This is a genomic window from Deferrisoma camini S3R1 (assembly GCF_000526155.1).
Lineage (GTDB): Bacteria > Desulfobacterota > Deferrisomatia > Deferrisomatales > Deferrisomataceae > Deferrisoma > Deferrisoma camini.
On the sequence record NZ_JAFN01000001.1, the window covers coordinates 2,052,945 to 2,109,542 of the forward strand.

The window sequence follows — 56,598 nt, forward strand, 5'->3', positions numbered from 1 at the left end:
CCGGCAGGTGGACTCGAGAATGGTCTCCACCTCCACCAATCCGTTGCGCCGGAGCGTCTCGCCGGTGCTCACCAGGTCCACGATGGCGTCGGACAGCCCCACCAAAGGGGCCAGCTCGATGGAGCCGTACAGCTTGATCACCTCCACCTGCACCCCCTTGCGCCGGAAGTGGGCCTCGGCGAGCCGCGGGTACTTGGTGGCGATCCGCAGGTGCGAGCGGCCCGGCGCCGGCACCCGGTCGGCCGGGGCGGCCACGGCCAGCCGGCAGTACCCGAACCCCAGGTCCAGGGGCTCGTACACCTGGGGCTCCTGCTCCAGCAGCACGTCCCGGCCCACGATGCCCAGGTCGGCCGCGCCGTGCTCCACGTAGGTGGGCACGTCCTGGCCCCGGACCACCAGGAACCGGTACGGCGGCGCGTCGAACCGAAGCAGCCGCGAGTCCCCGCGGGCCACCGAGGCCGGCACCCCGCAGGCCTCGAGGAACGCGGTGGCGTCGTCCAGCACCCTCCCCTTGGGAAGGGCGAAGGTCAACGGCGCCGAGGTCTGGCTCTCCATGGAACCTCCTTATCAACCAGGCGGCCAAATGGTCGCTTCCGCTGCCTCGACCGGGGGCAAGGGACCTGCCGGAGAGCCGGGCGCGGCTCCTTAGCTCGCCGCGCAGCGCCTCCGGCGTTCGGACCTCGAAATGGTGCGCACTCCACCGAGTTGGAAAGAAACCAACTCCCCTGTCCCGTGCCGGCACGGCGAATCTCAACGCCCGGCTTCGCGCCCGGCCGGAGGCAGGTCCCTTGCCCCGCCCTCCGGAAGAAGCGAGGCTGCTTTGTCGCCGGGTTAACGCTCCCGTATCCGCCGGATCCGGGCGCCCAGGCCGGCCAGCTTCTCCTCCAGCCGCTCGTATCCGCGGTCCAGGTGGTACACCCGCGAGACCACCGTGGTGCCGTCGGCCACCAGGCCCGCCAGGACCAGGGCCGCGCTGGCCCGCAGGTCGGTGGCCATGACCCGGGCGCCCGACAGCCGCCGCACCCCCCGGACCACGGCGCTGCCCCCCTCCACCCGGATGTCCGCGCCCATGCGGTTGAGCTCGGGCACGTGCATGAACCGGTTCTCGAACACGGTCTCGGTGATCACGCTCAGGCCCCGGCCCACCGCCATCAGGGCCATGAACTGGGCCTGCATGTCGGTGGGGAACCCGGGGTAGGGCCCGGTGCGCACGTCCACGCTGCGGGCCCGGCCGTCACCGCGGACCCGCAGGCCGTCCTTCACGGGATCCACCCGGGCTCCGGCCTGCTTGAGCTTCGCCACCAGCGCGTCCAGGTGGTCGGCCCGGGCCCCCCGCACCGTGACCTCGCCCCCGCACAGGGCGCCCGCCACCAGGAACGTGCCGGCCTCGATCCGGTCGGGGACCGGCAGGTGATCCATGGGGCCCAACTCGCCCACCCCGTCGATCTCGATCACCGAGGAGCCGGCGCCCCGCACCCGACCGCCCATGGCGTTGAGGCAACGGGCCAGGTCCTCCACCTCGGGCTCCCGGGCCGCGTTCTCGATCACGGTGCGGCCCTCGGCCAGGGCGGCGGCCATCATCAGGTTCTCGGTGCCGGTCACGGTGGGCAGGTCCAGCACGATCCGGGCCCCCCGAAGCCGCCGGGCCGTGACCTCCACGTATCCGTGCTCGAGCACGACCCGGGCCCCCATGGCCTCCAGCCCCTTCAGGTGCATGTCGATCGGCCTAGCGCCGATGGCGCAGCCGCCGGGCAGGCTCACCCGGGCCCGGCCGAACCGGGCCACCAGGGGTCCGAGCACCAGCACCGAGGCCCGCATGGTCTTCACCAGCTCGTAGGGGGCCTCCCGGCCGGGCACCCGGGCGGCGTCGACCCACAGCCCCCCGTCGCCGAACTCCACCCCCGCCCCCAGGTGCTCCAGGAGCCGGGCCAGGGTGCGCACATCGCTCAGGCGGGGCACCCGCCGGAGCCGGCTCCGGCCCGGGGCCAGGAGCGCCGCGGCCATGAGCGGCAGCACCGCGTTCTTGGCCGGGCTCACCTCCACCGTGCCCGTCAGCCTGGCCCCGCCCTCGATCTCGATCGCGTCCATGGGTTGAGTCGCTCGGAAGCTCGGAAGCTCGAAAGCTTGAAAGCTTGAAAGCTAGAAGGCTAGAAAGCATATGGCGACGGTGGGGCTGGGGGCTCCGACGAAGCGCGACGGCCGAGCAGCCCGGGAAAACCACGAAATTTCCGAAACACGACACTAGGGCCCGCCGGAACCAGGCCCCATGCACAACCCCAAAGGAACGAGCCTATCTTGTCGCCTTTACAGCAGAGCCACGGCCACCCGGGGGATGCCGGCCAGGTCGTCTCGGATCTCCACCTGGGAGAACCCCGCCTCCTCCAGGATCGCGGCGACAGCGCGTTCCTGCCCCCTGCCGAACTCCAGGACCAACCGGCCGCCGGGCGCGAGGAACCCGGCCGCCGCGGCCGCGATGCGCCGGATCACGGCGAGGCCGTCGGGGCCGCCGTCCAGGGCGCCGCGGGGCTCGAACCGGTTCACCTCGGGCTCCAGGGTCTCCAGCTCTGCCGTGGGCACGTACGGCGGGTTCGACACGATCCGGTCGAACCGCTCGCCGCCCACCGGCCCGAACAGGTCCCCCTGCCGGAGCTCCAGCCGGTCGGCTACCCCCAGGGATCCGGCGTTCTCCCGGGCCACCTCGAGGGCCTCGGCCGAGGCGTCCACCCCGACCCCGGTCCACCCCGGCCGCTCCCGCAGAAACGCGACCACCACGCACCCCGACCCGGTGCCGAGGTCCAGGACCCGGCCGGTGTCGGCCGTCCCCTCCAGGGCCGCCTCCACCAGGAGCTCGGTCTCGGGCCGGGGCACCAGCACGCCGGGCGCCACCCGGAACCGCAGGGACCAGAACTCCCTCTCCCCGGTGATGTAGGCCACCGGCTCCCGCCGGGCCCGGCGGCGCACCGCCTCCCGGTACGCGGCCACCTCGGCCTCCTCCAGGGGCTTGTCGAACTCGGTGTACAGACGGATCCGGGGCACCCCCAGCACGTGGGCCAGCAGCACCTCGGCGTCCAGTCGGGGGTTGGCCACTCCCCGGCCGGCCAGGTACTCGGCGGTCAGCCGCACCAGCTCGAGGGGGGTTCGGGTCACTGGGTCTCGTGGGCGAGGCTCTTGGCCTGGGCGTGGGCCTGGAGGGCGTCGATCACCGGGTCCAGGCCGCCCTCCAGCACCTCCTGGAGCCGGTACAGGGTCAGGTTGATCCGGTGGTCGGTCACCCGGCCCTGGGGAAAGTTGTAGGTGCGGATCCGCTCGCTCCGGTCTCCGCTTCCCACCTGGGCCTTCCGGGCCTGGCTCCGGGCCTGGTCGGCCTCCTGCTTGGCCCGCTCGAACAGCCGGGCCTGCAGGATCTTCATGGCCCGGGCCCGGTTCTTGTGCTGGGACTTCTCGTCCTGGCAGGCCACGGTGATGCCCGTGGGCAGGTGGGTGATCCTCACGGCCGACTCGGTGCGGTTCACGTGCTGCCCGCCGGCCCCGCTCGCGCGGAACACCTCGATCCTGAGGTCCTCGGGCAGCACGTCCACGTCCACGTCGTCGGCTTCGGGCAGCACCGCCACGGTCACGGCCGAGGTGTGGATGCGCCCCCCCGACTCGGTCACCGGCACCCGCTGCACCCGGTGCACCCCGCTCTCGAACTTGAGCCGGCTGTAGGCGTTGCGGCCCTCGATCAGGGCGATCACCTCCTTGAACCCGCCGATCCCGGTGGGGTTGGAGCTCAGCACCTCCACCTTCCAGCCCCGCTCCTCGGCGTACCGGGCGTACATCCGGAACAGCTCGGCCGCGAACAGGGCCGCCTCCTCCCCGCCCGTGCCGGCCCGGATCTCCAGAATCACGTTCTTGCGGTCCAGGGGATCCTTGGGCGTCAGGAGCTCCCGGAGCCGAGCCTCCACCCGGGACAACCCGGCCCGGGCCTCCTCCAGGTCCTCGGCGGCCAGGTCGCCCAGCTCCGGGTCGTCCAGGAGCGAGCGGGCCTCCTCCTCGCGGGCCTTCAGATCCCGGTACTCCCGGTAGGTCTCCACCACCTCCCGGAGCTCGGCGTGCTCCTGGGCCAGCTTCCGGTACCGGTCCGGGTCCGACAGCACCGCAGGGTCTGAGAGCTCCCGGTTGAGCCCCTCGTACCGGGCCTCCACCCCCTGGAGCCGCTCCAGCCAGGCCTCAGCCCCCATGCGCCCCCTCCAGCAACGGCGCCAGCTCGGCGCGCACCTCGGCCGCCTGGCCGCAGGAGTACTCCCCCTCGGGGCACGGACCCCGCAGGCACCCCGGCCCCGCACCCCGGAACAGCCGGGGCGCCACCGGCACCACGGCCCGCAGCATCTCCCGGACCAGGTCCCGGATCTCCCACTGTGCCCGGCGGCACAGCCGCAGGGCGAACACGTGCCGGAGTTCCCGGGCGTTCATGGTGACCACCAGCTTGGTCTCGCAGGCGTTGGGCAGCAGGTACCGCGCGTCCTCGGCCGGCACCCCGGCCTCCACCAGCTCCCGGTACAGCGCCCACACCCCTTCCACCGCCTGGCGGAACCGGGCCTCGCGCTCCGGGTCGTCCGCCACCGTGGGTGGCACCACCACCCGGGGCTCGTCCAGCCGCACGTACCTCTGGCTCTGCTGGGAGTAGCTGGCCAGCCGGTGCCGCACCAGCTGGTGGGAGCAGGCCCGGCTGACGCCCTCGACCCCGAAGGTGAACGAGGCGTGCTCCAGGGCCGAGAAGTGGCCCATGGACACCAGCTTGTCGAGCAGGCTCCCCACCTCGTCGGGGCCCAGGTCGCGAGCCAGCCCCTCGACCCCTCGGGCCGAGTAGCACAGCCGGGCGGCCAGGGCCACCGTCCGCTCCGGGTCGGGGGTGTGGCTCAGAAGCCGGACCGCAGCGGCCACGATCGCCTACTCTTCTTCCTTCTTCTTGTCGAGCCCGTACTTTCGCAGGAACCGCTCCACCCGACCCGCCGTGTCCACCACCTTCTCCTTGCCCGTGAAGAACGGGTGGCACTGGGAGCAGATCTCGGTGTGGATCTCGGGCTTGGTGGACCGGGTCTCGAAGGTGGCCCCGCACGAGCAGGTGACCACGGCCTTGTCGTAGTTGGGATGGATGCCTTCCTTCATGACGCGCACCTCGCTGGGTTGGGATTGACCTCGGAAACCCGCGACGATACCACCCGCGCGTGGCAAAGGGCAACCCCGCTTGACACTTTGGAGGACCGCCCCCTATACTCCGGGCCCACACCGGCCGGAGTGGTGAAACTGGTAGACGCGCCGGACTCAAAATCCGGTGGGCTTCGCGCCCGTGGGGGTTCGAGTCCCCCCTCCGGCACCAAACGGAAGCGGAAGCGGGTTGCGCCGAAAGCAACCCGCTTTGCCGTTCGGGCTCCCGCCGAAAGGCCTGCCTTGACCCCATCGCGCTCCCCCATGTTCCGGTACCTGGCGGTGCTCACCGTGGCGTCCATGGTGGGCCTCCAGGGCTGGCGCACCCTGTTCAACAACTTCGCCGTGGAGGTGGCCGGGCTCGACGGCGGGCACGTGGGGGTGATCCAGTCCGTCCGGGAGATCCCCGGCTTCCTCACGTTCCTGGTGGTGTACGCTCTCCTGGTGGTCCGCGAGCACCGGCTGGCGGCCCTGTCCATCGTACTTCTGGGTCTGGGGGTGGGAATCACCGGGTTCCTGCCGTCCTACGGCGGGCTGGTGGCCACCACCCTGCTGATGAGCCTGGGGTTCCACTACTACGAGACCGCGAACCAGTCCCTGACCCTCCAGTACTTCGACCGGGAGACCTCGCCCCTGGTGTTCGGCCGGCTCCGGGCCGTGGCCGCGGCCTCGAACATCGCGGTGGGCGCAGCCATCTTCGTGCTGGCCCCGTTCCTGGGATACCGGGAGCTCTACCTGGCGGTGGGCGGGCTGGTGCTCCTGGCGGGGGCGTGGGCCCTGACCCGGGATCCCTCCCGGAGGGACCTGCCCCTCCAGCGCAAGGGCATGGTCCTGCGACGGCGGTACCTGCTGTACTACGTGCTCACGTTCCTGGCGGGGGCCCGTCGCCAGATCTTCGTGGCCTTCTCGGTGTTCCTGCTCGTGAAGGTGTTCCGGTACACGGTGCGCGAGATCACCGTGCTGTTCCTGCTGAACAACGCGGTCAACTACTTCGTGAGCCCCTGGATCGGGCGGGCCATCGTGCGGTTCGGGGAGCGGCGGGTGCTGTCCGTGGAGTACGGCCTGCTGGTCTTCATCTTCCTGGGGTACGCGTTCACCGGCTCCCGGTGGGTGGCTGCCGGGCTGTACGTGATCGACCACATCCTGTTCAACTTCTCCATCGCCATCCGCACGTACTTCCAGAAGATCGGGGACCCGGAGGACGCGGCCCCCACCATGGCCGTGGGGTTCGCCATCAACCACGTGGCGGCCGTGGTGCTCCCGGCCGTGGGGGGCGCCCTGTGGATGATCGACTACCGGGTGCCGTTCCTGGCGGGGGCGGCGCTCAGCCTGGTGTCCGTGGCCGCGGTGCAGCGGATCCGGGTGCCCGCGAGGGCGTGACCGGGCGCAGATCGGGGCGGAACCCTCCCCTGCGGAGCGCCGCGATCAGGTCGGCCCGGGACCGGACGGGGGCGTCGAACCGGGTGGCCACCCGCCCCAGCTCGGCGAGACGGTGGGCGTCGCTCCCGGCGGTCACGCCCACACCGTGGGCGCGCTCCCAGGCGCGGACCCGGGCGTCGTCCCCCGGCCGGTTCCGGCCGTTCCTCCCTTCCACCACCCGGCACAGGCCCCGGCGCACCAGGGCTTCGGGCACCTCGCGGCCCGGCCGGAACGGGTGGGCCGCCACCGCCACGCCCCCGGCCCGATCCACGAGCCGCAGCAAGGCCTCGGCCGTCAGGCCGGGTCGGAGCTCCTCGAACGGCCCGAAGATCAGGAAGTCCCCCTGGTCCGTGGAGTACTCCATTCCCACCACCACGCACAGGCCGTCGGGCTGCACCCCCTCCGTTACCGACCGGGCCGCGGCCATGGTATGGTGATCGGTGATGCACACCCCGTCGAGGCCCAGGCCGCGGGCGTGGGCCAGGAGCTCGGCCACGGTGAGCCGGCTGCAGGGCGAGAGGTCCGTATGCACGTGGAGATCGAACCGGAGCATGGCCCCATGATGCACGCCCGCCGAGCCGCCCACAAAGCGGTTCTACCGATGGGATTCCCCCCGGGCATCGGCCGCCCCGATGGGATCCGGCCGGAGGGGTGACGCCGTGCCCCGCCGCTGCATCCTGGTGATCCTGGACGGCCTGGGGGATCGGTCCGTGGCCGGCCTGGGCCACCGCACCCCCCTCCAGGCCGCCCGAACCCCCCACCTGGACCACCTGGCCGCCGAGGGCGCCGCAGGGCTCCTCCACGCGGCCCGGCCCGGAATCGCCCTGCCCAGCGAGGAGGCCCACTTCGCCCTGTTCGGATACCGGCGGGAGGAGTTCCCGGGCCGGGGCGCACTGGAGGCGCTGGGGGCCGGTCTTCGCCTCGCCCCCGGCGAGGTGGCGGTCCTGGGGCGTCTGGACCACGTGGTCGAGCAGGATGGGCTCCTGCGGCTGGGCCCGGTCCGGCCCCGGGCCGACCAGGAGGAGGCGCGGGCCCTGGCGGAGGCCCTCGGTCCCGTGGAGGCCGAAGGGCTGCGGGTGTCGTTCCACCCCACCGGCGGGGTGCATGGGATCGTGCGGATCCAGGGGGGCGGGGCACCGTTCTTCACCGACTCGGACCCCCTGGCCCGGGGGGAGCCGATCCTCCGGGTCCGACCCTGGGCGCGGCCGCCCGAGCCGGAGCCGGCACGGCGGGCCGCCGGGGCGCTCCAGGCCTTTCTCGAGGCGGCCCGCGAGGCCCTGCGGGGCCATCCCGTGAACCGCGAACGGGCCGGGCGCGGCGCCCCGCCCCTAAACGCCCTGGTGACCCACCGGCCCGGCCGACTGGGCCGGGCGGAGCCGTTCCGGTGGCGCTGGGGGCTGCGGGGCCTGTCGGTGGGCTCGGGGCTCGTGTACCGGGGCTTGGCGTCGTACCTGGGGCTCGACTTCCTGGAGGATCCCGACACCCACGACCCCGGCGAGGACCTGGCCCGCCGGCTCCGCCTGGCCCTCCGGGCCGGCCACGAGTTCGTGCACGTGCACACCAAGGCCCCGGACCAGGCCGCCCACACGAAGGACCCCGGGGCCAAGGTCCGGGTGATCGAGGCCCTGGACCGGGCCCTGGGCCCCCTGCTCGGGGAGCTCACGTCCTCGGAGACTCTCCTGGTGGTCACCTCGGACCACTCCACGCCCAGCACCGGGCCGCTGATCCACTCGGGCGAGCCCGTGCCGATCGTGATGCACGGCGAGGGAGTGCGGCGCGACGCGGTGACCCGGTTCGACGAGGTCTCCTGCGCGGCCGGGGTGCTCGGCGCGGTGGCGGCCCGGGACCTGCTGCCCATGGTCCTGGACCTCCTGGACCGGGCGAAGCTCCGGGGGCTGATGGACGCCCCCGAGGACCAGCCCTACTGGCCGGGGGAGCGGGAGCCCTGGAGGCCGGAGCGATGACGGTCGGCGTGGTGCACGGACGGTTCCAGGGATTCCACAACGACCACCTGGCGTACCTGCGGGCGGCCCGGGCCCGGTGCGACCACCTGGTCGTGGGCATCACGAACCCCGACCCCTGGTCCACCCGGCACGACCCGGCCGACCCCGCCCGGAGCCGCCCCGAGGCGAACCCGCTCACCTACTTCGAGCGGTACCGGGTGGTGCAGGCCGTGCTCCTGGACGAGGGCGCACCGCCGGGGTCGTTCTCGGTCGTGCCGTTTCCCGTGAACTTTCCGGAGCGGTGGGCCTGGTACGCACCCCTGGACGCGGTGTTCTTCCTGACCATCTACGACGAGTGGGGCGAACGGAAGCTGAGGATGTTCCGGGAGCGGGGGCTCCGCACCGAGGTGCTCTGGCGCCGAAGCCCCGACCAGAAGACGGTGTCGGCCACCCAGGTGCGCGAGGCCCTGCGCCGGGGGCTCCCTTGGGAGCACTGGGTGCCCCCTGCCGCGGCCCGAACGATGAGGGAGCTGGGCATCCCCGAGCGGCTGCGGCGGGGCGCGGCAGGCTCCGGGCAAGGGGGCCCCGGAACGGGCGGACCTGCCGCTTGAGGACGAGGGGCGGGGCGCTCATTCCAAGTTGCGCTCAAACAGAGGTCCCTCCGGGGGTCGGGGCAAGGGGCCTGGTGGAGCGCCGGGCGTGGCTCCTACAGTCGCTGCATCCGGGACTCAGCCGACGCTTGCCTCGCGACGAGCCCCAAAATGCCTTGTCAACGTTAGCTTTTCCAACGTCCAAGGAGCACCAGGGCTGAGTGCCGGATGCAGCGTACGTCGGATGCTGCACTCACGCACGGCCGGAACCAGGCCCCTTGCCCCGCCGGATCAGGGGTCCGATCACCTTGAACGCAATATTGGTATCACACGGCCAGGTAGCGCTCCTGGATGTCGCGGTTGGCCAGCAGCTCGGCCCGCGTGCCGGAGAACACCACCCGGCCCTTCTCGATCACGTAGCCCCGGTCCGACACCCCCAGGGCGAACCGGGCGTTCTGCTCGGCCAGGAGGATCGGCACCTCCCCCTTGAGCGCCGCGATCACCCCACCCAGCTCCTCCACGATCACCGGAGCCAGCCCCTCGCAGGGCTCGTCGAGCAGCAGGACCCGGGGGTTCCCCACCAGGGCCCGGGCGATGGCCAGGATCTGCTGCTCGCCTCCGCTCAGGTCGCCGCCCCGACGCCTGCGAAGCCTGCGCAGCAGGGGGAACGTGTCGAACACCCGGCCGAAGGTCCACGGCTCCTGGCCCTGCCGGGGGGGCAGCACGGCCACCTCCAGGTTCTCCTCCACGGTCAGATCGGCGAAGATCCGGCGGTCCTCCGGCACGTACCCGAGTCCCCTGCGCACGTTCTCGTGCACCGGCCGGCCCGCGATGTCCTCGCCGTCGAACACCACCCGGCCTCGGGCGGGGGGCACGTACCCCACGATGCTCTTCATGGTGGTGGTCTTGCCGGCCCCGTTCCGGCCCAGCAGGCACACGATCTCGCCCGGGGCCAACCCCAGGTCCACCCCCTGGAGCACGTGGCTGTCGCCGTAGTAGGCGTGGACGCCGCTCACCTCAAGGATCAAGGGACCCTCCCAGGTAGGCCTCGCGCACCCGGGGATCGCCCCGGATCTCGTCGGGGGAGCCCTGGGCCAGAACGCGGCCCTGGTGGAGCACATAGATGTGGTCGGCCACCGAGAACACCACCTTCATGTCGTGCTCCGTCAGGAAGAACGTGATCCCCGACCGGGCCGCGAGCTCCCGGATCAACCCGATCATCCGGTCGGTCTCCTCCGGGGTCATGCCGGCCGTGGGCTCGTCGAGGAGCACCAGCTTGGGGTCCAGGGCCATCACCAGGGCGATCTCGATCCGACGCTTGTCCCCGTAGGGGAGCTCCGAGGCCCGCCGGCCCACCTGGTCGGCCAGCCCCAGGCGCTCCAGGATCTCCTCGGCCCGCTCCACCAGGGCCGGGTCCCGGTGGTGGGCACGCCAGAACCGCATGCCCCTCCCGGCCCGCAGGGTCAGGGGGACCAGCACGTTCTCCAGCACGGTGAGCCCCGGAAAGATGTTGGTGATCTGGAACGAGCGCAGCAGCCCCAACCGCGCCACCCGATGGGCCGGCAGCCCGGTGATGTCGCGGCCGTCGAACACCACCTTGCCGCCCGTGGGCACGTACCGTCCCGACACGCAGTTGTAGAAGGTGGTCTTGCCCGCGCCGTTGGGCCCGATGAGGGCGGTGAGCCGGCCCGGCATCACCCGAACGGACACGTCCGTGAGCACCCGGAACCGCCCGAACCGGTGGGACAGCCCGCGCACGTCCAGGAGGGGCCGGCTATTCACGGTCCCCCCTTCCCGGCCTGCTCACCCACCGCACCAGGGTGCCCAGGATGCCCTCGGGAAAGTACAGGACCACCGGGATCAGCACCGCGCCCAGCACGATCATCCAGCTGTCGGTCACGCTGGTCACGGCCTGCTCCAGCGCGAAGAACGCGGCCGCTCCGAACGCGGGCCCCAGGAACACCGTGCTGCCGCCGAGCACCGCCATCAGCACCGGCCGGGCCGAGTAGGCCCAGTGCATCACGTCGGGAGTGGCCATCTGGTTGAACAGGCAGAACAACACCCCTGCCGCCCCCGACAGGGTCCCGGACACCACGAACGCGGCCAAGCGGTACCGGGCCACCGACGCTCCCACGAAGGCGAGCCGCTCCCGGTTCTCCCGGCTGGCCCGCAGGACGAGGCCGAACGACGAGCGGTGCACCCTCCACAGCACGCCCACCCCGCCCGCCACCACCGCCAACGTGAACCAGTACATGACCCGGGGATCGAACAGGCTGAGCCCCAGCACCGGCAGGGTCGGCAGGGCGAACCCGGAGAGCCCGTCGCTCCCGCCCGTGACCTCCCGCCAGTTGTGGGCCACCGTGAACAGCATCATCCCGAACCCCAGGGTGAGCATGGCGAAGAAGATCTCGTCCCGCCGCACGCACAGGTACCCGATGACCAGGGACACCAGGGCCGCGCCGCCCACGCCCGCCGCGAACGCGAGCCCCAGGGAGGGGGGGCCGTGCAGGAGCACCAAGGCCGCGCCGTAGGCCCCCACCCCGAACAGGGAGGCCTGACCGAACGACAGGAGCCCCGCCCCCCCGAACAGGAGGTTGAAGCTCATGGCCAGCAGCCCCATGATCAGAACCTCGGTCAGGATGAACACCCAGTACATGGGCACCACCAGCGGACACAGGGCCAGGCCGACCAACAGCCCGATCCCCAGCCAGGCTCTCGAGCCACCGCCCATGTCAGGCCTCCTGCCCGAACAGGCCCCGGGGCCGCACCAGGAGCACGGCGGCCAGTACCAGGTACGGCAGGGCCATCTGGGCCCGGCCGGCGAACAGGGTTCCGAACGACTCGAACAGGCCCAGGACCAGGGCGCCCACGAACGCCCCGGGGAAGCTCCCGAGCCCACCCACCACCACCACGATGAAGCTCTCGATGATGATCCTCTCCCCCATGGCGGGCCCCACGCTCTGGTGGGGGGCGGCCAGTGCCCCGCCCAGGGCGGCGAGCCAGGTGCCGAAGGTGAACACGGCCGTGAACAGGGCCGGCACCCGGATGCCCACGCCCTCGGCCATCTCTCGGTCCATGGCCGCGGCCCGGATCACCTTGCCCCACCGGGTGAGACGAAAGAACGCCCAAAGCCCGAGCCCCACGGCCGGGCCCACGGCCACGAGGAACAGCCGGTACACCGGGTACGAGCCACCGAACATCGGCACCACCCCCGCCAACACGGCCGGGGGATCCACCACGTGGTAGCGGGAGCCCCAGATCAGGCGGACCCCATCGTCCAGGACCAGCAGGATGGCGAAGGTGAGCAGCAGCTGGAAGCTCAGGTCCCGCGCGTACACCCGCCGGAGCAGGCACCGCTCCACCACCGCCCCCACCCCGGCGGCGACCACCGGCCCCACCAGCAGGCCCAGCCAGAACGACGGGAACCAGGCCATGGCCTGCATGCACAGGTAGGCCCCGAGCATGAAGAACGATCCGTGGGCAAAGTTGAGCACACCCAGAACCCCGAACACCGTGGTGAGCCCCACGGAGATCAGGAACAGCAGCATGCCCCAGCTCAGGCCGTTCAGGAGGTTGACCCAGATCGCGTCCATGGTTTGAGTCGCTCGGAAGCTAGCCCGCATTATTCATGAAGCCTTCTGCTGCAACCGCCGATTGCACGCCATCTCGGGGCGTGCTCGCGCCTCGGGGCTCGACGTACCGTCCAGTACGCCTGCGCCCCTCGGCGCTCGTGCTTGCCCCGATCTGACGCACACTCGACGGTTTCGCGACGAACGCTCATGAATAATGCGGGCTAGGGGGCCGTTCGTCGTTGGTCGTTCGTCGTCATCAACCCGGCGGATAAACAGGCGCTATCGCTCCCTGCTCGCAGGGGCGTGGGGCCTGCTGGAGCGCCGGGCGTGGCTCCTACAGTCGCTGCACCCGGCACTCAGCCTACGCTTGGTGCTCTTCCGGCCTCGGGGACTCCGAAAATGCCCGCACTTCAACCGCGTTTCAGCCTATGGGGCTGAGTGCCGGGTGCAGCGTAAGCCGGATGCCGCACTCACGCACGGCCGGAAGCAGGCCCCAGGCCCCTGCGGCCACCTGCGCGCCCCTAGAGTCGCCGGGTCAACAAGAACTTACGCAGCACAACAGTCAGCGTGCCAGGTTGCATCCGGTCTCGGCCACCGAGGGGGTCACCTGGTCGGCCGGGAACACCCGCACCGGGTTCAGGATGGGGATGGGGTAGGCCGGATCCCGGGCGGTGCGGCCCCACGTGGCCGGAGTCAGGGCCTGGTGGTCCTCCGGCCGCAGGGTGATCCGGCCCACCGGCAGCTCCACGCTCAGCCCCTCCAAAGCGCCCACCACGGCCTCCTTGTCGATGGACCCGGCCTTCTCGGCCGCGGCCTTGTAAGCGTACACCGCGCCGTAAGCGCCGTGGGCGTTGTACGACGGGTACTGGCCGTACCGCTTGCGGTAGGCCTCGACGAAGGCCCGGTTCCGCGCCGAGTCGTTGGCCAGGAACCAGTACCGGGTGCCCACCCACACCCCCTCGGGCATCCGGTCCTTCAGGGCATAGAGCACCTCGGTGGCGCCCCCCAGGGACATGAGGACGTCGAACCGGCCGTCGAAGAACCCCAGGTCCCGGGCCTGTCGGACGAAGTCGATCAGGTTCCCGCCCCACAGGGAGATGAACACCCCCTCGGGCTTGGCCTTCATGATCTTGGTGATGTACGAGCTGAAGTCCGTGGTCTTGATGGGGGCGAACGCCACCTGGTCGTCGGGCAGGAAGGTCACGTCGGGCCGCAGCTCCTTGAGGTATTTCCGGAAGTACTCCCAGGACTGATACCCGAAGGCGTAGTCCGGTCCCACGGTGGCCCACACCTTGGCCTTGCTCTTCGCCGCCACCAGGGCCCCTGCCTTGCAGTTCTGGTTGATGTTCACCGACACCCGGAACGTGTACCGGTTGCACACGCTCCCGGTGACGTCGGGTGTGGCGGCGTGGGTGATGATCAGTGGGGTGCGCAGCTCCTTCATGGCGGGCACCACCGACTTGGCCACCCCGCTCGAGTCGAGCCCGATCACGCAGTCCACCCCCTTCTGGTACACCAGCTTGCGGATCGCCCGGATCGCCACGTCGGGCTTACCGGTGGAGTCCTCGAAGTACCCCTCGACCTTGCGGCCGAGGATGCCACCGGCCCCGTTGATCTCGTCGATCGCCAGCTGGGCTCCCTGTTTGGCGAACTCGCCGTAGGTGGCGAACGGCCCCGACATGATGTAGACGAACCCCAGCTTGACCGGCTTCTCGGCCCGGGCCGCGGGCGCGAGCCACGGCAGGGCCAGTCCCACGGCGATCCAGACGACGACACGGCGCAACGATCGGTGCGTGCTCATGGCCACCTCCTTTCCCAAGGGGCGATGGGGCCGGGCCACCCGGCCCCGGAACCAGCCGACCGATGGAGTATAGCTTCCAAACGCCGGTTGCCAAGGGCGCCCCTTGATTCTTCCGACTCTTCGGCCCCACCCCGGCCGAGAGAAAACATTTTCCCACACCCCCTCCCCGCCGGGCGCCGGTGTCTTTTCACCGGAAATAGTGGAAAAACATTACCCACCCCCTCTCGTGCAGGCACCCGCATCTCCACAAAAAAACAGCTATAAAATCGCAAAGATACATCACAAACCTCCGTCGGCACGGCTCATGCATTTCTCCAGACCAAATCTTCCCCTCTCGGCCCGGCCGGGTCACGACGACCCGAGGTCCGCGGAAGGAGCCGCCATGAGACGCCCCTCGCCCCTCTTCGCCCTGTCCGTTCTCCTCTGCATCGCCTCCGCCACGGCCCCGATCGAAAGCGCCTGGGGCCTGATGACCGTGGACGGGGACCTGTCCGACTGGGGGCTGAGTAACCCGGAGGAAGGGTTCTCAACCGCCGACGCGGTGGGGCATCCCGTCACCGGCCACCGGGACGGGGTGTGGTACTGGGAGGAGCGGGGTGCCGTGGACGACTGGGGGTACGTGGGGCCCGGCTACGGGGGCTACGACTACGACATCCTGGGCCTGTACTTCACCTTCGACGCGGACAACCTGTACTTCGCTGCGGTCACGGGGATGCCGCCGGGAGGGACCGACGGCGGGAACTGGGACGGCACCTCGTGGGATACGGACCACCGCTACTACCTCGGGGACATCGCCTTCGGCTTGGGTGGCCTGAGGTGGGCGGTCGAGACGCGAGGCGGCGACAAAGGGGAGGTGTTCGAGGTCTCGGACTGGGAGGCGCCTTCCGCGTTCCCGCAAAGCGGCCCCGTGGGCGTGGCCGGGGGGACCCTGGCCCAGGGCGCCGGGCAGGGGTTCGCGTATCTGGCGTTAGGTGACTCCTACGAGGGGTACGGCACCCTGTACGCCCTGGAGGCTGCGGTGTCTCGGAGCGCGTTGGGCCTGGACGGAGCGTCGCTGGAGGGCATGCGGGTGCACCTCACCGAAACCTGCGGGAACGACGTGGCCGACATCCTGGTGACCCCGGAACCGGCCAGCCTGATCCTGTTGGGCACCGGGCTCCTCGGCTTGGCCGGGGCGGCCCGCCGCTCGGGAAGGAGGCGGGACGGCCAGGATCGTTCATGAGCGTTCGTCGCGAAACCGCCGAGTGTGCGTCAGATAGGGGCAAGCACGAGCGCACGAGGGGCGCAGGCGTACCGGACGGTACGTCGAGCCTGAGGCGCGAGAACGCCCCGAGATGGCGTGCAATCGGCGGTTGCAGCAGAAGGCTTCTCATGATTAACCCGGCGGATGAACAGGAGCTATCGCTCCCCGCTCGGAGGGGCAAGGGACCTGTCGGAGAGCCGGGCGCGGCCCCTTAGCTCGCCGCGCAGCGCCTCTGACGCTCGGACCGCGAAAGGGTCGGATTCCACCGAGTTGTCATGAAACCAGCTCTTCTGTCCCGTGCCTGCGCGGCGAATCTCATGCCCGGCTTCGCGCCCGGCCGGAGGCAGGTTCCTTGCCCCGCCCTCCGAGGTGACGCGCCTATTTTGCCGCCGGGTTAAGAATGGGGGCTAGGGGCGTGATCGAGGCGCCTCGCCCCAGCACAGGTAGGCCCATCCTCCGTAGAGCTCCTCCATACGGACGTTTTCGAGGCATGCTGCCATGGCCTCCCAGGGCCGACGCTCGGCCGCCTCTACCGTGACCCCGAACCCGCGGGTCAGCCACACCCCGAGGCGAAACGTCCATTCCGGCCAGCCGGCGGCGCGCTTGAGGTCCAACACCACGAGCCGCCGGCCCGGCTCCAAGGCTCGGGCCGCGTTGCGGATCACCCGCTCGTACCCCGGGATCAAGGTGATCGCCAGGGTGGAGAGCACCCCCTGGAGGGGGGACGGGAACCGGTACCTTTCGGCGTCGCACCGAACCAGATCCACGTTCCGCCACCCGTGCCGGCGCACCCGATGCCGAGCCCGCCCCAGCATCCGGTCCGTCAGGTCCACCCCCACGACCCTGCCCGCCGGCCCCACGGCCCGCCGGAGTAGGGGAAGGTTCAGGCCCGTTCCGCACCCGATGTCCACCACGGTGTCCCCCCGGCGCAGGCCCAGCGCCTCGACGGCCCGGCGCCGGTACGTGGGGAGCCGGAACCCGGCCAACACGTACAGGTTGGAGGTCAGGTCGTAGAGCGCGGCCCGGCGCCGGTAGATCTGCTGCACGTCTTCCTGGGAGAGCCCCAAGGGAACCCCCTTCGGTCTACTCGTACACCTTCTCCTCGGCCGCGTCCGCCTCGGCCGCGTCCGCCTCGGGATCCCGGGTCTGGCCCGCGGCCCGGTACCGCTGGTACTCCTTGTACCACTCGTTGGCGATGATCATGGCCATGACCTCGTTGGTCCCGGTCCAGATCGAGGCCAGCCGGATGTCCCGGGAGATCCGCTCCACCGGGAAGATGTTGGTGTAGCCGATGCCGCCCATCACCTGCATGGCGTGGTGCACCGCCTTCTGGCACGACTCGGTCACGAACTTCTTGGCCTCGGAGACCATGCGACGGACCCGCTTCGCCTCCACCCCGGCGTCCACCGCCTGGGCCGTCACCTGGATCATGGCCCGGGAGGCGTCGAGCAGGGTCACGGCCTCGGCCACCTGGAAGCTGACGCCCTGGAACTCGCAGATCCGCCGGCCGAAGGCCTTCCGGCGGGAGGTGTAGCCGGTGGCCACCTCCACGGCCGGCCGGGCCGCCCCGATGGTCATGGCCGCCGTGCCGAGGCGCTCGGGGATCATCATGGTGTTGAAGACCGCCACCCCCCGGTTCAGCTCGCCCAACAGGTTCTCTTTGGGCACCTTCACGTCCTTGAACACCACCCGGCTCGCCCCCCCGCCCCGGCAGCCCATGAGGCCGTAGAGGTAGGGGGTCTCCACCCCCGGGCCCCGGTCCACGATGAAGCACGAGATCCCCCGGTGGGGGTCTGCGTCGGGGTCGGTGCGGGCGTACACCAGGAAGAAGTCGGCCCGCTCGCCCCCCACGATGAACCGCTTCGCGCCGTTCAGCACGAAGTGATCCCCCTTGTCCTCGGCCACGGTGGTGGTGCCGAAGAAGTCCGACCCGCCCCGGGGCTCGGTGAGGCACTCGGCCGCGAACAGATCGCCCTTGAGCAGCGGCACCACGTACCTCTCCTTTTGCTCGTCGGTGCCGTGCTGGACGATGGCGTCGCACACCAGCTCGGCCCCCACCCCGAAGGTGCAGGCGAAGATGTAGCCCAGGGTGCCGATCTCCTCCATCACCATGCAGGTGGTCACCCAGTCCATGCCGCGCCCCCCCCACCGTTTGGGGTAGCGGCATCCCATCAGGTTCCGCCGACCCGCCTCCCGGAGGAACTCCTCGGGGAACCGGATCACGTCCCGGTCCATGTCCAGGATCATCTGGCGGGGCACGCTCTTGACGAACTCGCGGACCTCGTCCCGGAGCTTGAGCTGCTCCTCGTTCAGCAGGTAGTCGAACACGGCCCTCTCCTTACGCGCTGTGCTCCTGCCGGAGCTTGTACTTCATGACCTTGCCGCTCGGGGTGTGGGGAAGCTCCTCCACGAACCGGAACACCCTGGGGATCTTGTACCGGGCCAGCCTGGGGGCGAGGAACGCGGCCAGATCCTCCGCCTCCAAGGTCTCCCCGGCCACGGGCACCACGTAGGCCACCACCGTCTCCCCCCAGGCCGGATGGGGCACCCCGATCACGGCCGCCTCGCGTACTTTGTCGTGCTCGGCGATGGCGTCCTCCACCTCCTTGGAGTACACGTTCTCGCCGCCGGTGACGATCATGTCCTTGAGGCGGTCCACGACATACAGGTACCCGTCGGCATCCATCCGGGCCACGTCGCCCGTGCGGTACCACCCGTCCCGGAACGCGGCTCGGGTGGCCTCCGGGTCCTTGAGGTATCCGGCCATGACGCTGTCCGCCTTGAGCCAGATCTCGCCCGTCTCCCCTGGGCCGGCCTCCTCGGTCTCGGTCTTCATGAGCCGCAGGTCCGCTCCCGGAAGCCCCCGGCACCCGATGGACCCGGCCTTGTCCCGGTGGTCCTTGGGCCGGAGCACGGTGCCGGTGGGACCGGTCTCGGTCATGCCGTAGACCTGGTAGAACCGGTCGCTCCGGTACCGGGTCGTGAGCTCCCGCACGGTCTCCGGTGCGATGGGGCCGCCGCCGTAGATCCAGGCCCGCATGGACGAGAGGTCGTAGCGGTCGAAGTCCGGGACCGTCTGGAGGGGCATCAGATAGGAGATCGGCGCCCCGAAGTACACGGTGCACCGCTCCTGCTGGATGGTCTCGAGGAAGTGAAGGGGGTGGTACTCCCGCAGAAGCACGGTCGTGCCGCCCACGTAGGCCGTGCCGAAGAACCAGTTGTTCAGGGGCGAGGAGTGCCAGATCGGCATGGCCATGAGCATCCGGTCGTCCTCGTCCAGGTGGACGGCCAGTGCCCCGGTGACGGCGGCCATGACCACGCTTCGGTGGGTCAGCATGCATCCTTTGGGCCGGCCCGTGGTGCCGCTGGTGTACAGGATCTCGGCGAGGTCCTCGTCCGAGACCCGGACCGGGTGGTACGCCTCGGCTCCGTCGGCCCCGGTGTCGAACCGGTCGAACCCCTCGGCCGCCGAGTCCAGGGCCGCCTTTCCCACCGTGGCGGGGACCTGCCGGGCCACCGGCGCGAGGGTCCCGTCGAACAGAAACACCTTGGCCTCGCTGTGCTCCAGAATGTAAGCCACCTCCCCCGCCATGAGTTTGTGGTTCACCGGCACGACCACGGCCCCGGCCTTGAGGGCCCCGAGCAGGGCGAACACGAAGTCCGGGGTGTTCTGGCTCATGATGGCCACGCGGTCTCCGGGGGAGATCCCCCATGCCTGGAACCGTGCGGCCACGGCCTCGGCCCTGCGCCTCAGCTCCTGGTACGTGTGGCTCTCCCCGCGGGCGCGGAGCGCCTCTTTGCGGGCCGATTGCCGGCTGTTCCGGTCTACGAGCTCAGCGAGGGTCATGGGACGCTCCTTCCTCCGAGAGGCGATCGAGGGTCTGCTCCAACGTCTCCATCGTGGCCCGGATGTCCTGCTCGAGCTCTGCCAGCTCCTTCTTCCGGCGTGCGATCTCCTCCAGTTTCGACCTTCCGTACGCCAGGCTTCGGCGGATCTGCTCGACCTCGGTCAGGTCCGTCTCGGGCATTCCGATCATCTCGGCGATCTCGTCCAGGGAGAACCCCAGCCGTTTGCCCCGAAGGATCAGCTTGAGGCGGCGCCGGTCCCCGCGGGTGTACACCCTCTGGTTACCCGCGCTGCGGCGGGGCGTCAGCAGGCCCCTCTCCTCGTAGTAGCGGATGGCTCGGGGGCTGATGTCGAACTCCGCGGCCAGCTCGGAGATGGAATAGGTCCGCTCCCCAGATCGTCCTCCGGACACGGCTCGCCTCCTCGCCCCCAGAATTAACGTTTACGTCAACGTAAAGGATGGCTGGCAGCCTGTCAAGCGGAAAACATCCCCGCCAGCACGAGAACCGCCGACGGGAACGGTTCGAGCGGAAGACCGGAGGGAGAGAGGGGAACGGGCACCCCCAAACCCAAAAATCTTGAGTCTGCTCATGGGGAGGGCTTTAGTCGCATGGCGCACCGGACGATAGAGAATGCCGGAACGACTTGCATGGGACCCGAGGCCAAGCTCCGTCCGTGCTACCAGGCTCCCTTGCACAACTCCTCTCTGCCGGTAGGATACCGGGCGGGAAACGGCTCCGGAATCGCCGCCTTGACAAGTAGCTCACAGGGTTTATAAGCGAGCCTCGTCCCAAACAGTCGACCACCACAAGGGGACAAGACCGGCGTGGCCCGTCGGCTCCAAGGGCCGGAATCGGGCCTGCTCCCGGCGTGGTGCTCGGATTCCTTTCGGCGGTGGTATCGGCCCCACACGGGGCATCCTCGTTGGTCCGCTGGAGCCCCCAACCCGAACAGGAGGAATGTCATGAAAAAGATTCTCGCGCTCGCGACCCTCGGTTTCGCCTTCGTCGCCTTCGGGTGCGCGGGCACCCAGACCCGCCAGCAGGCTCCGATCACCAAGCAGACCCAGGTCAAATGTCCCAAGTGCGGCGTGACCTTCACCGTGGGCGAGGGGCTGAAGGCGTACGAACAGACCAAGTGAGGACCACGGCGCCTTTCGGGGCGACGACCGGCCCGAGCGCAACACCACGGCATTTCCCCAGGAGGCAGAGCGTTTTCACCCCGGAGCGTTTCCTCGCTCCTCAACCCAATCGATCTATAGGAGGAACGGCATGAAAAAGATCCTCGCACTCACTGTTCTCGGCTTCGCCCTCGTGGCCTTCGGGTGCGCCGGCACCCAGACCCGCCAGGAGACCCCGGTCACCAAGCAGACCAAGATCAAGTGCCCCAAGTGCGGCATGACCTTCACCGTGGGCGAGGGGCTGAAGGCGATCGAGAAGACGCGGTAGGCTCTGCGTAACGGCGAAACCGCCAACGAGGGAAGCGGCGGCCGGAACGCGGATTCCGGCCGCCGCTTCGGTTTTGAACCGGAAGCTCTCCGCGGCCGAGCGCCCGGAATCAGGATCGGATCTGCGGCCGACCGGCGCAGTACGGGTCGCGGGTCTCGAAGGCGTCGAGCCCGAACCCGCTCGCGCTCGCCAGGCACCCCCCGCACACCGGCCGCACGGCGCAGCCGCGGCAGGCGCTCGGGCCCGCCCGGTACCCGGCGGCCCGGGGGGAGTCGTAGATCTCGGCCAGGCTCTGGACCCGCAGGTTCCCGATGGGAGAGGGGAACTTCCGGCAGGCGTGGACCTCTCCGTCCGGGAGCAGGCTCAGAAAGTTGAACGCCGCGCCGCACCCGAACCCCGTGCAACCGCCGAACACCGGCTCGCCCCTCTGGTACCGCAGCGGGTTGAACAGGTTGTCCTTGAGGCCCAGCATGGGGTTGGTTTGCGTGGCGGCCAGGTACTCCTCAAGGAACGCCCGGTACCGCTCCCTCGGCACGACCGGCAGGCCGGCTCCCTCCCCCACGGGCGAGAGCCGGTTGAAGTGGAACCGGTCCACCCGGCCCCGAAGCAGCTCGGCCAACGGCAACACCTGGTCCACGTTGTCCTGGGTCAGGGTGAGCATGACCATCGAGAACACCCCGAGCTCCCGCAGGAGGTCGAGGAACTCCAGGGTGCGCTCGAAGTGCCCGGGGCCTCGGATCGCGTCGTTGTGCTCCTCGAGACCCTCCAGGCTCACCTGGAAGACCTCGGGAGGGTGGATCGCACACAGGGCCTCGATCGGTTCACGGGGCGAGGGGTTGCCCAGCACCGTGAGCCCGAAGCCCCGGTCCGCCGCCTCGCGGTAGAGGTCGAGGAAGCGCGGGTGAAGCAGGGGGTTCCCGCCCGTGAAGGTCACGTGGCCCCGCACCCGCCGCTGCCGGCAGAATCGGTGGAGGTCGTCGAGCACCCGGACGGCCTCGGCATAGGGCAGCAGATCCCTGGCGCTGCGGTCGTAGCAGTGCCGGCACCGCAGGTCGCAGGCCTGGGTGAGGTGCCACTGCAAGGTGAACACCGGGGCGACCAGGAACTCCTCCCACCCGCGCAGGTCCACGCCGAGCTGACGGGGGTCGCGGCGGAGGAGCGGGGGTGGGGCCAGCACCAGCCCCTCGTCCTGGGCCCGGCCCAGGATCGTTTCGATCCGGCCCACCGGCACGCCCCCCTCCCGGGCCGCGTCCTCCGGGGGAATCCCCTCCACCACGATCTTGAGGGCCAGAAGGTCCTCCGGGGCTGCGGCCTTGGCCCGGGCCTCCCCCCCTGGGGGTTTCCACACCAGCACGAGCCGTTCTCCAGGGCCCGGTGGCGTAGCCGGCGGCGCGTCCGAGGCCACCAACTCCGGGAGGCCCCGCCACCCCACCCGCACGACCGAGAGAGTGGGGTTGACCGCGGCCGCTTCGGCAGGAAGCTCGGGGTCGGGGGCGGACGCCGCCTCGGAAAGGGCCCGCTCCAGGCGGGCCAGGTCCGCGGCGAAAGGGGGCGCTTTGGCATCCGTGGGTTTCGGCATCCGTCCCTATCCTTCTTGTGGCTCACCCCGCCCGAGGAACCCGAGGCCGTTTCCCCGTCGGGCGGAACGGGGGAAACGGCCTCGCGACCTTTCGGACAGCTATCTACCGTGATCTCACCACATCCGGACGGGCAGCGCGGACCGCGCTACTGGTTCTTGGAGCCCGTTCAGGACCCCTGGCCTCCCGTCTTCTGCATGTCTTTGGTGCCGCCGGCACCATCTTTGGCGCCCGTTCAGCCGGTGCTACCTGCACCGGTCTTCTGGCCGGCTCAGCTCCCGTGGGCCCGCCCCGCGCAGCCCGTCAGGCCGAGGGTCGTCCCCGCCAGCAGCCCCGCCACGCTGAACCCGGCGAGCACCTTCTTCAACAGGGTGCGGTCCATGTCCTCACCTCCTTTGCGTGCCCGGCCGACGCCCGGACCGCCCCACCGGGCCGACCGGATCGGGATTCCCCATGGACCGCGGGCGCCGTTCGGGAGCGTCCCGAACCATCGACGTTCCCGATGCACACCGACATTCCCATGGGGGATGCCGATCAAGGTACCCGGGCCCGTCGGCTCGTCAAGCGATCACCGCGCACAGGCCCGGAGGGGCGATCCAGCCCCTGCGACTTCGGGAGCAGGAATTCGGCGCTCTACCGCCGCCCCCCGAAGGCGTGCAGCGGTCGGGCGAGGCGGGCGAGGAAGTGGCGATGGCGGCGCACCTCGTGTCCCATGTGGCGGTAGACCTCCACCTTGACGAAGTCGGTGACCACCGCCGAGACGACCGAGTAGCCCCACACCAGGGCGATCTCCGGCCAGGTGATGGGGGTGATCAGGCCGAAGCCGTACGCGGCCAGCAGGGTCGCCGCCAGCTTGGTGACCACCGCCGACCAGACCACGACCGGGGCCGGCCACGGGCGTTCCCAGAAGTGCCCTTTCGTGCGACCCACGAACAACACGAGGTGGCCGGCCACGGCCATCTTCAGGAACACGTAGGTCTGGATCTGGGCCACGTCCAGCTTGAGCCAGTCCATGGCGATCAGAAGCATGCCGAAGCTGCCCACCACGCCGACGACGCCCATGGCCGTGGCCACGGTGATCACCTGGTGCATCTGCCAGCTCACCGGCCGCTGCTCCGCGCGGGTGCGGTCGTAGGCGATGGTCATGATCGGCACGTCGTTGAGGAAGGCGAGGAGGATGATCATGATCGCGGTGATCGGGTAGAAGTCGAACGCCATCATCGCCCCCACCACGAAGAACATGATCCGGATGGTCTCGCTGATCCGGTACACCGCGTACGCGTGCATCCGCCCGAAGATCCGCCTCGCCTCCTCGATGGCGCTGATGATCACCGACAGACCCGGCTCCGTGAGCACCAGGTCGGCGGCGGCGCGGGCCGCGTCCGTGGCTCCGCTCACGGCCACCCCCACGTCCGCCTGCTTCAGCGCGGGGGCGTCGTTCACCCCGTCCCCGGTCATGCCCGTGATGTGGCCCCGGGCTTGGAGCAGCTTGACGATGGCAAACTTGTGCTCGGGAAAGACCTCGGCAAAGCCATCGGCCCGCTCGACCGCTTCGCCGTCTCCCGCGCCGAGCCCCCCCTTCGGGTCGAGGGGAAGTCGGCTGGCCGGCAGGAGGTTGTCCCCCAACCCCAGCTTCCGCGCGATCTGCGCCGCAATAGCCAGGTTGTCCCCCGTGACCATCTTCACGTGTACGCCGTAGGCCTCGGCCCGGGCGATGGTCTCGGCCGAATCCTCCTGGGGGGGGTCGAACAGGGAGAGAACACCGAGAAAGGTCCACTTCCCCTCGCCCACCTCCCGCCGAGCCACCCCCAAGGCCCGGTACCCTTCCGCGGCAAAGGCGTCCACCGCCTCCTGGACCTGTCGGCGCTCCTCCGCCGTGAGGGCCGACATCCCCATGATCACCTGGGGGGCCCCCTTGGCGACCTGAAACGCCCTGCCGGCCTCGTCCTCCACCGTGGCCTCGGTGCGTTTGCGCACCGGGTCGAACGGCACAAAAGCCGACACCCGGTACCTCCGAAGCGCCCCCTGATCCTCCAGTCCGTCCAGCACCGCCTGGTCGATGGCGTCCCGGTCCTCGGCCCGCGACGCCAGGGCCGCGGCCACCAGGACCTCCTGGGGGCTCGCTGCGCGCAAGACCTTGATCTCACCCAGCGTCAGGCGGTTCTGGGTGAGGGTGCCCGTCTTGTCCGAGCACAGCACGTCCATGCTCGCCATCTCTTCGATGGATTCCAGCCGGGTCACGATGGCCTTCTTCCGGGACAGCGCGGCCGCGCCCACGGCCATGGTCATGGAGAGCACCGCGGGCATGGCGACCGGGATGGACGCCACGGTCAAAATCAAGGCGAACTGGATCAGGTCCAGCCAGGGGGAGCCCCGGTGGAGCTGCTGGAGGAGGAGCACGGCCACCAGGGCGAGGCTCACGTAGATTAGATAGTCGCCGATGGTCAGAACCGCCTTCTGGAAGTGGGAGACGGTCCGAGCCTGCTCCACCAGCCGGGCGGTCTTCCCGAACCGGGTGTCCTTGCCCGTGGCCACCACCTCGGCCACCACCTCGCCCTGCTTGGCCACCGTGCCCGAGTACGCCGTGTCCCCCTCCCGGACGGTCACCGGCAGGGACTCGCCGGTGAGGGCCGACTGGTCCACGCTGAGGTAGTCCCCCTGGAGGATCTTCACATCGGCCGGGATCACGTCCCCCAGCCGCACCCGGATGACGTCGCCCGGCACCAGGGCGGACGCGTCGATCTCCTGCCACTTTCCATCACGCAGTACCTTCGCCCTGTGGGCCAGCTGCTTCTTGAGGGCCTCCACGGCGTTGCCGGCGGTGTACTCCTGCCAGAACCCCACCGCCGCGTTGAAGATCAGGAGGCCCACGATGATCCAGAAGTCCGCCCAATGTTGAACGACGGCCGAAAGCACCGCCGCCACCTCGATCATCCACGGGATCGGGCCCCAGAAGTACCCGAGCAGCCGAAGCAAGGTGGAGACGCGCTCCTCCTCCAAGGCGTTCGAACCGTACTTTCGGAGCCGCAGGGCCGCCTCGCGGGACGTGAGCCCCCGGAGCTCGGCGGAGCCCTTCCGTGCCTCGCTACCCTCTCCCATGGCAATGCCCTCCTGGGCCCGCAGGCCCCTGTCTCCCCCCCGACTCCCCAAGACCGGCCCGCCACGATCTTCGCCAAGACACCCCCTGGGAGCGAGCTGGGACCTCCGGCAGCTGGGACCTCCGGCAGGGGAGCCGCGAACCCGGGCACGCGGGCCTGCTCGCCCCGGGGACGCCCCCAACCTACTGCGGCCGCGCCCCTCCCGCAACGCGCCCCCGGGGATGGGGACCACCCCTAACGGGTAACAAAAATACCCACCCGGCCATCTAGTATTCGAACCCCGCCCCACTAGGATACGAAGGCAGCTTTGGCATAGCAGTTCCTGAACATTTTTTCCAAGCCATCACGACTCGGGAGGAGGCCGCCTCCCCCCTTCCTCCCCGCGCACGGGGAACTCAAGTCCATCCGTCCCTCACGAGGCCCCGGATCTGGCCACCGGTCTAAGCGCGTTCGGCCCTTGGGGCGCGAACGGCGAGAGAAACCCCAATGGTGTCCCGCCTCCCCCGTGGGTCCCGGAACGGGCCCCCGGCCCCCCCGGCGTGTCTTCGCATACGGGCCCCTCCGGCATGGTTCCGGTGCCGGGCGGGCCGGTCTCCGTATCCGCCCGGCAAGGCGCTTTCTCTTGGTTCCGACGAGGAAGGAGGCATGTCATGGGAAGGTGGAGAAGAGGCGTACAGGCAGCGCTCACCGCGGGCTCGATGTTGGTCCTGCTCGGGGGCTGCGGGGGGACGACGGACAACGGATTGGGCACCGCGACGGGCGGCGGCACCGGCGGCTCCCGGATTGGGTTGAAAGTGGCTGTGCCGGTTCCCATCCCAACCGATTTCTGCGCGCGCATCCGGGTGAGCGGTGGGGACTTCACCCCGATCACCATGGACAAGGGGTACCCGGGCGGAACGAGCTCGGTGGAAACGGTGGTCCCAAACATCCCTGCCGGGCCCGACCGGAGGGTGGAGCTCGGGCTGTTCGAGGACGGTGTGTGCGGAGAGTTCGGCCTGGCCGACTGGTACGGCACGGCCGTTGGCGTGAGCATCGCCCCCGGCGAGGTGACCATCGTGGAACTCACCCTCCAGTCCCTCAAGGGTCAGCCGACCACCGGGTCCATCGTGATCCGCGGCAACAAGGCCCTCACCCAACGGCGCCTGCACGGCGAGGTGGTGGGCCGGGACACCTTGGATCCGATCGCGGGGGCGGTGTGCAAGATTTTCAGCGGCCCCAATGAGATCGGAAGCGCGGTGAGCGGATCGACCGCGGCGAACCTCGGGGTTCTCAATACCCTCGCGGAGGTGGACCTCGACACCGACACCCTCACCCTGGAGTGCACCCACCCGCTGTATCAGGCGGTCACGGAGACCGCTCTACTGATCCAAGACCCGGCCGACCCCCTGTTCGGCACCTTCATTGCGACCGTGGAGATGGTTCCGGGTGCGGCCAAGCTGCCCGTCTTCCAGGTCACCGGCAACGCGCTGTCCGAGGGGGCGGCGGGCGCTCTGGTCGAGTCCCTGGGCCTCGCCACCGAAGGAGTCCCCCTGGACGAGGGGGGGGCGTTGCGGTTCGTGGACCCGAAGCTCTATCAGGCCGTTCCCATGACGGCCCTGGGTGAGGTGCCCGAAGACGAGGAGGGGCAAGCCATCCAGGCAGAGGGGTTCGACTTCGACCAGATCGCCAAGATGCCGGTGCTGTCCCAGGCCGAGGCCTTGGCCCGGGTCAAAGAGGCGCTGGCCCAGGCCGGAGCGGACCCGGGGAAGGCCGGCGGGGCCCTGGAACCGGGCGTCTTCCTGAACAACACCCTGTTCGAGGCGTTCGATACCAAGGGGGAGGTGCTAGCCCGCACCGAGCTGGAGACCCTGGTGAGCTACCGGTTCCGGCTCCACGGCCTGCCCCTGATCGGTCCCGGCGCGGACGTGCAGTTCTCCATGAACGGGGCCGGGCAGACCACCCAGGCCGTGTACTCCCTACCGGCCGTCCAGATGGGCGAGGAGATGGACCTGCTACCCCTGAACCAGGCCGCCGAACGGGCCCGGCGGCTCCTGCAGAGGGCGGCCGCGGCCCAGGGGCTTCCCGCCGCGGTTCGGGTGCTGCCGCCGCGGGTCGTGTACTACGCTCCCCCCCTGTCCCAGAACGTGCGGGTCATCGTTCCCCACTACGAGTTCGGGGGCACCGTCCGGGTCGGCGACGAGGAGGTGTTCCTTCGCAACGTGCTCTTGCCCGCCGTAAAAGGCGGCCCCGAGATCTCCCTCGAGGTCACCGTGAACGGCGACGACACCGTGGTGGCCAGCGCCGTCCTGACCGGAGGCACGGAGCCGTTCACCTACCAGTGGACCTCGTCGAGCACCGCGTTGGACCCCAAGGTGGCAACGGCAGGGCCCAACATCACCTACGTGCTCCTGCCCAAGGAGACGATCGCGGAGGAAACCGTGAGCCTGATCGTCACGGACGCCAACGGCCTCGTGGGCTTCGCCAGCCAGACCGTGGAGGTGTCGGTGGCTCCCCCCCCCAAGCCCATGTTCCAGGTCGTTCCGATGACCGCCGGAGTCGTGGACTTCGGCGTGGAGTACGTGGGCACCTGCGGCGGCCTGCCGGGGTCGGCGGCCAACGCCTCGGGGTTCCGGAACGCGCTCCAGGGCAAGGGCTGGACGCGCCGGTTCTACTGGCCCGAGAACTCCGCTTGGGAGCAGGACTTCAAGGACCCGTCCAAACCCGGCGGGGACGACTCGAGCTGGGCCGACAACGCGGACTGGGTGTTCTACACGGGCCACGCCAACGGCAGCGGCTTCTCGTTTTGCAACAACACCCACACCGATGGGTTCCTCCGCTACACGGATGCGAAATGGGGGGACAAGGACGTGGAGTGGATCACGATCGCGGCCTGCGGCCCGCTCCAGCAAACCTCGGGCGGCAAGTCTTGGGCAGCTAGATGGGGGCCCGCCTTTGACGGGCTTCACATGATCATGGCCTACGCAACCACGAGCTACGACAACAGCAACGAGGGTCGTTTGCTCGCCGAGTGGGCCACCGGCAAGTCGTTCGGGTTCTTCACGTTTCCCCCCTTGCCGGTGCGCGCCGCCTGGGTCCAGACGGCCAAGCAGGTCCAGCCCAGCCAGGTCACCTGGGCGGTCATGGGGGTGATCGGCCGAAACGGAATGTCCAACTACAACGACTACGTCCACGGTGCCGGCCCGGTGGGGCCGGACATCCGGGGAGCGGACATCGTAGGCTGGTGGAGGATCTCCGGGTCCTCGTGATCCGCCTGCCATGGGGGGCGGCGTCCGGCGAGCATCCGGGCGCCGCCCTATTTTTTGGGCCCCCGAACCTTCAGTCGCCGCCCCTCGGCTGGGGAGGGCGGGCGAGCCTTCCGATGAAGAGGACCGCTCCGGTTCGGCGGTGCCGGATCAGAAACAGGAACGGCCGGTCCGCCCGAAACCGGACCGCCGCATCCGGCGCGGCTCCGCGGGACAGGAGCGCGCCGGTGGATGCGCTCGCCCGGGCGCCCTGCTCGTCCAGGGTAACCGAGGCCGCGTGCAGGACCCCGTCGACGAACACCCTCTCCCCCGGCACGATCCCCGAGAAGTCGGCCTGAACGGGATCGAAGGCGTCCCGTACCCCCATCTTCACCAGCGCTCCGGTCCCCCTCGGCCCCAGATCCTCGGTTCGGCCGCAAACGGCGAACCGGGGCAGGGCCACCCGCACCGACCGGAACTCCATGGCCCCGACCAACCTCTCTAGGTAGGCCGGGGCGAGCCGGTCTTCGAACGCTCGGAGTGCCCGTCCCCGACGGGGCAGCGCCACGAGCATCGCCCACCCGCCCCCGCGAAACGGTAGCTCCACGACCTGCACCCCGTCGCGCTCGGCGTAACGAAGCCGCACCGGGGCCGGTCGGCTCATCATCCGCACCGTGCCCACGCTCCCGTCCTCCGCGTCGAACCGAGCCGAAACGGTGCGGGCCGGGTCGAACGCGTGCTCCCACACCCCCCGAAACGCCACCGCGCTCGTCACCACGAGCACGGTCCGGGCCGACAGCCGACCCGGCGGTACGAGCTCCTCGATCCGCCCCCCTGTCCGCCCCCGAACCCAGGCGTTGATCCGCTGCCGCGCCTGCTCGGGCGCCCGGGCGTAGTCCACGAACCCCACCACCGCGCCGTACCGGCTCCGAACGGCCTTCAGGAACGGCCCGGCGAACGCGGCCCCCTCCTGCCCCCACAGGCCCAGGGCGATCCGCAGCAGCCCTCCTTCTTCGCCCGTCGGCTCCGGCCCGCCCCGGCGAAGCGGCTGCCGGATGGACGGGAGGACCGCCTCGAGCTCGGCCCGGGTTCGCCCCCGGGCCCCCTCTGCGACCGCGGTCAGCGCCAGCTCCACGGCCGGCGGGGAGACCACCACGTTGCCGTCTCGGGGACTGCACCGGTACAGCTCCAGGGCGAACCCGCTGTCCCCCGCCGCTCCATCGGGGCCAGGGGCTGGTGCGGCTTCGCTGTGGCTCCCCACGGGTGCGTGCAGCAGTGCCAACGCCGTCATCCAGACGACGAGCCGGAGAACGGCGGGAATCACCGACATGGCCCCCCTCGGGGGGGCCCGCCCCTTTTTCCTGCCCCGCGCACCCGCATCGCAACCCATCGTCATCGTCTGGCTCCGTTGAACGCCGGTCCCACCGGGGGATGCAAGCCCCCGTTCCGACGACGTGAACCCTACGCCGCTCTGTAGCAGAGCGGGGCGAGGAAGCAAGGGGCACCGGGCCCCCGATCCGGCCCCGCCGTTCTCCACAACGTTTTTTGTCTTGACAGGAGGATCAAGGTCTGACAGGTTGCTGACCGGGCGCCCAGTCAACTCGGGCTGGCGGTGTTTGCTGATGGCGCTTCGAATCAAACGCAGGTGTGCCGCGCCCCATGCGGACCGCCCCCAACCCCCAGCGGGGAAAGGAGGACAGGCCATGACGGTTGCGACCGTGAAGGGGTTCCCGTCGACCTCGGGGGACGACTACCCGCTCAACCTGCTCGCGTTCCTCCAGCATGCGGCCCGCACGTACCCGGAGGTGGAGGTGGTGTCCCGCCGGCTGGACGGAAGCCTGGTTCGCTACACCTACGGGGAGGTCTATCGCCGCGTGTGCCGGCTGGCCAACGCCCTTCGGAAGCTGGGGGTGCGGCCCGGGGACCGGATCGGGGCCCTGGACTGGAACACCCACCGGTACTTGGAGTCGTACTTTGCCGTGGCCGGCCTGGGGGCCGTGCTCCTCCAGGTCAACCCGCGGATCTCGGTGGCCGAGCGCCGGTACGTGCTCGAGCACAGCGGTGCGAGGTTCCTGCTGGTGAGCGAGTCCCTGCTGCCCGTGATCGAGCCGTTGGCCGGGGACCTGCCCGGGGTGGAGGGGTACGTGGTCCTGAGCGATGGGGACGCGGGCGGGGTCCGGACCCGTCTCTCCCCGGTGTACGGCTACGAGGAGCTGCTGGCGGAGGCGCCGGAGGAGATCGAGTGGCCCGCGGTGGACGAGACCTCGGCCGCCACGGCCTGCTACACCTCGGGCACCACCGGCAGGCCCAAGGGGGTGTACCACTCCCACCGGGCCCTGTATCTCCATACCCTCACGATGGGCCTGATGGTGGGACTGCGGGCGCGGGACGTGGTGATGCAGACCGTGCCCATGTTCCACGCCCAGGGGTGGGGCCTCTTTTTCTGCGCGCCCCTGGCCGGGGCCAAGCTGGTGCTCCCGGGGCGCTACACGCTGGAGGACCCCTCGCCCCTGGTGGGCCTGCTGGTGGCCGAGAAGGTGACGGTCACCTGCGGGGCGCCGGCGATCTTCCTGCCCATGCTGGAGCACCTGCGCCGGCTCGACCCCAAGCCCGACCTCTCCGGGCTCCGGATGCTCTCAGGGGCCACCGAGCCGCCCCTGTCGATGATGCGCGGGTTCTGGGAGCTCGGGGGCGCCGAGGTGATCCACGCGTACGGCGCCACCGAGACCGCGCCACTGGCCACGATGAACCTCCTCAAGCCGTCCCTCGAGGGCCTGGGGGCCGAGGAGCGCTGGGACCTGCGTCGCAAGCAGGGGCTTCCGGTGTGCGGGATCGACCTGAAGGTGGTGACCCCGGACGGCCGGGAGGCCCCGGCCGACGGGAAGACCGTGGGCGAGGTGTGGATCCGGGGGCCGTGGGTCACCACCTCGTACCACGACGACCAGCGCACGGCCGAGGCGTTCTCCGAGGGGTACTGGCGCAGCGGCGACGCCGGCACCATCGACCCCAACGGCTACCTGAAGATCACGGACCGGTTCAAGGACCTGATCAAGAGCGGGGGCGAGTGGATCTCGTCCATCGACCTGGAGAACGCCATCATGGCCCATCCCCTGGTGAAGGAAGCGGCCGTCATCGGCGTGCCCCATCCCAAGTGGGAGGAGAGGCCCCTGGCCCTGGTGGTGCTCCAGGAGGAGGCAAAGGGCCGGGTCTCCGAGCAGGAGATCCGGGAGTCCCTGCTGCCCCGGTTCGCCCGGTGGCAGCTCCCCGACGAGGTGCTGTTCGTCGACGAGATCCCCAAGACGAGCGTGGGCAAGTTCGCCAAACGGGTGCTCCGCGACACCTACCGCAACCGGTACGGCGGGGGGCCCGAGCGGTGATCGGTGACGGGTGACGGGTAACGGGTAACGGGTAACGGGTGACGGGTGACGGAGGCTCAGGTGACCCCTCACCTGTCACCTGTGACCCGTCACCTGTCACGGAAGTCCCCACCCGTCACTGGCCACCGATCACCCGTCACCGACTTTCACCGGAGGTTCCAACCATGGCAGGCATCGTCGCGTTCGGGGCCCACCTGCCCCGGTACCGGCTCGACCGGGGCCGGATCCTGAAGGCCGTGGGCTGGGCCCAGCCCGCCACGGCGGCCCGAGCCCGGGGACAGAAGGCCGTGGCCAACCACGACGAGGACGCCATCACCGTGGCCGTGGCCGCGGCCCGAAACGCCGGGGCCTTCGGGCCCGGGGCCGGGGTGGGTTCCCTCTACCTCGCATCCACGAGCGCCCCGTACGCCGAGCGCCAGAACAGCGCCATCGCAGCCGAGGCCCTGGGCCTGGGCGACGCGGTGCGCTCGGCCGACGTCACGGGCTCGGCCCGAGCCGGCACCACGGCCCTGCTGGCGGCCCTGGCGGACGTGACCTCGGGCCGGGCGGGGCGGGCCCTGGTGTGCGCGGGCGAGGTACGCCGGGCCAGGCCGGGCAGCGTGGAGGAGCACCTCCTCGGCGACGCTGGCGCGGCCGTGTGCGTGGGGGAGGAGGGGGGGCTGGCCGAGCTGATGGGCTCCCACTCGGTGTCCTGCGACTTCCCCGACCGGGTTCGGGGCTCGGACCGGTCCCTGGGGCGCTCCTGGGAGGAGCGATGGGTCCGCGACGAGGGCCTCCTGGGCCTTCTGCCGGACGCCGTGTCGGCCTACCTGGCGCGGTGCGGGCTGGAGCCGGGGGCGTTCTCGAAGGTGGTGCTCCCGGTCGCCTCCCTCCGGGACGCGGCGCGGGTGGCCCGGGCGTTGGGCCTCGCCCCCGAGGTCCTGGTGCATCCCCTGGCCGACCGGGTGGGGCACACCGGGGCGGCCCACCCCCTGCTCCTGCTGTGCCGGGCCCTGGAGGAGGCCGAGCCGGGCGAGGAGATCCTGGTGGTGGGGTTCGGCAGCGGGGTCGACGTGCTCCACTTTCGGGTCACCGACGCGGTCCGGTCGTTCCGGCCGAGGCGCACGGTCGGCGAGCTCCTGAAGATGGGCAAGGACCTGGGCTCCTACGAGAGGTACGCGGCGTTCCGGGATCTCCTGGCGGTGGAGACCGGCATGCGGGGGGAGTTCGAGCCCGAGACCCCCATGTCGGTGGTGTGGCGCCACCGCCGGACCATCCTGGGGCTCGTGGGCAGCCGCTGCCGGCGGTGCGGGACGCCCCAGTTCCCGCCCCAGCGGGTGTGCGCCAACGGAGAGTGCCGCGCCGTGGACGAGATGGAGCCCTACCCCTTCGCGGACAGGGCCTCTCGGGTGTTCAGCTACACGGCCGACCTCCTGGCCTGGAGCCCGAACCCGCCGCTGATCTACGGCGTCGTCGACTTCGACGGCGGCGGACGGATGATGATGGAGTTCACCGACTGCGACCTCGAGGACCTGGCCGTGGGCCTGCCGGTGGACCTCGTGTTCCGCCGGAAGTACCACGACCGACAGCGGGGCATTCACACGTACTTCTGGAAGTGCGTGCCGGCGGCCTCCTGAGGAAGGCCCTGGGGGCGTCTGCAGGCGCAGGCTCCTACCGGCGGGCAGAGCAGGCCGGCTGCCAGCGGCACGGTCGCCCGCAGCCCTCCCGCCAGCGCCGGAGGGTTTTCTTCGACCGACGACCAGCGACCGAGGACCGAAGTTCTTGGGAGCATCGTCAGAGACGCCCGCGGGGCCGTCTAGAGACTAGAAACTAGGGACTAGACCATGCTTCCCGGACCGTGAGGTGGAGGCGAAGAGGCATGGTAATGCCTAGAACATGTGAAAATCCGGGAGGTTTTCAAGCCTCCCAGCGTCCCAACCTCCTAGCGTCCTAGCGGAAGTTACATGGAAGGAGACGGCCATGGCGAGCGGGATCCGGGACAAGGTGGCGATCGTGGGGATGGGGTGCACGCGGTTCGGCGAGCGGTGGGACGCGGACGCCGCGGACCTGATCGTGGAGGCGTTCCAGGAGGCCTTGGAGGACGCCGGCATCGGGCCCGAGGAGGTCCAGGCCGCGTGGCTCGGGACCTGCTTCGAGGAGGTCCACCTGGGCAAGAGCGGCATCCCCTTGGCCCAGGCCCTGAAGCTGCCCGGCATCCCCGTGACCCGGGTCGAGAACTTCTGCGCCACCGGCACCGAGGCGTTCCGGGGCGCGTGCTACGCCGTGGCCTCGGGCGCCTGCGACATCGCCCTGGCCCTGGGGGTGGAGAAGCTCAAGGACACCGGGTACGGGGGGCTCCCGGGGTTCGACACCGCCATGGGCACCCTGAACCGGTTCATCCTGCCCGCGTTCACGGCACCGGGGGGGTTCGCCCTGATGGCCACCCGCTACTTTGCCGAGCACGGCATCTCGCCCGAGGAGGGCAAGATGGCGCTCGCCCGCATCTCGGTCAAGAGCCACCGGGCCGGGGCCATGAACCCCAAGGCCCACCTGCGCACCGAGATCACCCCGGAGCAGGTGCTCCAGGCGCCGATCGTGGCCTGGCCCCTGGGCCTGTTCGACTGCTGCGGCGTGAGCGACGGGGCGGCCGCCGCCATCGTGACAACCCCCGAGATCGCCCGGTCGCTCCGGCCGGACCCCGTGCTGGTGAAAGCGCTCCAAATCGCGGCCACGTCGGGCGAGGAGCTCTACACCACCAACTGGGACGGCACCCACCTGCCCACCACGGCCCGGGCGGCGGCCCGCGCCTACGAGGAGGCCGGGGTGCGCAGCCCCCGGGACGAGATCGGGGTCCTCGAGCTCCACGACTGCTTCTCGATCACCGAGCTCGTCACCTACGAGGACCTGGGCATCTCTCCCCGGGGCCGGGCCATCCGGGACGTGAACGACGGGCTGTTCGAGCTGGAGGGGGCGATCCCGTGCCAGCCCGACGGGGGCCTGAAGTGCTTCGGCCACCCCATCGGCGCCTCCGGGATCCGGATGATCTACGAGGTGTACAAGCAGCTCCAGCACAGGGCCGGCCCCCGGCAGGTGAAGGACCCGAAGCTGGGGCTCACCCACAACCTGGGGGGCATCCCCCTGTTCAGCGTGTGCAGCATCGGGATCTTCGGGCTGTGAGCAAACCACCCGTCACTGATCACCCGTCACGCGTCACCGCTTTTCGAGCCTCCCCGCCGTGCGACCGACGAACCTTCTCCCGGGCGGCCCGGGGGGCTCCCAACCCTTTTGGAGACAGGAGGTGGCCATGATCCTCGCATCCCAGGGGCAGATCCGCAGGTACACCGAGCTGGGCTGTTGGGGGGAGCGCACCCTCCTGGACGACTTTCGGGACCACGTCCGCCACACCCCCGAACGCACCGCCGTGGTGGACCCGCCGAACAAGGAGCAGCTCATGGGGCTGGCCCCGGAGCGGGTCTCCTACAAGGCCCTCCACCGGGCGGTGGAAGGGGTGGCCACGGCCCTACGGGCCGCGGGCCTGGAGAAGGACGACGTGGTCCTGGCCCAGATCCCGAACAGCTGGGAGCTGGCCATGCTCTACCTCGCGGTGGCGCGGGCCGGCGGGGTGCTCTCGCCCGTGCCCGTGCAGTGGCGCTCGCGGGAGCTCGCCTACGTGGCCCGGCTGACCCGGGCCAGGGCGTTCGTGACGGTGGAGTCGCACCGGGGGTTCGATCACCTGGCCCAGGCCAGGGCCCTGGCGGAGCAAGTGCCCTCCCTCCGGCAGGTGCTCTCCGTGGCCGAGATCCGGCGCATGGCCCGGGAGACCCCGGATCCGGGGCTCGACCGGATCCGGGTGGACGCCAACGACGTCTTCACGATCTGCTGGACCTCGGGGACCGAGGCCCAACCCAAGGGCTGCCCCCTCAGCCACAACAACTGGAGGTGCCAGGCCTCCCTGGCCGCATCGGCCGGCCTGCGGCCGGGGGACGTCCTGCTCACCGCCGGGCCGCTGGTGAACATGGGGGCCCTGGGCACGGTGTACGCCCCCTGGCTGGTCCTGGGGGGGACCATGGTTCTCCACCACCCGTTCGACCCGGCCCTGCTGCTTCGGCAGATGGTGGAGGAGAAGATCCACTACACGCTCCTGGTGCCGGCGGTGGTGAACCTGATCCTCAAGCACCCCGCGGCAGACTCCTTCGACCTCGGGGGGATCCGCAGCATCACGGTGGGCTCGGCCCCCCCGTCCCTGTGGGCCATGCGCGAGTTCAAGCGCCGATGGGACATCGACATCGGCAACATCTGGGGCCAGAACGAGGGAACCGGCCTCGTGTCCACCTCCGGAGACGTCCCCGACATGGAGGTCCGGGTCGACCACTTTCCGCGCTACGGCGTCAAGGGCCGCACGTGGGCCTCGCCCGTCACCCGGTTCGTGGAGACCCGGGTGGTGGACGAGCAGGACCGGGAACTCGTCCAGGACGGGGCGGTGGGCGAACTCCTGTACCGCGGCCCCAACGTGATGCCGGGTTACTTCAACCGGCCCGACCTGAACGAGCAGGCCTTCGACGAGGAGGGGTTCTTCCGCACCGGCGACCTGTTCCGGATCCGGGGGGAGCACTACCTGAGCTTCGTGGACCGGAAGAAGGACATCATCATCCGGGGCGGGATGAACATCAGCGCCCAGGAGGTGGAGAACCTGATCCTCGCCCACCCCGACGTGCAGGACGCGGCCGTGGTGGGCATGCCCGACCAGGACCTGGGCGAGCGCTGCTGCGCCTACGTGGTGCCCCGGGCCGGCGCGCGGATCCGCCTGGAGGACCTGACCTCGTTCATGCGGGATCAGGGCGTGGCCGTGTACAAGCTGCCCGAGCGGCTCGAGCTCGTGGATCAGATCCCCCGGAACCCGGTGGGCAAGGTGCTGAAGGCAAGGCTCCGGGAGGACATCCGCGCGAAGCTGGCGCAGAGTGTGGAGGGGAACCGGGCAGACCCGAGAGAGGAAAACTCCGACACCAAGGAGACGTGACGTCATCCGTCACCGATCACCCGTCACCCATTACTGATTCTCCAGGAGTAAAGCCCATGGAAAGGATGCTCGAAGGGAAGGTCAGCGTGATCACCGGTGCCGGCCGCGGGATCGGCCGCAGCGCCGCGCTTCTGTTTGCCTCGGAGGGGGCCCGGGTGGTGGTGAGCGACCTGGACGAGGGCCCGGCCCGCGAGGTGGTGGACGAGATCCGTGCCCGGGGCGGCGAGGCCGTGGCCGTGGTGGGGGACGTGACCGCCGAGGGGTTTGCCGAGAGGCTGGTGCAAACCGCGGTGGAGAGCTTCGGCCCTTCCATCGACGTGCTGGTGAACAATGCCGGGTACACCTGGGACGGGGTGGTCCACAAGATGACCGACGAGCAGTGGGAGGCCATGTGGAGGGTTCACTGCACCGCCCCGTTTCGCATCGTGCGGGCCGCCGCCCCCTACATCCGGGACGCGGCCAAGCGGGACATGGAGCAGGGCCGGCGGGTCCACCGGAAGATCATCAACGTGAGCTCGGTGGCCGGCACCGACGGAAATCCGGGCCAGATCAACTACTCCACGGCCAAGGCCGGGATCTTGGGGTTCACCCGGACCCTGGCCCGGGAGTGGGGCCGGTTCAACGTGAACGTGAACGCCGTGGCCTACGGCTGGATCGAGACCCGGCTCACCCGGGCCAAGGATGAGGACACCGTGATCGAGGCCGGGGGCACCCGCATCCCGGTGGGGGTGCCCCGCCAGCAGCTCGAGGTGTTCCGGGCCCTGATTCCCCTGGGCCGGCCCGGCACCCCGGAGGAGGCCGCGCGGGTCATGCTGTTCCTGGCCTCTCCCCTGTCGGACTACGTGTCGGGTCAGGTGATCAAGGTCACCGGCGGCTGGTGAAGCCGGGAAGCCTCTCCGGCCCCTGCGGGGCCGTCTAGAGACTAGAGACTGGAAACTAGAGACTAGGAAAAGAGGTTTTCAGCCTCCAAGCCTCCCAGCCTTCCAGCGGGCCGAAGGCCCAAAATACCGGCAAGGAGAGCGTGATGATCCATCTGGACGCCGTGGGGGAGGTGCTCGGGCCCTTCGTGCACCGCTACTCCTGGCGCGACGTGGTCCTCTATCACCTCGGCATCGGGGCCCGGGCCTCCGATCTGGAGTATGTGTACGAGGGGGTGGCGGGGGGGCTCCGGGTGTGCCCGTCCTTTGCCGTGGTTCCGGTCCTGGCCCCCTACATGGCCGTGCTCCGGCGGCTTCGGGTGCCCGTGGCGAGCATCCTCCACGGGGAGCAGACGATCCGGCTCCACGGCCCCCTCCCGCCCGAGGGGGAGTTCCACACCACGGCCCGGGCGTCCGCCGTGTACGACAAGGGCAAGGCGGCGCTGCTGATCGCGGAGAGCCGCACCACCGACGCGTCGGGCGCCCTCCTGTTCGAGACCCGGGCCGCCGTGCTGTGCCGGGGCATGGGGGGATGGGGCGGGGACCCCGGGCCCCGACCGGAGCCTCGGACCGTCCCCGGCGACCGCCCCCCGGACTTCGAGGCGAGCGAGCCAACGGCCGAGAACCAGGCCGCCCTCTACCGCCTCTGCGGGGACACCAACCCCCTGCACATCGACCCGGCCGCGGCCCGGGCCGCCGGGTTTCCCCGGCCGATCCTCCACGGGCTGTGCACCTTCGGGTTCGTCTGCCGGGCCGTGGTGTCCCGGGCCTGCGGGGGAAATCCGACCCGCCTGCGGGAAATGGGGGTGCGATTCGTCGCGCCCGTGTTCCCGGGCCAGACCATCACCACCCGGGGCTGGCGGGTGGGGCCGGGCACCTACCACCTGGGGGTATCCACGGAGTCGGGGGAGGTGCTGAGCAACGCCTACGCCAGGGTGGACGAGGGGTGACCGGATCTCGAAGCACGAGGAGCGAGGGATCATGTACCAGGCAGAGCATCGAATCTTCCGCGAGGCCTTCCGCCGGTTCCTGGACCGGGAGGTGGTTCCCCACATCGACCGGTGGGAGGCGGATGGGATCGTCCCCCGGGAGGCGTGGGCCAAGCTCGGCGCGGCCGGGTTCCTGTGCCCCTGGCTCCCCGAGGAGTACGGGGGCAGCGGGGCCGACTTCCTCTACTCGGTGGTCATCGCCGAGGAGCTGGCCCGGGCCGGCGCGGTGGGGCTCATGGCCCCGCTCCACAGCGACATCGTGGTCCCGTACCTCTACCACCTGGGCACCGAGGAGCAGAGGCGCCGGTGGCTGCCCGGGTGGGCCTCGGGCGAGATCATCACGGCCGTGGCCATGTCCGAGCCCAACGCGGGCTCCGACCTGGCCGCCCTCAAGACCTGGGCTCGCCGGGAGGGGGACGAGTACGTGATCAACGGCAGCAAGATCTTCATCTCCAACGGCATCAACGCCGACCTGGTGGTGGTGGCCTGCCGCACCGACCGGGACGCCCCGCCGTCCCGGGGGATCAGCCTGATCTGTGTGGAGGCCGACGCCCCGGGCTTCAAGCGGGGCCGGAAGCTCGAGAAGATGGGCCTTCGCTCCCAGGACACGGCCGAGCTGGTGTTCGACGAGTGCCGGGTGCCGGCGGGGAACCTGCTGGGCCAGGAGAACCGGGGGTTCCATCACATGATGGCCCACCTCCAGCAGGAGCGGCTCGTGTGCGCCGTGATGGCCCAGGCCATGGCCGAGGCCATGCTCGACATGACCGTGGCCTACGCCACCGAGCGCAAGGCCTTCGGCCGGCCCGTCGCGGCGTTCCAGCACAACGCGTTCAAGATCGTGGACATGGCCACCGAGATCAAGATGGGCCGGGCGTTCCTGGACCAGCTCGTCCGCCGGCACCTGGCCGGGGACGACATCGTGACCGACGTGTCCATGGCCAAGGCGTGGATCGCGGAGATGGCCAACCGGGTGGCGTACCACTGCGTGCAGCTCCACGGCGGGTACGGGTACATGGAGGAGTACCCGATCTGCCGGTTCTACCGCGACGTGCGGCCCTTTGCGATCTTCGCGGGCACCACCGAGATCATGAAGCTCATCGTGGCCCGAAACATGGGGCTCCTGGGTTGACTCGGCCGGCCCGTCGCCCGTACCGTTCCGCCGGGCCCGGCACGGGCCGGGGATGCAGAGCGTGAAGGCAGGAGAGATCCCATGGGAACGGGCAGCACGGCCGGGGACACCTTTGGTCAGATCCTGGAGGCGGCCAAGGAGCTCTTCTACGAGAAGGGCTACGAGAACGCGACCACCCGCGAGATCACGGATCGGGCCGGCATCACCAAGGCCGCCATGTACTACCACTTCAGGAACAAGCAGGAGATCCTGTACACCATCTGCCTCCAGGCGGCGGACGAGCTCATCGGGAACATGCGCGAGGCCATCGCGGCGAGCCGGCAGGAGCCGGGCGGAGACCTGCGCGGGCAGATGCGGCGGATCCTGCTGAGCTACGCCAACACCTACCTGAAGAACAAGATCTTCAACAAGATCCTGCTCCACGACATCGAGTACCTGGACGAAGACAAGAAGCGGGTGATCCTGGACAAGGAGAAGGAGAACGTCCGCCAACTCCGGGGCTTCCTGGAGGGCCTGATCGAGCGGGGCGCGCTCCGGCCCGTGAACCCCACCGTGATGACCTTCAGCCTGATCAGCACCCTCCACTGGCTGTTCTTCTGGTACCGGGAGGGCGGCCCCCTGACCCTGGAGCAGGTGATCGACGAGATCGTGGACCTGTTCCTGTTCGGAAGCGCGGCCGCCCGCCCACCGGCGGGGTGAGGTCGGGCCGTCGGAATGGGGCTGCCCCTGCGCACCCAAAGGAGACTTCGTTCATGAGCGGCAAGGTCCGGACCGAGATGCGAGACGGGGTGGCTTTTCTGACCCTCCACCGCCCCGAGGCCCTCAACGCGCTGGATCCCGAGATGGCCCGGGACCTCCGAACGGCCGCCGAGGCCGTGGGGGAGGATGACGCGGTGCGCTGCGTGGTGCTCCAGGGGGCGGGGGAGCACTTCATGGCGGGGGGCGACGTCGGCTTCTTCCGGCGGCAGATCGAGACCGCCGGATCGGAGGCGGCCGTGATCCCCCGCGAGGTGTTTCGCGACGCCCACGGCGCGATCCTGGCCCTGCGGCGGATGCCCAAGCCGGTGATCGCCAGCGTGCGGGGGGCCGCGGCCGGCTACGGGGTGAGCCTGGTGGCCGCGTGCGACCTGGCCCTCGCGGCCGAGGGCAGCGTGTTCACCCTGGCCTACTGCCACATTGGGGCGAGCCCCGACGGAGGGGCCACCTACTTCCTTCCCCGCACCGTGGGGTTCAAGCGCACCATGGAGATGATGCTCCTCGGCGGCCGCTACGATGCGCACGCTGCCCTTGCCATGGGCCTGGTCAACCGGGTCGTGCCCGGGGAGGACCTGGAGCGGGAGACCGCCGCCCTGGCCGCCCGGCTCGCATCGGGGCCGTCCGAGGCCTATGCCCGGGGCAAGGCCCTGGTGAACGCCTCGTTCCGGCACACCCTGGAGGAGCAGCTGGACGCGGAGGAGGAGGCGTTCCTGGCGTGCGCCGCCACCCCGGACTTTGCCGAGGGCGTCCGGGCCTTCTGCGAGAAACGCCCCGCGCGATTCCGCGGCTGAGACCAAGTTGCATCCAAAGCTATCGGCCCCCTGCTCAGAGGGGCAAGGGACCTGCCGGAGAGCCGGGCGCGGCCCCTTGGCTCGCCGCGCAGCGCCTCCGGCGTCTGGACTGCGAAAGGGTGCGGATTCCAACGGGTTGCCATGAAGCCAGCTCCCCCGCCCCGTGCCTGCGCGGCGAATCTCAATGCCTGGCTTCGCGCCCGGCCGGAGGCAGGTCCCTTGCCCCGCCCCCGGATACGTATCCGATGGATGGCAACTTGGTATGAGACCACGAGGGGAGGGCGTGTACCGTCAGCCCTTTTCCGAATCGAGCCCCGCCAACGCCAAGGCCTCCCCCCGGCCGAGCCCCACCCTCTCGCCGGCCTCGAGGATCTCCTCCCAGGTAACGGCATCCACCGGAATTCCATGCCTCTGCCGCTCGGCCGCGGCCAGGCGCTCGGGCTCCCCGGCCACGAGCACCGGCTCGGCCGGCTGGGCCGGAGGCGACGCCTTGGCGTATGCCACCATGGCGTCGATCTCGGCCTGCATCCACTCCGGGTCGCCGAACCGCCCCGGGTCGATCAGAACGCTGAACAGGTTGTTTACGATCGCCCCCTTCCGGGGGATGGCCGGCTGGATCGTGCCGCCCCCCGAGAGCACCCCGGCCAGGAGCTCGGCGACCAGGGCGAGCCCATAGCCCTTGTGCTCCCCCACGGGGAGGAGCGCCCCTCGACGATCCTGCCGGAACATCACCTTCGGATCCTGGGTGGGCCGGCCTTCCTCGTCGACCAGGTGCCCCTCGGGCACGAGCTCCCCCTTGTTCATGAGCAGCCGCACCTTGCCCAGCGCGATGCGGCTCGTGGCCATGTCGAGGAGGATCGGGCCCTCCCGGCCCGGCCGGGGGATCGTCACGCACACCGGGTTCGTGCCGAACCGGGCGTCGCCTCCCCGGAACGGAGCCATCAGGGGCGGATGGTCCTGCACGTTGACCCAGTGGAGCGAGACCAGCCCGCCCTCGGCCGCCTGCTCCCCATAGGTGCCGACCCGTCCCACGTGGTGGGCGTGCCGAAGGGTCACCACCGACACCCCGAGGGCGCGGCAGCGCTCGATCCCGGCGGCGATGGCCTCCCGGGCCACCCGCTGACCGTAGCCGCGCCCCCCCTCGAACCGCAGGATCGGCCCTTCGTCCGCCAGCAGCCGGGCCGGGGTGTTGGGGTGAAGCAGCCCCTCCCCCACGAACCTCACGTAGTAGGGGATCATCCCCACCCCGTGGCTGTCGTGCCCGGCCAGGTTGGCCCGGACCAGATGCTCGGCCACCACCCGGGCCTCGTCGGGCTCGCTTCCCGCCCGGCACAGAACGGCCTCCGCCAGCCGCTGGAGGGCACCGAACGGTATGCGAATCTCACGGTTACCGGACACGATCATCCTCCTCCTGCCCCAGGTTCCCGGCCCCGGCCCCACATAGAAACGTGGGTGCGGGCAGCTACCGAGGGGCGCGGCTCGGCTACTGGTACGACATCCTGTCCTGGATTCCTTCCCTGGATGCCGGGTCAAAGATTCCCTTCTCCTTGGCCTCCTCAATCCACTGCTGCCGCAACCCCTTGAGAAACCTCTTCTTTTCCTCGACCAGCTTCCCGTAGGGAAGCCCGATCAACGCCTGGGCCTTCTCCTTGGTCGAGAAGTCGGGCGCCTCGTAGTCACCAGCCCCATACTTGGCGAGAATCGCCCGCAGCTTCACCCGCGCCTCCTGGGCCTTGGCGATGGCGCTGCCCAGGACCCGGAGCACCTCCTCCGGGGCGTGGAAGAACGCCCCGTGGGCGGCCACGGCGTAGTCCCAACGCCACTGCCCGTGACGGATGTCCTGCAGCGCCGGCCGCATCTCCTCCTCGGTGGCCCCCAGATCCCAGGCCTTGGCCGCCTCCAGGTGAGCCCGGGCGAGGATGTCCATGGCGAGGCGGGACAGCTCGTCCCTGCGCTCCCTCTTCCTCTCGACGACCGCCCTGAGCTCCTCCGGGTCCGAGTCGTGGCAGTTCAAACAGGTGTCTTCCATGGCGTCGAGGGGATTGCCGATCTGGTGGGAAGTGAAGCTGGCACCTCCCTCGCTCTTCACGGGCATGTGGCAATCGGCGCACGTGACCCCGTTCCGGCCGTGGGTCCCGGTCACGAAGGTCTCGTAGCCCGGGTGCTGGGCCTTGAGCATCGGGGCCCTGCTGAGCTTGTGGGTCCAGTCGACGAATCCGCGCTCGTCGTAGTACGCCTCCATCGCCTCGGCCGACAGGCCCTTGTCCCACGGGAACGTCACCACCCCGGCGATCTTGTCCTCGCCGCTGGCGTCCTTCCACGGCGTTTTCTTGAAGTAGTACTCGGAGTGGCACTGGGCGCAGACCAGGGAGCGCATCTCCTCCTTGCCCGCGTCCGCGAACCTGAGGCTGCCCTCGGCATCCAGGGCCCGTTTCAGGTAGTCGCGGGTCACGGTCAAGGCCATGGTCTGGCTGTCGTGACAGTCCGCACACCCGATCGGGTTGGCGATCTCGCCGCCGTGGCGCGCCCACTTGCCGGTGAAAAAGTCCTTCTCTCCGATCTTCGCGATCAGCCGCGGCACGTCGGGGGACTTGCAGGTCCAGCACGCGGTGGGCATGGGGCCGGAGTTGCCGTCCACCGGCGCGCCGGTGCGCAGGGTGTTGATGTTGTCTTCCAACGCGTAGGCGTGTCCCCTGGGGGCGTTGTAGTCCTTGGAAAAGCCGTACCCGGCCCACAACACCACCAGCGCCGGCTCCTTCTTCAACATGTCGGTGATACGGTCGCTCTTCCGGGTGCCCAGGAAGGTCGCGTACTGCCGGGGGTAGTACTTGCCCCACACAGAGCTACGCGGCTCGAATCTCCCGATCTGCGGCGCCGGCTCTTTCCCTTCCTGGGCGGCATCGCCCTCCCCCACCACGAACCCGAGCAGGACCAGGGGAACCCCTAGGGCGGCGGTGCCCAAACACAACAGCGTGAGGCGCTTCATCGGATCCTCTCCTTCCCGAGAAAAAGGAAACTCGCCGAAGACATCGCAGTCTACCGGCTCGACAGACCAAGACAAGTGCGGGGAGGAGAGTCGACCGGGCCCCTGCCAAGGGGCGTGGCGACATTCGCCCTTCAAACCTCCACGCGAGGGGGAAGCCGATCACGGGCAACTCTCTGCAGACTGGCAGCCAGATCCCGGGAAACCGTGATGAGGTCGCCTGGATTCCGGAGGTGGAAGGTGTTCCTTTTTCAAAACAGGTCGTTCGACAGCGCGGCCTGGCCCGCCCCCTCCCGCCGCGCCCGGTAGGCCCGGGCCAGGTCCAGGAACATCTCCAGGCGAAGGTCCGGGTCCCCGGCGGTCTCGTCCACGTAGAACACCCGGATCGGGATGCCGCCGTGGTCGCGGCGGACCCGGGGGTACACGGCCTCGGAGACCACGCCGTTCATGCACCCGAAGGGGCTCACGTCCATCACCGCGTCCGCCCCGCGCCCCTGGAGGTACACGGCCTTGCCCACGCTCATCACCATCTCCCCCAGGGCCCCCTCCCAGGGCAGGTACGGGGCGGCCAGGTCCAGGATCTCCTCCACGCCGTGGGGCTCGGGCCGGTCGTCCAAGAACCCGGCGAACGCCGCCTCGAGCTCGTGCTCGTCCCGGCGCTGGACCCACTGGGACAGCCGGGCCCCCAGCATCGCCCGGGACAAGGCCCGGCCCCGGCGGCGAAGCTCGTACGCCTCCCACGCGTTCACGTACCACACCCACTCCCCGATCCCGGAGAGCCACGCCTCGGCTCCCAGGGCCTCGAGGCGCCGCACGATGCCGTGGTTGCTGAACACGCTCAGGCGGCAGAAGATCTCCCCCACGACCCCCACCAGCACCCGGTCGGCGGGCGCCACCGGAACCGCCCGGAACCTCCCGGCCGCCCGCCGCAGGCTCTCCACCACCCGCTCCCGCCGCTCGGCCGTGGTGCCCGAGGGGGCCTCCAGGGCCCGGCACAGCTCCTCCAGGGACTCTTCGTAGGCCCGGTCGGCCCGGCCGGCCTCCCCCTCGTAGGGGCGCGTGCGCAGCAGGGCCCGGCGCAGCAGGTCGGCCCCCACCGTGGCCCACCACAGGGTCCGGCGGAGATCCCGGGCGGCGTCGGCCACGTCGCGGTACCCCTCGTCCGAGTTGGGGGAGACCAGGGCCACGTCGCCGTACCCGAGCCGGTCGAGCAGCCGTCGCAGGAACGGAGCGTACTGGCCGAACCGGCACGGCCCCGTGGTGGTGGGCATCATGAACGCGGCCCGGGCCGGGTCGAACCCCGGGCGGTCCATGGCCTCGAAGAGCTCCGCCAGGGTCACCACCTGGGGGTAGCACTCCTCCCCCGAGGTGTGCCGCTTGGCCAGCTCCAGGGCCCGGGCCCCGGCCGGGGGGCACACCCGGGCGTCCACCCCGACCGAGCGCAGGGCCGCGGCGTACGTCCGGCTGGCGCCCTCGCACATCCGCGGGATGAACACCACCCGGTCCCTCACGCGGTCTGCCGACGTGCCCACCATCGCAACACCCCTTTGCTGTCCAGGTACGCCTCGCACCGGGTCAGGAAGCCGGCGTCGTTGCCGTGGCCGTCGAACTGGAGCACCAGGAACGGCTTGCCGGCGGCCTCCTCGCAGAACTGCTTCACGTAGGAGTCGGGACCGCACTTGAAGTTGGTCAGGTACACCAGGTGGAGCCGGTGCCGCCCCGAGGTCAGCCGGGCCGCCTGGAGGATCCGGCGGCCGTAGTGCCAGTACAGGTTCGGGTTCAGGTCCCGGATGCCCACCCGCTCCACCGGGAGCACGTCGAAGGGCAGCACGTTGGCCCCGTAGAAGCGCCGGAGCTTCTGGGGGATGTGGAGGTTGAGCCCGGGGTCGTACAGGTTGTAGGGCCTTCCCACGATCACCACCCCCGCCTCCCCGGTGCGCTCCAGGGTGGCCAGGGCCTCGCTGCCGGCCCGGGCCATGGCCCGCCGGAACCCCTCCCGGGCCGCGTAGGCCGCCCGCACGGCCCGGCGGTGGCGCGCCCGGGAGCCCCCGAAGCGCCGGAAGGTGCCCCACAGGGCCCGCTCCACCGCGGCCGGGCCCTCGCCGAACCGCACCAGGGGGGCGAGCACCCGGGCCCCCGCCCCCTCCACCTCCGGGCTCGCCCGGATCACGAAGGGCGCGGTCTGGCCCCACGGGCACAGGTAGGAGGGGATGCCCCCCTCCCCCTCGGCAGGCTCGGCATCGATCACGTTGGGCAAGAGCACCGCGTCCACGCCCCGGTCCAGTAGGTCCAGCACGTGGCCGTGGGCCACCTGCACCGGGAAGCACGGCTCGGCCACGGCCGCCTCGGCCCCCCGGTCGGCCAGGGCCGGGGTGGTGGGGCCCGAGAGCCGCACCTCCAGGCCCAGGGCCTGGAGGTACGCCCGCCAGAACGGGAGCTGGTCGACGAAGTACAGGCACCTGGGGATCCCCACCGCCGGGCCCCGGGCGGGCTCCCGGAGGGCCTGCCGGAGCCGCGGGTCCTCCACCAGCTCCGCCGGGTCGACCGCCAACAGGGACTCCCGAAGGGCGAACAGGTCGGGGATGACGGGCTCCCGCGTGCCCTCGGCCGGCCGGCGGTACCGCTCGCCGCACCGGTCGCCCCAGTAGCTCCGGCGGTTCCCCACCCGGTACTCCTGCACGTCGCAGCGGTTCGAGCACCCCTGGCACGTGAACACCCGCACCGGCCGGGCCTCGTCCCCCAGGCGGAAGCCCCGGAACCGGCTCGGGCTCCCCAGGGTCCGGCGCCGCTCCCGGGCGAGCAGGGCGGCGCCGTAGGCCCCCAGCACCCCGTTGTGGGGGGGCACCACGACGGTCTTGCCGAGCACCTTGGAGAAGGCCGCCGCCACGGCGTCGTTGTACGCGGTGCCGCCCTGGAAGAAGATCACGTCCCCGATGCTCCGGCCCTTCACGACCCGGTTCAGGTAGTTCTGGACCACGGCGTAGGCGAGGCCGGCCACGATGTCCGCCACGCCGGCGCCCCCGGCCTTCAGGCCGGCCACGTCCCGCTCCATGAACACGGTGCACCGCTCCCCCAGGCGCGCCGGCCGCCGCGACGACAGGGCCAGCCGGGCGAACTCCCCCTCGATCCGGACCCCGAGGATCGCGGCCTGCTCCTCCAGGAACGACCCGGTGCCGGCGGCGCACGCCTCGTTCATGGCGAAGTCCACCACCACCCCGTCCGTCAGGCGGATGAACTTGGCGTCCTGCCCCCCGATCTCGAAGATCGTGTCCACCACCGAGCCCAGGTGCCGCCGGGCGATGTCGAAGGCCCCGGTCTTGTGGGCCGTGATCTCGTCCACCACCAGGTCCGCGCCCACGAGCTCGCCCACGAGCTCCCGGCCGGAGCCGGTGGTGGCGCACCCCGCCACCCGGAGCCCGGGGCCCAGGTCGGCCTCGATCCGCCGGAGGCCCTCCCGCACCACCTGGACCGGCCGGCCCCGGGTCCGGAGGTAGATCTCGTGGACCAGGTCCCCGTCGGCGTCGACGCACACCAGGTTGGTGCTCACCGAGCCCACATCGATGCCCACGTAGACCTCTGCCCCTGCCGGCAGGGCCTTGGGCCGGACCCGGTCCCGGAGCACCACCACCCCGGCCATGTCCAGGGGCTCCCACGGCTCCCCGGGCCCGGGCGGCGCCGCCGCCCGCACCGCCACGCCCCCGGCCGGCTCCCGCCCAAGCCCCCCCAGGGCGGCGCCCACCGCCCCCCAGTGGCAGGGATGCTCGGGCACCAGGAGCCCCCCGTCCAGGGAGAACACCCCCCGCACCGCCTCCACCACGGCCCGGTTCAGGGCCACGCCCCCCACCAGGGCCGCAGGTCCCTCCACCGGCCGGGCCTTCACCACGCTCGTGCGGAAGTTCCGGGCGATGGCCTCGCACAGGCCCCGGAGCACCTCGGCCGGGCTCGCCCCTTTTTGCTGGGCGTGGATCATGTCGCTCTTGGCAAACACGGAGCAGCGGCCGGCGATCTTGGCGGCCCGCTCCGCCCGCAGGGCCTCGGGCCCCATCTCGTCCACCCCGAACCCCAGGCGCAGGGCCTGCTGGTCGAGGAACGCCCCGGTGCCCGCGGCGCACTCGCTGTTGGTGTCGTAGTCGAGCAGGGGGACCTCCACGCCCTCCCCCGCCCCGGCGATCCGGAGGTACCGGGCGCTCTCGCCCCCGATCTCGAACACGGTGCGCACCCCCGGCAGCAGAAGCCCGACGGCCCGGGCCAGGGCCCGCAGGTCGTGCTCCCACACCGCGCCGGTCCGCGCGGCCAGGGGGCGGCCCGCGGCGCCGGTGAGTCGCACGGTCCAGCCCTCGGACGCCGGCCCCAGGGCCCGGCGCAGCCTCTCCAGCAACTCCTCGGCCGCACCCACAGGGTCCCCCCCGCCCCTCGTCGGCGCCACGGCGTACAGGCGGTACCCCGGCGGGCCGGTGCCGAACGGGTCCAGCAGCCCCGGGGCCCGAACGTCCGCCTCCGGAAGGACCGAGGGCACCAGCACCACGGCCTTCACCGCCACGGACCCCACGTCGCAGCCCACCGCGAGCCCCTTGCCCTTCCTCCCCATCTGGACCTCCCTCCTTCTCACCGGCCGGCGGATGGGGCCAGCATACCAACAGCGGACGGATAGGAAAGGAGCAGAGAGCAGGCTGGGACGTTGGGAGGTCAGACGCTCGGAAGCCAGGGGGGACCGCCGGCCAGGCTCCGATGGGGTTCGTCAAGTCCTCCCATCGGGCACGGGCGATCGGGGGAGGGGCAGAGGGTTCCGTGCCCACCCGCGGCGCGTACTCTCACGCCCCGCAGCGGACCAAACCGAGGCGCCCCCTGCGAGGGTGTCAGCGGATCGGTTCAAGCCATCGACTCAAAGCGCTTTTTCAACAGATTCCCCCATCCAGCAATGAATTCGTCATGTGCGGCTCTCACGCGGTCAAGATGAACCCCGTGAGCGCGAGGGCCGCCGCGGCGACCAGGCCGCAGAAGACGCCGAACAGCGCCACAGCATAGGTGTCCACCACCGGCCGACCGTTCACGGTCGTCCACGGTGAGGCAAAGGCGTGGGCCACCCGGTCGCCTTTGGTGATCTCGTCGTAGACCGCCTCAGGAACGGTGAACGTCTCGCCCCCGACCCCGATCTCGAACGTGTAGACGTTCCCAGCTCGGCCGAAACTCTGCTTCTCCCACACCTCGCCCGAGAACGAGGGGATCTTGAACAGCCACAGATGGACACATGCCGCGAGAACCAACCCCACCCCCCAGACGGCCAGGACCGCCTTTCCCTTGGCGGCCGGGCCCATGCGCTCCGAGCCCTGAGAACGGGGCTCCGGGCCCGGGCCGCGCCCCTGCCGCCGGGCGACCCATGCGATCGCCCCGCCGAGGGCGAGCAGGATTGCCAGGGTGGCGCCGAAGCTGGGTAAGAACACGTCCAAGAACGTCTGCATGATTCCCCTCGGTCCCGGCGGGTGCTCCGCCCCCCTCAGTGCCAACCCAGATCGGCGAGGAGCAGCCCCACCACGCTGCGCCGGTTGTGGTCGCGAGTGTACCGCTCGGCCGCCTCCCGAGCCGTCTCCTCGCTGGCCCAGGCCCCCACCACGTCGTGGTGCGCCCCCTTGGGATAGGGCTCCCGCAGCACCACGAACAGGTGGTTGGGCCACCGTTCCCGAGGGAGCTCATCAGAAGACGGATACGGAACGGGTGGATCCGGCAGGAGCGGGGAGCGCCGCGGAGCACGTCGCTTGCTGCCCGGCGGAGGGTGGAACGCAATCCGCTTCTCCAGCAGCCAGAGCTGAGTGTAGCCGTAAGGGAAGCACCGCTCCGCCGCTTCCATCCAGCCCTCCGACGGCGGGAACAACCCGGTGAACCGCTGCTCCCGGTTCGTCAGGTAGAGGAACCAGAGAGGGGTGGAGGGCTCGCCCGCGGTGCCGAACGGCGTCCGCCAAGGACGAACCGAGAAGGGGAACTCCTTTTGGTAGATCGGCACGGGAAGGACTCCAAGCGGAGGGGCAGCACGGACCCACGTCTTGCCGGGAAGAGGGCATCCCACCGGTAGCACAGAGCGGGATAGGACTCAACCGCCGAACTGCGAGCGAAGATCCCCGGGTACCAGCCCCCTACCAAGACAAACCGGTCGAATGGCTCAGGCGCGATGGGGACAGGCGGTCGGAGGCTGGGCACGAGGCCCGCCCTCCGGCTGAGAGGGCAGGGCCGGACCGCGACAAGAGGGCTGCCACCGTGGCACGGCTCGGGATCAGGCGGGCTCGGGCGGCCGGACCACCAGCACCGGACATGGCGCTTGCCGGAGGACCCGGTCCGTGACACTGCCCAGGAAGAACCGCGGCACCGCGGGGCGGCTGTGTGACGCCATCACGATCAGGTCCGCCCTCTCCTGCCGCGCCCGAGCCAGGATCGAGGTCACGGGGTCGCCCTTCTCGATCACGGTGGTGGTGGCCACCCCCTCCGCCACAAACCGCTCGTGGGCCCGATTGAGGGTGTTCTCGTGGTGTGCTCGGATCTCCCGCTCGAACTCCTCCGGCACCGACAGCTCGTAGTACAGCCCGAACCGCTCCGGAGCGAAGTCAAACGCCGAGCACAAGACCACCCGGGCGCCGAACGCCTTGGCCAACGGCAGCGCGGCATCCACCGCCAGGCTGCACAGCTTTGATCCGTCCAGGGGGATCAGGATCGTCCGGTAGGCTTTCATGGCAACCCTCCTCTTTCGCATCCGCTGTGGCAGCACCGCCCAAAGCAAGGCGCGCGCTGCCTCACATTCACTCATTTGGATGCGGGAAAAGGAGGGGCGTTACACTCCTCGCAGCCGTCACAGAATACAGGCCTACCGGGACCTCCAGGCAACTTCGGGCCTTCGGCCTGGCGGGCCTCTCCTCGATCACCGTCCCGAGCCGCTCCAGGAACGCCGCTCGCTTCTTCAAAGCGCTCCGAACGGCAGGGCGGTCACGCCGGGCCCCAGAGGGAGCACGACGTCCCCAGGGTGCACCACGTACCCCGGCATCGCCCGGTCCCCAAAGTCCTTTTGGAAGCGCCGGATCGCAGAAGCCATGGCCGGGCGTGGCGTGGCGGACAGCTTCACCTCGATGGGGACGAGATTCTGGCCGGCCTCCACCACGAAATCCACCTCTGAGCCTGCGGCGGTTCGCCAGAAGTACACCTGCGGATCCACGCCGCGGTGTGCGTAGGCCTTCACGAGTTCGCAGAGCACCGCGGTCTCCAGGATGGCTCCCCCCAGGGGGCCGGCAGCCGCGTGGTCCGGGTCCTTCAGACCCGTCAGATAGCAGAGCGTGCCGACGTCTGTGAAATAGACCTTTGGGGTCTTGACGAGCCGCTTTCCTACGTTGGCGAAGTAGGGGCGAAGGACGATGACCTGGTAGGTGGCCTCCAGCACGGACAGCCATGCCTTGACCGTGTTGACGGCCACTCCGAGGTCCCGAGCGATATCGCTCAGGTTCAGGAGTTGGGCGCTTCTGGCGGCAAGCATCCGGAGGAAGTTCTGGAACTGGGTGAGGTCCCCGACCTGCCGAAGCGTCCGGACGTCCCGTTCGAGGTACGTCTGGATGTAGCTCCCGTGCCACAGGCTCACATCCCGCCGGGGGTGAGCCACGAGCTCTGGGTACCCCCCCCGGAGAAATCGCTCCCAAAGCTCGCGGTACGCCAGGGGCTTCCCGGCCGGCGGCGGGGCCCCGGGTTCCCACGGCAGCGGAAGCTGCGGCCTTCCCTCCGCCTCCCGCCTCGAAAGGGGGAGAAGGCGAAGCATCGCGGCACGGCCTGCCAACGACTCGGTCACCCTCTGCATGAGCAGGAGGTTCTGCGAACCGGTCAGCAGGAACTGCCCGGTCTGGTGCCGATCGGCATCGATCTTCTCTTTGATGTAGGGAAGGAGGTCCGGGGCGTACTGGACCTCGTCCAGGATCACGGGAGGCGGATACATCTCGAGGAAAGTCCGCGGATCTTCCTCCGCAGCCGCCCGCACATCGGGCGGCTCAAGGGAGACATATCGGTAACGCCTTCCAAAGAGGCGCTTGAGAAGCGTGGTCTTGCCAGACTGCCGCGGGCCGGTCAGCACTACGGCAGGGAACTCCTCGGCCGCCCTCCGGAGGACGGGCTCCAGCGACCTTGGGATATATGGGCTCATGGCAGGCTTTTTGTCGATATTTTGCATTTTGATTGCAAAATATCACCAGCAAGACTCTCCGGCAACTCCCAAAATCAGATCCAGCAGAGTCGGGGCTCAAGGGCACGCTGCTGCGCAGTTGCCTAGCGCTCCCTCACGCACGCGCTACCGTGTCCCTGCCCAAAACGTCCCGAAGCACCTCCGGCTCCGCCCGGGCCACCCTCCGCCCACGCGCCAAGCACCGGCTCGCGCCCGATCGCCCAAGCCCTAGAATCCTCCCCACCTCCGTAGCCTGCAGCCCCAGCACGTCCACCCCAACGTGGCGCACCAGCCCCCGTGCGTCGCTCACGCTCGAATCCGTGCTCCGCCGCAGCACTCGCTCTAGTTCCAGCCCGTAGCGCACAGCCACCCGCTCCACCACCTCGTCTACTGTCCACGGCGGCCGCAACACGTCCCGTAACTCCTCCCGACGCCACAGTTCCTCCACGAACGCCCCGCTTCCCAGCACCCGCTCGTCGTATGCCTCCCTTTCCTCCCCCGTCCCGGCCGAGGGTCGGGCTTCCCCTTGTGGCTCTTTTGGACTATGTTGTAGCCACACCGAGTATTCGGAGGATGGCACATGCAGGCTTCCGTTCGAACCGTCAAGAACCGCTTGAGTGAGTTCCTCCGCCGGGTGCAGCGGGGCGAGGAAATCATCGTGACCTCCCGCAACCGACCGGTGGCGAAGATCGTGCCCCTGGCACCGGAGGACACCTGCCGGGTCCCGAGCCGGGAGGACGTCATTGAGGAACTCGCAGCCCTTCGGTCTTCCCTCTCAGGATCGCTCACGGGCGAACCCCTGAGCCGGACCGTGCTTGAACTTCGCAAGGTGGAACGGTTTTGAGGCTCTACTTCGACACCAGCGCCGTGGTGCCGCTGTACGTGCCGGAGCCGGCTTCTCCCCGCGCCTCGGAACGACTCCGGGATGCCACGACCCTCTTCGTATCGTGGCTCACCGAGGTGGAATTCCGCTCGGCCCTGGCCCTCAAGACGCAGGCCAAGGCCCTGGAGCCCGATTCGGCGAAGCGAGTACTCAAAACCTTCCAACGCCACATCGACCAAAGGGTCTACGAACTCCTCTCAGTGGATCGGGAGGTCTTTGCTCAAGCGGCCGCGTGGCTCGAGCGGTTCGACACGCCGCTTCGATCCCTCGACGCCCTTCACCTCGCGTGCTGCCAGCAGGCCGAGTGCGTTCTGGTCACCCTCGACGAAGGCCTTTCCCGTGCGGCTCGGCATCTCGGCGTGCCGTGCGATTTCCTCGGGGCAGAGTGAGCCGCTCTAGACACGCGTGGACCGTCCTCGGATTTCATGACGGCCCCGCCGACCTGCTCCGAGAAGGCCTTCGATCCCGGGTGATTCCGAAAGAATAACTGAATAACCGAACAGCGTCGCTCCCCCCGACGATGTCCCCAAGCCCCCGAGGGTCGGGTTGACGGGGGATGGGTGAGAACAACTTTATAACTTGTCAGCGTCCCCTCCCCCCAAGCGGGAGATCTGGGCGATGAGGTACTACCGGCGGTGGTACTACTGGGCGACGCACAGCCGGTTGGAGCCCGTGAAACGGGTGGCGAAGATGGTGCACAGTCGGCTCTACGGGGTGATGAACTACTTTCGCCATCGGATCACGAACGCCATGACGGAAGGCCTGAACTCAAGGCTGGACGCCATCTGGCGCAAAGCCCGAGGGTACCGGAACAAGGCGAGGTACCGGCTGGTGATCCTGTTCCACCTGGGCGGCCTCCCCATGGACCCCGTTACCCACTAAAAAGTCGGAAGAACCTTCTTTGCAACCACCTGACGGGCCGGGGCATGGGAGCCGTTTCGTCTAACTGGGACGATGGGGTCTCAGCCGCGCGTTGCACCCGAAGAACTCTCCGTTTGCGCTCCGAGCGCGCGTGCCCCGGGTGCCTCGGCCCTTCGACCCGAGCCCATGTCGCTTTGATTGGACCCATGCCCCGGGCCCCGCTGGTTTGTGTGACGTCCCGGTCTTCGGGGTTCGTGCTCTGCCCCTCCCCCGAGCCGCGCTACGAACTGGACAGGTCAACCACCTGAGCCCCACCGCAAAGAGTCGGCCGGCACGAGGGCACGAAGCTGTTTCTACCGGCGAGGCCCGGCTTTTCAAGGACCTCAGCCAAACGACCGTCGATACGTGTTTGGTGCAGACACGAACGTCCGCAAACCCGAAAACCAGCAAACGAAGTCAGAGACCGAAACCACCGACGCTGGGACCCGTCACTTACGCAAAACCGAGAAAAACCTCGGTTCAGGGACCGTTTTCGCCTTGACCGGAGGAGGCCATATACGTGTTAGGCCTTTAAACAAAAATCTACAAATTCTTTTCCGAAATGTGAAAGTTGAACTTGTTCCTGTAATGCATTATCCTGTCCCCCACCTATCGTAAAACTTCCTTGAAAAGACATTAAGAATCCATACGATTTCAACCTTCCAATAGCTCCTACAATAGCATACTGGTCTGTACCCGGTTTTTTAATATTGCCTACCAAGACAGCTCCTGGCTGAGAGCTGATGAAAGCTAAAAGTTCACATCCAAGGAGACTCATATCTGCAAGAGTTTGTAGAAAATACTTCCGCTTATCGAAGTCATTAGTAATTGGTTTTCTTAATGTATTTTTGAAATAATTTTTAAAAAATTGTCGTTTCTCCTCTAATGGCTCTGTTTCCACCTTTTCATTCAATTCTTCAAGAATAGCTGCTAAAGCTTCTTTGTTTTGTTTATCGACAGAAGCAATCTGATCGCGAATTTCGTTTATCTCTTCAGCCAATTCGGCATAGAAACTTTCTATCCGCTTAAAGCGTTTTTCCTGTTTCGCACCAAAATAAATAACAGACAACGGTGCCCCAACGTAAGGGATAGCCTGCATCGCTGCCTCTATTACCAGGTCCCTTTTCTCGGAACTACTGAGTTTATTACTGCTTTTCTCTTCCATCGTATATTTTTATAGGCCTAACGACCAAGCTGTGCGGCGCAAACGGAGCGCAGCGGAGTTTGCGTCCGAACGAGCGCCTTGTTACTAATACCTACAAAAGTATTGCCAGTTCCCTACGGGGCGTATCGGCAACTTGGGGCCAGGAAAAACCCTCGAATCTTGTCTGGCATCCGCTGCAACGAGCGCAGGGCGGAGAGGACCCGAGCCTTCAGGTCCTCCTTCGATTGCATCAACTCCCGGGCCACTCGCCGCTTCACCTGCGACCACACCAGTTCGTCTGGATTGAGTTCCGGCGAGTACGGCGGAAGGAAAAACAGCGTGATCTTCCCGTCCATCTCCTCCAACAACTCCCGAACCCTTTTGGCACGGTGAATCGCATGCCGATCCACGATCAGGAAGATCTTCTGCTCCACCCCGGCGGCCAACCGCCTCAAGAACGTGCAAAACACCTCCGCCGTCACCGTACCCTCGTGCACCATGAACCGAAACTCACCCCGAGGGCTCACGGCCGAGAGCATGTTCACCGAAAAGCGCTTCCCCGTCGCCTTCACCACCGGCGTGCGCCCCGCCTCCGCCCACGTGTG

Annotated in this window: 50 protein-coding genes and 1 tRNA gene (2 of these 51 running past the window's edge); 20 read left to right on the forward strand and 31 right to left on the reverse strand. The window is 69.6% G+C overall.

Annotation, left to right across the window (positions count from 1 at the left end; translation table 11 throughout):
* From hisG to rpmE, 6 genes are all read right to left on the reverse strand, one after another.
* Positions 1-555, reverse strand: the 5' portion of a protein-coding gene (gene hisG, locus DEFCA_RS0109015) for an ATP phosphoribosyltransferase (RefSeq protein WP_025322701.1). The gene continues 90 nt to the left of window position 1, outside the view; the window shows 555 of its 645 coding nt (coding positions 1-555); it begins with the start codon at positions 553-555; its stop codon lies beyond the left edge, outside the window.
* 276 nt (positions 556-831) lie between these two features.
* Positions 832-2,088: a UDP-N-acetylglucosamine 1-carboxyvinyltransferase gene (gene murA, locus DEFCA_RS0109020; RefSeq protein ID WP_025322702.1), complete on the reverse strand. Its 1,257-nt coding sequence runs from the start codon at positions 2,086-2,088 to the stop codon at positions 832-834.
* Positions 2,089-2,304: 216 nt separating this feature from the next.
* Positions 2,305-3,147 carry a peptide chain release factor N(5)-glutamine methyltransferase gene (prmC, locus tag DEFCA_RS0109025; RefSeq protein ID WP_025322703.1) on the reverse strand — a complete coding sequence of 281 codons (843 nt, stop codon included), beginning with the start codon at positions 3,145-3,147 and terminating at the stop codon, positions 2,305-2,307.
* Positions 3,144-4,220: a peptide chain release factor 1 gene (prfA, locus tag DEFCA_RS0109030; protein WP_029733834.1), complete on the reverse strand. Its 1,077-nt coding sequence runs from the start codon at positions 4,218-4,220 to the stop codon at positions 3,144-3,146. Before prfA ends, prmC begins: the two co-directional genes overlap by 4 nt.
* Complete coding sequence (thyX, locus tag DEFCA_RS0109035) at positions 4,210-4,923, reverse strand: FAD-dependent thymidylate synthase (protein ID WP_025322705.1); 714 nt, start codon at positions 4,921-4,923, stop codon at positions 4,210-4,212. Before thyX ends, prfA begins: the two co-directional genes overlap by 11 nt.
* A gap of 6 nt (positions 4,924-4,929) precedes the next feature.
* Positions 4,930-5,148, reverse strand: coding sequence for a 50S ribosomal protein L31 (rpmE, locus tag DEFCA_RS0109040; RefSeq protein WP_025322706.1), 219 nt, complete (start codon positions 5,146-5,148; stop codon positions 4,930-4,932).
* 123 nt (positions 5,149-5,271) lie between these two features.
* On the opposite strand from rpmE, the gene DEFCA_RS0109045 reads away from it, so the two are divergent.
* Together DEFCA_RS0109045 and DEFCA_RS0109050 are read left to right on the forward strand one after the other, a co-directional pair.
* Positions 5,272-5,359 (forward strand) — tRNA-Leu (locus tag DEFCA_RS0109045).
* Positions 5,360-5,451: 92 nt separating this feature from the next.
* Positions 5,452-6,567: an MFS transporter gene (locus tag DEFCA_RS0109050; RefSeq protein WP_035802889.1), complete on the forward strand. Its 1,116-nt coding sequence runs from the start codon at positions 5,452-5,454 to the stop codon at positions 6,565-6,567.
* Here DEFCA_RS0109050 and DEFCA_RS0109055 read toward each other — a convergent pair.
* Positions 6,512-7,159, reverse strand: a complete 648-nt coding sequence (locus DEFCA_RS0109055; protein ID WP_025322708.1) for a PHP-associated domain-containing protein — start codon at positions 7,157-7,159, stop codon at positions 6,512-6,514. The genes DEFCA_RS0109050 and DEFCA_RS0109055 overlap by 56 nt on opposite strands.
* Positions 7,160-7,265: 106 nt before the next feature.
* Between DEFCA_RS0109055 and DEFCA_RS0109060 the strand changes: the two genes are divergently transcribed.
* On the forward strand, positions 7,266-8,570 hold the full coding sequence (locus DEFCA_RS0109060) for an alkaline phosphatase family protein (protein ID WP_025322709.1): 1,305 nt from the start codon (positions 7,266-7,268) through the stop codon (positions 8,568-8,570).
* Entirely contained in the window at positions 8,567-9,160 is a 594-nt protein-coding gene (locus DEFCA_RS0109065; RefSeq protein WP_025322710.1) for an adenylyltransferase/cytidyltransferase family protein, read from the forward strand. Before DEFCA_RS0109060 ends, DEFCA_RS0109065 begins: the two co-directional genes overlap by 4 nt.
* Positions 9,161-9,465: 305 nt before the next feature.
* On the opposite strand, the gene DEFCA_RS0109070 is transcribed toward DEFCA_RS0109065, so the two are convergent.
* The 5 genes from DEFCA_RS0109070 to DEFCA_RS0109090 all read right to left on the reverse strand — a co-directional run bounded on the left by DEFCA_RS0109070 (position 9,466) and on the right by DEFCA_RS0109090 (position 14,512).
* The gene (locus DEFCA_RS0109070; protein WP_025322711.1) at positions 9,466-10,167 is read right to left on the reverse strand and encodes an ABC transporter ATP-binding protein; all 702 of its coding nucleotides are present in this window, start codon (positions 10,165-10,167) and stop codon (positions 9,466-9,468) included.
* Positions 10,157-10,921, reverse strand: coding sequence for an ABC transporter ATP-binding protein (locus DEFCA_RS0109075; protein ID WP_025322712.1), 765 nt, complete (start codon positions 10,919-10,921; stop codon positions 10,157-10,159). Before DEFCA_RS0109075 ends, DEFCA_RS0109070 begins: the two co-directional genes overlap by 11 nt.
* Positions 10,914-11,870 carry a branched-chain amino acid ABC transporter permease gene (locus DEFCA_RS0109080; protein WP_025322713.1) on the reverse strand — a complete coding sequence of 319 codons (957 nt, stop codon included), beginning with the start codon at positions 11,868-11,870 and terminating at the stop codon, positions 10,914-10,916. Before DEFCA_RS0109080 ends, DEFCA_RS0109075 begins: the two co-directional genes overlap by 8 nt.
* 1 nt (position 11,871) lies before the next feature.
* Positions 11,872-12,732 carry a branched-chain amino acid ABC transporter permease gene (locus tag DEFCA_RS0109085; RefSeq protein ID WP_025322714.1) on the reverse strand — a complete coding sequence of 287 codons (861 nt, stop codon included), beginning with the start codon at positions 12,730-12,732 and terminating at the stop codon, positions 11,872-11,874.
* A gap of 541 nt (positions 12,733-13,273) precedes the next feature.
* Entirely contained in the window at positions 13,274-14,512 is a 1,239-nt protein-coding gene (locus DEFCA_RS0109090; RefSeq protein WP_025322715.1) for an ABC transporter substrate-binding protein, read from the reverse strand.
* Positions 14,513-14,894: 382 nt separating this feature from the next.
* Here DEFCA_RS0109090 and DEFCA_RS0109095 point away from each other — a divergent pair, with 382 nt between their 5' ends.
* Entirely contained in the window at positions 14,895-15,734 is an 840-nt protein-coding gene (locus tag DEFCA_RS0109095) for a PEP-CTERM sorting domain-containing protein (RefSeq protein ID WP_025322716.1), read from the forward strand.
* Positions 15,735-16,162: 428 nt separating this feature from the next.
* Here DEFCA_RS0109095 and DEFCA_RS20605 read toward each other — a convergent pair whose 3' ends face one another.
* Genes DEFCA_RS20605 through DEFCA_RS0109115 form a run of 4 tightly spaced genes read right to left on the reverse strand, consistent with a single transcriptional unit; the run spans position 16,163 to position 20,014 of the window.
* Positions 16,163-16,822, reverse strand: a complete 660-nt coding sequence (locus tag DEFCA_RS20605) for a class I SAM-dependent methyltransferase (RefSeq protein ID WP_025322717.1) — start codon at positions 16,820-16,822, stop codon at positions 16,163-16,165.
* A 16-nt stretch (positions 16,823-16,838) separates the two neighbouring features.
* Positions 16,839-18,083 carry an acyl-CoA dehydrogenase family protein gene (locus DEFCA_RS0109105; protein WP_025322718.1) on the reverse strand — a complete coding sequence of 415 codons (1,245 nt, stop codon included), beginning with the start codon at positions 18,081-18,083 and terminating at the stop codon, positions 16,839-16,841.
* Between the two features lie 10 nt (positions 18,084-18,093).
* Positions 18,094-19,602 (reverse strand): class I adenylate-forming enzyme family protein, encoded by a 1,509-nt coding sequence (locus tag DEFCA_RS0109110; RefSeq protein ID WP_025322719.1) that lies wholly within the window; start codon positions 19,600-19,602, stop codon positions 18,094-18,096.
* Complete coding sequence (locus DEFCA_RS0109115; protein WP_025322720.1) at positions 19,589-20,014, reverse strand: MerR family transcriptional regulator; 426 nt, start codon at positions 20,012-20,014, stop codon at positions 19,589-19,591. Before DEFCA_RS0109115 ends, DEFCA_RS0109110 begins: the two co-directional genes overlap by 14 nt.
* Before the next feature lie 552 nt (positions 20,015-20,566).
* On the opposite strand from DEFCA_RS0109115, the gene DEFCA_RS22240 reads away from it, so the two are divergent.
* Together DEFCA_RS22240 and DEFCA_RS22245 are read left to right on the forward strand one after the other, a co-directional pair.
* Positions 20,567-20,743, forward strand: coding sequence for a hypothetical protein (locus tag DEFCA_RS22240; protein ID WP_169709521.1), 177 nt, complete (start codon positions 20,567-20,569; stop codon positions 20,741-20,743).
* 130 nt (positions 20,744-20,873) lie between these two features.
* Positions 20,874-21,050: a hypothetical protein gene (locus DEFCA_RS22245; protein ID WP_169709522.1), complete on the forward strand. Its 177-nt coding sequence runs from the start codon at positions 20,874-20,876 to the stop codon at positions 21,048-21,050.
* 109 nt (positions 21,051-21,159) lie between these two features.
* Here the strand turns inward: DEFCA_RS22245 and sbtM are convergent, their stop codons facing one another.
* The 3 genes from sbtM to DEFCA_RS0109140 form a co-directional block, all read right to left on the reverse strand.
* Positions 21,160-22,629 (reverse strand): thio(seleno)oxazole modification radical SAM maturase SbtM, encoded by a 1,470-nt coding sequence (gene sbtM / locus DEFCA_RS0109130; RefSeq protein ID WP_025322721.1) that lies wholly within the window; start codon positions 22,627-22,629, stop codon positions 21,160-21,162.
* 167 nt (positions 22,630-22,796) lie between these two features.
* Entirely contained in the window at positions 22,797-23,009 is a 213-nt protein-coding gene (gene sbtA, locus DEFCA_RS23210; protein WP_245693455.1) for an SbtA family thio(seleno)oxazole RiPP natural product precursor, read from the reverse strand.
* A gap of 251 nt (positions 23,010-23,260) precedes the next feature.
* Positions 23,261-25,726 (reverse strand): plasma-membrane proton-efflux P-type ATPase, encoded by a 2,466-nt coding sequence (locus DEFCA_RS0109140; RefSeq protein ID WP_025322722.1) that lies wholly within the window; start codon positions 25,724-25,726, stop codon positions 23,261-23,263.
* A gap of 649 nt (positions 25,727-26,375) precedes the next feature.
* On the opposite strand from DEFCA_RS0109140, the gene DEFCA_RS0109145 reads away from it, so the two are divergent.
* Positions 26,376-28,970, forward strand: a complete 2,595-nt coding sequence (locus tag DEFCA_RS0109145; protein WP_169709524.1) for a DUF6345 domain-containing protein — start codon at positions 26,376-26,378, stop codon at positions 28,968-28,970.
* Between the two features lie 70 nt (positions 28,971-29,040).
* Here DEFCA_RS0109145 and DEFCA_RS0109150 read toward each other — a convergent pair whose 3' ends face one another.
* Complete coding sequence (locus DEFCA_RS0109150) at positions 29,041-30,276, reverse strand: serpin family protein (protein ID WP_025322724.1); 1,236 nt, start codon at positions 30,274-30,276, stop codon at positions 29,041-29,043.
* A gap of 373 nt (positions 30,277-30,649) precedes the next feature.
* Here DEFCA_RS0109150 and DEFCA_RS0109155 point away from each other — a divergent pair, with 373 nt between their 5' ends.
* The 9 genes from DEFCA_RS0109155 to DEFCA_RS0109195 all read left to right on the forward strand — a co-directional run bounded on the left by DEFCA_RS0109155 (position 30,650) and on the right by DEFCA_RS0109195 (position 41,901).
* Positions 30,650-32,323 carry a long-chain fatty acid--CoA ligase gene (locus DEFCA_RS0109155; RefSeq protein ID WP_025322725.1) on the forward strand — a complete coding sequence of 558 codons (1,674 nt, stop codon included), beginning with the start codon at positions 30,650-30,652 and terminating at the stop codon, positions 32,321-32,323.
* A gap of 164 nt (positions 32,324-32,487) precedes the next feature.
* Positions 32,488-33,939, forward strand: a complete 1,452-nt coding sequence (locus tag DEFCA_RS0109160) for an OB-fold domain-containing protein (RefSeq protein ID WP_025322726.1) — start codon at positions 32,488-32,490, stop codon at positions 33,937-33,939.
* A 343-nt stretch (positions 33,940-34,282) separates the two neighbouring features.
* Positions 34,283-35,479, forward strand: coding sequence for an acetyl-CoA acetyltransferase (locus DEFCA_RS0109165; protein WP_025322727.1), 1,197 nt, complete (start codon positions 34,283-34,285; stop codon positions 35,477-35,479).
* 127 nt (positions 35,480-35,606) lie between these two features.
* Complete coding sequence (locus tag DEFCA_RS0109170) at positions 35,607-37,319, forward strand: AMP-binding protein (RefSeq protein WP_025322728.1); 1,713 nt, start codon at positions 35,607-35,609, stop codon at positions 37,317-37,319.
* A 56-nt stretch (positions 37,320-37,375) separates the two neighbouring features.
* The gene (locus DEFCA_RS0109175) at positions 37,376-38,200 is read left to right on the forward strand and encodes an SDR family NAD(P)-dependent oxidoreductase (RefSeq protein WP_025322729.1); all 825 of its coding nucleotides are present in this window, start codon (positions 37,376-37,378) and stop codon (positions 38,198-38,200) included.
* A gap of 143 nt (positions 38,201-38,343) precedes the next feature.
* Positions 38,344-39,186, forward strand: a complete 843-nt coding sequence (locus DEFCA_RS0109180; RefSeq protein ID WP_051463219.1) for a MaoC family dehydratase — start codon at positions 38,344-38,346, stop codon at positions 39,184-39,186.
* Positions 39,187-39,217: 31 nt separating this feature from the next.
* Positions 39,218-40,354 (forward strand): acyl-CoA dehydrogenase family protein, encoded by a 1,137-nt coding sequence (locus tag DEFCA_RS0109185; RefSeq protein WP_025322731.1) that lies wholly within the window; start codon positions 39,218-39,220, stop codon positions 40,352-40,354.
* 81 nt (positions 40,355-40,435) lie between these two features.
* Entirely contained in the window at positions 40,436-41,053 is a 618-nt protein-coding gene (locus tag DEFCA_RS0109190) for a TetR/AcrR family transcriptional regulator (protein WP_025322732.1), read from the forward strand.
* A 53-nt stretch (positions 41,054-41,106) separates the two neighbouring features.
* The gene (locus DEFCA_RS0109195) at positions 41,107-41,901 is read left to right on the forward strand and encodes an enoyl-CoA hydratase/isomerase family protein (RefSeq protein WP_025322733.1); all 795 of its coding nucleotides are present in this window, start codon (positions 41,107-41,109) and stop codon (positions 41,899-41,901) included.
* A gap of 291 nt (positions 41,902-42,192) precedes the next feature.
* Here the strand turns inward: DEFCA_RS0109195 and DEFCA_RS0109200 are convergent, their stop codons facing one another.
* The 9 genes from DEFCA_RS0109200 to DEFCA_RS0109240 form a co-directional block, all read right to left on the reverse strand.
* Positions 42,193-43,299, reverse strand: coding sequence for a malate/lactate/ureidoglycolate dehydrogenase (locus DEFCA_RS0109200; RefSeq protein ID WP_245693456.1), 1,107 nt, complete (start codon positions 43,297-43,299; stop codon positions 42,193-42,195).
* A gap of 85 nt (positions 43,300-43,384) precedes the next feature.
* Positions 43,385-44,887: an ammonia-forming cytochrome c nitrite reductase gene (gene nrfA, locus DEFCA_RS0109205; protein WP_025322735.1), complete on the reverse strand. Its 1,503-nt coding sequence runs from the start codon at positions 44,885-44,887 to the stop codon at positions 43,385-43,387.
* A gap of 248 nt (positions 44,888-45,135) precedes the next feature.
* On the reverse strand, positions 45,136-46,419 hold the full coding sequence (locus DEFCA_RS24125) for a hypothetical protein (protein ID WP_025322736.1): 1,284 nt from the start codon (positions 46,417-46,419) through the stop codon (positions 45,136-45,138).
* Positions 46,392-49,472 (reverse strand): acyl-CoA dehydratase activase, encoded by a 3,081-nt coding sequence (locus DEFCA_RS19385; RefSeq protein WP_025322737.1) that lies wholly within the window; start codon positions 49,470-49,472, stop codon positions 46,392-46,394. The genes DEFCA_RS24125 and DEFCA_RS19385 overlap by 28 nt, the downstream gene beginning before the upstream one ends.
* Positions 49,473-49,824: 352 nt before the next feature.
* The gene (locus DEFCA_RS0109220; protein WP_025322738.1) at positions 49,825-50,343 is read right to left on the reverse strand and encodes a hypothetical protein; all 519 of its coding nucleotides are present in this window, start codon (positions 50,341-50,343) and stop codon (positions 49,825-49,827) included.
* Positions 50,344-50,378: 35 nt separating this feature from the next.
* A complete protein-coding gene (locus DEFCA_RS22255) occupies positions 50,379-50,882 on the reverse strand; it encodes a hypothetical protein (RefSeq protein WP_025322739.1) in 504 nt (167 codons plus the stop codon).
* A gap of 267 nt (positions 50,883-51,149) precedes the next feature.
* Positions 51,150-51,602 (reverse strand): universal stress protein, encoded by a 453-nt coding sequence (locus DEFCA_RS0109230; protein WP_051463221.1) that lies wholly within the window; start codon positions 51,600-51,602, stop codon positions 51,150-51,152.
* Positions 51,603-51,827: 225 nt separating this feature from the next.
* Positions 51,828-53,075, reverse strand: coding sequence for an ATP-binding protein (locus DEFCA_RS0109235; RefSeq protein WP_025322741.1), 1,248 nt, complete (start codon positions 53,073-53,075; stop codon positions 51,828-51,830).
* A 106-nt stretch (positions 53,076-53,181) separates the two neighbouring features.
* Positions 53,182-53,535, reverse strand: coding sequence for a hypothetical protein (locus DEFCA_RS0109240; RefSeq protein WP_025322742.1), 354 nt, complete (start codon positions 53,533-53,535; stop codon positions 53,182-53,184).
* A gap of 111 nt (positions 53,536-53,646) precedes the next feature.
* Between DEFCA_RS0109240 and DEFCA_RS19390 the strand changes: the two genes are divergently transcribed.
* The 3 genes from DEFCA_RS19390 (at position 53,647) to DEFCA_RS0109255 (ending at position 54,831) form a co-directional block, all read left to right on the forward strand.
* Entirely contained in the window at positions 53,647-53,910 is a 264-nt protein-coding gene (locus tag DEFCA_RS19390; protein ID WP_025322743.1) for a type II toxin-antitoxin system Phd/YefM family antitoxin, read from the forward strand.
* The gene (locus DEFCA_RS0109250; protein WP_025322744.1) at positions 53,907-54,338 is read left to right on the forward strand and encodes a type II toxin-antitoxin system VapC family toxin; all 432 of its coding nucleotides are present in this window, start codon (positions 53,907-53,909) and stop codon (positions 54,336-54,338) included. Before DEFCA_RS19390 ends, DEFCA_RS0109250 begins: the two co-directional genes overlap by 4 nt.
* 229 nt (positions 54,339-54,567) lie before the next feature.
* Positions 54,568-54,831, forward strand: a complete 264-nt coding sequence (locus tag DEFCA_RS0109255; RefSeq protein ID WP_025322745.1) for a transposase — start codon at positions 54,568-54,570, stop codon at positions 54,829-54,831.
* A gap of 541 nt (positions 54,832-55,372) precedes the next feature.
* On the opposite strand, the gene DEFCA_RS22260 is transcribed toward DEFCA_RS0109255, so the two are convergent.
* Together DEFCA_RS22260 and DEFCA_RS0109260 are read right to left on the reverse strand one after the other, a co-directional pair.
* A complete protein-coding gene (locus DEFCA_RS22260; RefSeq protein WP_169709525.1) occupies positions 55,373-56,014 on the reverse strand; it encodes a hypothetical protein in 642 nt (213 codons plus the stop codon).
* A gap of 113 nt (positions 56,015-56,127) precedes the next feature.
* Positions 56,128-56,598, reverse strand: partial view of an IS630 family transposase gene (locus DEFCA_RS0109260; RefSeq protein ID WP_025322746.1) — the final stretch only. It continues 561 nt past the right edge of the window; only the last 471 of its 1,032 coding nucleotides appear in the window; the start codon falls outside the window, past its right edge; its stop codon occupies positions 56,128-56,130.

What these genes read in the sequence shown, in the direction of transcription:
- murA (WP_025322702.1), bottom strand. Translation starts at nt 2,088, where the DNA reads ATGGACGCGATCGAGATCGAGGGCGGGGCCAGGCTGACGGGCACGGTG.
- prfA (WP_029733834.1), bottom strand. Translation starts at nt 4,220, where the DNA reads ATGGGGGCTGAGGCCTGGCTGGAGCGGCTCCAGGGGGTGGAGGCCCGG.
- rpmE (WP_025322706.1), bottom strand. Translation starts at nt 5,148, where the DNA reads ATGAAGGAAGGCATCCATCCCAACTACGACAAGGCCGTGGTCACCTGC.
- DEFCA_RS0109050 (WP_035802889.1), top strand. Translation starts at nt 5,452, where the DNA reads ATGTTCCGGTACCTGGCGGTGCTCACCGTGGCGTCCATGGTGGGCCTC.
- DEFCA_RS0109055 (WP_025322708.1), bottom strand. Translation starts at nt 7,159, where the DNA reads ATGCTCCGGTTCGATCTCCACGTGCATACGGACCTCTCGCCCTGCAGC.
- DEFCA_RS0109065 (WP_025322710.1), top strand. Translation starts at nt 8,567, where the DNA reads ATGACGGTCGGCGTGGTGCACGGACGGTTCCAGGGATTCCACAACGAC.
- DEFCA_RS0109080 (WP_025322713.1), bottom strand. Translation starts at nt 11,870, where the DNA reads ATGGGCGGTGGCTCGAGAGCCTGGCTGGGGATCGGGCTGTTGGTCGGC.
- DEFCA_RS0109085 (WP_025322714.1), bottom strand. Translation starts at nt 12,732, where the DNA reads ATGGACGCGATCTGGGTCAACCTCCTGAACGGCCTGAGCTGGGGCATG.
- DEFCA_RS0109090 (WP_025322715.1), bottom strand. Translation starts at nt 14,512, where the DNA reads ATGAGCACGCACCGATCGTTGCGCCGTGTCGTCGTCTGGATCGCCGTG.
- DEFCA_RS0109095 (WP_025322716.1), top strand. Translation starts at nt 14,895, where the DNA reads ATGAGACGCCCCTCGCCCCTCTTCGCCCTGTCCGTTCTCCTCTGCATC.
- DEFCA_RS0109110 (WP_025322719.1), bottom strand. Translation starts at nt 19,602, where the DNA reads ATGACCCTCGCTGAGCTCGTAGACCGGAACAGCCGGCAATCGGCCCGC.
- DEFCA_RS22240 (WP_169709521.1), top strand. Translation starts at nt 20,567, where the DNA reads ATGAAAAAGATTCTCGCGCTCGCGACCCTCGGTTTCGCCTTCGTCGCC.
- DEFCA_RS22245 (WP_169709522.1), top strand. Translation starts at nt 20,874, where the DNA reads ATGAAAAAGATCCTCGCACTCACTGTTCTCGGCTTCGCCCTCGTGGCC.
- sbtM (WP_025322721.1), bottom strand. Translation starts at nt 22,629, where the DNA reads ATGCCGAAACCCACGGATGCCAAAGCGCCCCCTTTCGCCGCGGACCTG.
- DEFCA_RS0109140 (WP_025322722.1), bottom strand. Translation starts at nt 25,726, where the DNA reads ATGGGAGAGGGTAGCGAGGCACGGAAGGGCTCCGCCGAGCTCCGGGGG.
- DEFCA_RS0109145 (WP_169709524.1), top strand. Translation starts at nt 26,376, where the DNA reads ATGGGAAGGTGGAGAAGAGGCGTACAGGCAGCGCTCACCGCGGGCTCG.
- DEFCA_RS0109150 (WP_025322724.1), bottom strand. Translation starts at nt 30,276, where the DNA reads ATGTCGGTGATTCCCGCCGTTCTCCGGCTCGTCGTCTGGATGACGGCG.
- DEFCA_RS0109155 (WP_025322725.1), top strand. Translation starts at nt 30,650, where the DNA reads ATGACGGTTGCGACCGTGAAGGGGTTCCCGTCGACCTCGGGGGACGAC.
- DEFCA_RS0109160 (WP_025322726.1), top strand. Translation starts at nt 32,488, where the DNA reads ATGGCAGGCATCGTCGCGTTCGGGGCCCACCTGCCCCGGTACCGGCTC.
- DEFCA_RS0109165 (WP_025322727.1), top strand. Translation starts at nt 34,283, where the DNA reads ATGGCGAGCGGGATCCGGGACAAGGTGGCGATCGTGGGGATGGGGTGC.
- DEFCA_RS0109170 (WP_025322728.1), top strand. Translation starts at nt 35,607, where the DNA reads ATGATCCTCGCATCCCAGGGGCAGATCCGCAGGTACACCGAGCTGGGC.
- DEFCA_RS0109175 (WP_025322729.1), top strand. Translation starts at nt 37,376, where the DNA reads ATGGAAAGGATGCTCGAAGGGAAGGTCAGCGTGATCACCGGTGCCGGC.
- DEFCA_RS0109180 (WP_051463219.1), top strand. Translation starts at nt 38,344, where the DNA reads ATGATCCATCTGGACGCCGTGGGGGAGGTGCTCGGGCCCTTCGTGCAC.
- DEFCA_RS0109185 (WP_025322731.1), top strand. Translation starts at nt 39,218, where the DNA reads ATGTACCAGGCAGAGCATCGAATCTTCCGCGAGGCCTTCCGCCGGTTC.
- DEFCA_RS0109190 (WP_025322732.1), top strand. Translation starts at nt 40,436, where the DNA reads ATGGGAACGGGCAGCACGGCCGGGGACACCTTTGGTCAGATCCTGGAG.
- DEFCA_RS0109195 (WP_025322733.1), top strand. Translation starts at nt 41,107, where the DNA reads ATGAGCGGCAAGGTCCGGACCGAGATGCGAGACGGGGTGGCTTTTCTG.
- nrfA (WP_025322735.1), bottom strand. Translation starts at nt 44,887, where the DNA reads ATGAAGCGCCTCACGCTGTTGTGTTTGGGCACCGCCGCCCTAGGGGTT.
- DEFCA_RS24125 (WP_025322736.1), bottom strand. Translation starts at nt 46,419, where the DNA reads ATGGTGGGCACGTCGGCAGACCGCGTGAGGGACCGGGTGGTGTTCATC.
- DEFCA_RS19385 (WP_025322737.1), bottom strand. Translation starts at nt 49,472, where the DNA reads ATGGGGAGGAAGGGCAAGGGGCTCGCGGTGGGCTGCGACGTGGGGTCC.
- DEFCA_RS0109220 (WP_025322738.1), bottom strand. Translation starts at nt 50,343, where the DNA reads ATGCAGACGTTCTTGGACGTGTTCTTACCCAGCTTCGGCGCCACCCTG.
- DEFCA_RS0109230 (WP_051463221.1), bottom strand. Translation starts at nt 51,602, where the DNA reads ATGAAAGCCTACCGGACGATCCTGATCCCCCTGGACGGATCAAAGCTG.
- DEFCA_RS0109235 (WP_025322741.1), bottom strand. Translation starts at nt 53,075, where the DNA reads ATGCAAAATATCGACAAAAAGCCTGCCATGAGCCCATATATCCCAAGG.
- DEFCA_RS19390 (WP_025322743.1), top strand. Translation starts at nt 53,647, where the DNA reads ATGCAGGCTTCCGTTCGAACCGTCAAGAACCGCTTGAGTGAGTTCCTC.
- DEFCA_RS0109255 (WP_025322745.1), top strand. Translation starts at nt 54,568, where the DNA reads ATGAGGTACTACCGGCGGTGGTACTACTGGGCGACGCACAGCCGGTTG.
- DEFCA_RS22260 (WP_169709525.1), bottom strand. Translation starts at nt 56,014, where the DNA reads ATGGAAGAGAAAAGCAGTAATAAACTCAGTAGTTCCGAGAAAAGGGAC.